Annotated in this window: 46 protein-coding genes, 2 tRNA genes and 1 pseudogene (2 of these 49 cut by a window edge); 33 read left to right on the forward strand and 16 right to left on the reverse strand. The window is 54.3% G+C overall.

Annotated elements, in window-relative coordinates:
• From ispG to der, 5 genes and pseudogenes are all read left to right on the forward strand, one after another.
• Nucleotides 1-43: the end of a flavodoxin-dependent (E)-4-hydroxy-3-methylbut-2-enyl-diphosphate synthase gene (gene ispG, locus QLQ17_RS08240; RefSeq protein WP_283209111.1), read on the forward strand. It extends 1,076 nt beyond the left edge of the window; only the last 43 of its 1,119 coding nucleotides appear in the window; its start codon lies off the left edge, out of view; its stop codon occupies nt 41-43.
• 38 nt (nt 44-81) lie between these two features.
• On the forward strand, nt 82-1,359 hold the full coding sequence (gene hisS, locus QLQ17_RS08245; protein ID WP_283209112.1) for a histidine--tRNA ligase: 1,278 nt from the start codon (nt 82-84) through the stop codon (nt 1,357-1,359).
• Between the two features lie 56 nt (nt 1,360-1,415).
• Nucleotides 1,416-2,072: a YfgM family protein gene (locus QLQ17_RS08250; RefSeq protein WP_283209113.1), complete on the forward strand. Its 657-nt coding sequence runs from the start codon at nt 1,416-1,418 to the stop codon at nt 2,070-2,072.
• Nucleotides 2,072-3,229: pseudogene (gene bamB, locus QLQ17_RS08255) on the forward strand (outer membrane protein assembly factor BamB); the annotation flags it as partial. The gene QLQ17_RS08250 and the pseudogene bamB, both read left to right, overlap by 1 nt.
• 77 nt (nt 3,230-3,306) lie before the next feature.
• The gene (gene der / locus QLQ17_RS08260; RefSeq protein ID WP_283209114.1) at nt 3,307-4,731 is read left to right on the forward strand and encodes a ribosome biogenesis GTPase Der; all 1,425 of its coding nucleotides are present in this window, start codon (nt 3,307-3,309) and stop codon (nt 4,729-4,731) included.
• Nucleotides 4,732-4,733: 2 nt separating this feature from the next.
• On the opposite strand, the gene QLQ17_RS08265 is transcribed toward der, so the two are convergent.
• From QLQ17_RS08265 to QLQ17_RS08285, 5 genes are all read right to left on the reverse strand, one after another.
• The gene (locus QLQ17_RS08265) at nt 4,734-7,151 is read right to left on the reverse strand and encodes a bifunctional diguanylate cyclase/phosphodiesterase (RefSeq protein ID WP_283209115.1); all 2,418 of its coding nucleotides are present in this window, start codon (nt 7,149-7,151) and stop codon (nt 4,734-4,736) included.
• A 223-nt stretch (nt 7,152-7,374) separates the two neighbouring features.
• Nucleotides 7,375-7,450, reverse strand: a tRNA-Glu gene (locus QLQ17_RS08270).
• 81 nt (nt 7,451-7,531) lie between these two features.
• Nucleotides 7,532-8,068: a hypothetical protein gene (locus QLQ17_RS08275; protein WP_283209116.1), complete on the reverse strand. Its 537-nt coding sequence runs from the start codon at nt 8,066-8,068 to the stop codon at nt 7,532-7,534.
• A 59-nt stretch (nt 8,069-8,127) separates the two neighbouring features.
• Nucleotides 8,128-9,033, reverse strand: coding sequence for a TIGR01777 family oxidoreductase (locus QLQ17_RS08280; RefSeq protein ID WP_283209117.1), 906 nt, complete (start codon nt 9,031-9,033; stop codon nt 8,128-8,130).
• Nucleotides 9,034-9,090: 57 nt separating this feature from the next.
• Nucleotides 9,091-9,477, reverse strand: a complete 387-nt coding sequence (locus QLQ17_RS08285; protein ID WP_283209118.1) for a sirohydrochlorin chelatase — start codon at nt 9,475-9,477, stop codon at nt 9,091-9,093.
• A gap of 44 nt (nt 9,478-9,521) precedes the next feature.
• Here QLQ17_RS08285 and QLQ17_RS08290 point away from each other — a divergent pair, with 44 nt between their 5' ends.
• The 5 genes from QLQ17_RS08290 to QLQ17_RS08310 all read left to right on the forward strand — a co-directional run bounded on the left by QLQ17_RS08290 (nt 9,522) and on the right by QLQ17_RS08310 (nt 13,835).
• Nucleotides 9,522-10,124 carry a DUF924 family protein gene (locus QLQ17_RS08290; RefSeq protein WP_283210135.1) on the forward strand — a complete coding sequence of 201 codons (603 nt, stop codon included), beginning with the start codon at nt 9,522-9,524 and terminating at the stop codon, nt 10,122-10,124.
• A gap of 79 nt (nt 10,125-10,203) precedes the next feature.
• A tRNA-Gly gene (locus QLQ17_RS08295) sits at nt 10,204-10,279 on the forward strand.
• A gap of 164 nt (nt 10,280-10,443) precedes the next feature.
• A complete protein-coding gene (locus QLQ17_RS08300; protein ID WP_349306790.1) occupies nt 10,444-11,238 on the forward strand; it encodes an MOSC domain-containing protein in 795 nt (264 codons plus the stop codon).
• Nucleotides 11,239-11,253: 15 nt separating this feature from the next.
• A complete protein-coding gene (locus QLQ17_RS08305; protein ID WP_283209119.1) occupies nt 11,254-13,164 on the forward strand; it encodes an ATP-binding cassette domain-containing protein in 1,911 nt (636 codons plus the stop codon).
• Nucleotides 13,161-13,835, forward strand: coding sequence for a DUF6901 family protein (locus tag QLQ17_RS08310; RefSeq protein ID WP_283209120.1), 675 nt, complete (start codon nt 13,161-13,163; stop codon nt 13,833-13,835). The genes QLQ17_RS08305 and QLQ17_RS08310 overlap by 4 nt, the downstream gene beginning before the upstream one ends.
• A 19-nt stretch (nt 13,836-13,854) precedes the next feature.
• Here the strand turns inward: QLQ17_RS08310 and QLQ17_RS08315 are convergent, their stop codons facing one another.
• The gene (locus QLQ17_RS08315) at nt 13,855-14,289 is read right to left on the reverse strand and encodes a universal stress protein (protein ID WP_283209121.1); all 435 of its coding nucleotides are present in this window, start codon (nt 14,287-14,289) and stop codon (nt 13,855-13,857) included.
• Nucleotides 14,290-14,371: 82 nt separating this feature from the next.
• Nucleotides 14,372-15,196: a hypothetical protein gene (locus QLQ17_RS08320; RefSeq protein WP_283209122.1), complete on the reverse strand. Its 825-nt coding sequence runs from the start codon at nt 15,194-15,196 to the stop codon at nt 14,372-14,374.
• Between the two features lie 435 nt (nt 15,197-15,631).
• Here QLQ17_RS08320 and fadB point away from each other — a divergent pair, with 435 nt between their 5' ends.
• The 3 genes from fadB to topA all read left to right on the forward strand — a co-directional run bounded on the left by fadB (nt 15,632) and on the right by topA (nt 21,873).
• Nucleotides 15,632-17,779, forward strand: coding sequence for a fatty acid oxidation complex subunit alpha FadB (gene fadB / locus QLQ17_RS08325; RefSeq protein ID WP_283209123.1), 2,148 nt, complete (start codon nt 15,632-15,634; stop codon nt 17,777-17,779).
• Between the two features lie 33 nt (nt 17,780-17,812).
• On the forward strand, nt 17,813-18,988 hold the full coding sequence (gene fadA / locus QLQ17_RS08330) for an acetyl-CoA C-acyltransferase FadA (RefSeq protein ID WP_283209124.1): 1,176 nt from the start codon (nt 17,813-17,815) through the stop codon (nt 18,986-18,988).
• Nucleotides 18,989-19,236: 248 nt separating this feature from the next.
• Nucleotides 19,237-21,873 (forward strand): type I DNA topoisomerase, encoded by a 2,637-nt coding sequence (gene topA / locus QLQ17_RS08335; RefSeq protein WP_283209125.1) that lies wholly within the window; start codon nt 19,237-19,239, stop codon nt 21,871-21,873.
• 61 nt (nt 21,874-21,934) lie between these two features.
• Here the strand turns inward: topA and QLQ17_RS08340 are convergent, their stop codons facing one another.
• Both QLQ17_RS08340 and gltA read right to left on the reverse strand, forming a co-directional pair.
• Entirely contained in the window at nt 21,935-22,813 is an 879-nt protein-coding gene (locus QLQ17_RS08340; protein ID WP_283209126.1) for an NAD(P)-dependent oxidoreductase, read from the reverse strand.
• Nucleotides 22,814-22,924: 111 nt separating this feature from the next.
• Entirely contained in the window at nt 22,925-24,199 is a 1,275-nt protein-coding gene (gene gltA, locus QLQ17_RS08345; protein ID WP_283209127.1) for a citrate synthase, read from the reverse strand.
• 413 nt (nt 24,200-24,612) lie between these two features.
• On the opposite strand from gltA, the gene sdhC reads away from it, so the two are divergent.
• The 13 genes from sdhC (at nt 24,613) to rluB (ending at nt 39,841) form a co-directional block, all read left to right on the forward strand.
• On the forward strand, nt 24,613-24,987 hold the full coding sequence (sdhC, locus tag QLQ17_RS08350) for a succinate dehydrogenase, cytochrome b556 subunit (RefSeq protein WP_283209128.1): 375 nt from the start codon (nt 24,613-24,615) through the stop codon (nt 24,985-24,987).
• On the forward strand, nt 24,981-25,325 hold the full coding sequence (gene sdhD / locus QLQ17_RS08355) for a succinate dehydrogenase, hydrophobic membrane anchor protein (RefSeq protein ID WP_283209129.1): 345 nt from the start codon (nt 24,981-24,983) through the stop codon (nt 25,323-25,325). Before sdhC ends, sdhD begins: the two co-directional genes overlap by 7 nt.
• Nucleotides 25,326-25,328: 3 nt before the next feature.
• Nucleotides 25,329-27,101 (forward strand): succinate dehydrogenase flavoprotein subunit, encoded by a 1,773-nt coding sequence (gene sdhA, locus QLQ17_RS08360; RefSeq protein WP_283209130.1) that lies wholly within the window; start codon nt 25,329-25,331, stop codon nt 27,099-27,101.
• 14 nt (nt 27,102-27,115) lie between these two features.
• Entirely contained in the window at nt 27,116-27,820 is a 705-nt protein-coding gene (locus tag QLQ17_RS08365) for a succinate dehydrogenase iron-sulfur subunit (protein WP_283209131.1), read from the forward strand.
• 305 nt (nt 27,821-28,125) lie between these two features.
• Nucleotides 28,126-30,963, forward strand: coding sequence for a 2-oxoglutarate dehydrogenase E1 component (locus QLQ17_RS08370; protein WP_283209132.1), 2,838 nt, complete (start codon nt 28,126-28,128; stop codon nt 30,961-30,963).
• A gap of 25 nt (nt 30,964-30,988) precedes the next feature.
• Entirely contained in the window at nt 30,989-32,236 is a 1,248-nt protein-coding gene (odhB, locus tag QLQ17_RS08375; protein ID WP_283209133.1) for a 2-oxoglutarate dehydrogenase complex dihydrolipoyllysine-residue succinyltransferase, read from the forward strand.
• 35 nt (nt 32,237-32,271) lie between these two features.
• The gene (gene lpdA / locus QLQ17_RS08380) at nt 32,272-33,714 is read left to right on the forward strand and encodes a dihydrolipoyl dehydrogenase (protein WP_283209134.1); all 1,443 of its coding nucleotides are present in this window, start codon (nt 32,272-32,274) and stop codon (nt 33,712-33,714) included.
• A 174-nt stretch (nt 33,715-33,888) separates the two neighbouring features.
• Complete coding sequence (sucC, locus tag QLQ17_RS08385) at nt 33,889-35,055, forward strand: ADP-forming succinate--CoA ligase subunit beta (protein WP_283209135.1); 1,167 nt, start codon at nt 33,889-33,891, stop codon at nt 35,053-35,055.
• The gene (gene sucD / locus QLQ17_RS08390; protein WP_283209136.1) at nt 35,055-35,927 is read left to right on the forward strand and encodes a succinate--CoA ligase subunit alpha; all 873 of its coding nucleotides are present in this window, start codon (nt 35,055-35,057) and stop codon (nt 35,925-35,927) included. Before sucC ends, sucD begins: the two co-directional genes overlap by 1 nt.
• Nucleotides 35,928-36,078: 151 nt before the next feature.
• Nucleotides 36,079-37,293: a tryptophan--tRNA ligase gene (locus tag QLQ17_RS08395; protein WP_283209137.1), complete on the forward strand. Its 1,215-nt coding sequence runs from the start codon at nt 36,079-36,081 to the stop codon at nt 37,291-37,293.
• A gap of 25 nt (nt 37,294-37,318) precedes the next feature.
• The gene (locus QLQ17_RS08400; RefSeq protein WP_283209138.1) at nt 37,319-38,158 is read left to right on the forward strand and encodes a segregation and condensation protein A; all 840 of its coding nucleotides are present in this window, start codon (nt 37,319-37,321) and stop codon (nt 38,156-38,158) included.
• 38 nt (nt 38,159-38,196) lie between these two features.
• A complete protein-coding gene (scpB, locus tag QLQ17_RS08405) occupies nt 38,197-38,832 on the forward strand; it encodes an SMC-Scp complex subunit ScpB (protein ID WP_283209139.1) in 636 nt (211 codons plus the stop codon).
• Nucleotides 38,833-38,863: 31 nt separating this feature from the next.
• Entirely contained in the window at nt 38,864-39,841 is a 978-nt protein-coding gene (gene rluB / locus QLQ17_RS08410; RefSeq protein WP_283209140.1) for a 23S rRNA pseudouridine(2605) synthase RluB, read from the forward strand.
• Nucleotides 39,842-39,851: 10 nt separating this feature from the next.
• Here rluB and QLQ17_RS08415 read toward each other — a convergent pair whose 3' ends face one another.
• On the reverse strand, nt 39,852-40,805 hold the full coding sequence (locus QLQ17_RS08415) for a GGDEF domain-containing protein (protein WP_349306791.1): 954 nt from the start codon (nt 40,803-40,805) through the stop codon (nt 39,852-39,854).
• 273 nt (nt 40,806-41,078) lie between these two features.
• Here QLQ17_RS08415 and QLQ17_RS08420 point away from each other — a divergent pair, with 273 nt between their 5' ends.
• The 5 genes from QLQ17_RS08420 (at nt 41,079) to QLQ17_RS08440 (ending at nt 51,564) form a co-directional block, all read left to right on the forward strand.
• A complete protein-coding gene (locus tag QLQ17_RS08420; protein ID WP_283209141.1) occupies nt 41,079-41,762 on the forward strand; it encodes a GntR family transcriptional regulator in 684 nt (227 codons plus the stop codon).
• Nucleotide 41,763: 1 nt separating this feature from the next.
• Nucleotides 41,764-45,273, forward strand: a complete 3,510-nt coding sequence (gene smc, locus QLQ17_RS08425; protein WP_283209142.1) for a chromosome segregation protein SMC — start codon at nt 41,764-41,766, stop codon at nt 45,271-45,273.
• A 119-nt stretch (nt 45,274-45,392) separates the two neighbouring features.
• The gene (zipA, locus tag QLQ17_RS08430) at nt 45,393-46,442 is read left to right on the forward strand and encodes a cell division protein ZipA (RefSeq protein WP_283209143.1); all 1,050 of its coding nucleotides are present in this window, start codon (nt 45,393-45,395) and stop codon (nt 46,440-46,442) included.
• The gene (ligA, locus tag QLQ17_RS08435; protein WP_283209144.1) at nt 46,439-48,475 is read left to right on the forward strand and encodes an NAD-dependent DNA ligase LigA; all 2,037 of its coding nucleotides are present in this window, start codon (nt 46,439-46,441) and stop codon (nt 48,473-48,475) included. Before zipA ends, ligA begins: the two co-directional genes overlap by 4 nt.
• A 134-nt stretch (nt 48,476-48,609) precedes the next feature.
• Nucleotides 48,610-51,564: a hypothetical protein gene (locus QLQ17_RS08440; protein ID WP_283209145.1), complete on the forward strand. Its 2,955-nt coding sequence runs from the start codon at nt 48,610-48,612 to the stop codon at nt 51,562-51,564.
• 20 nt (nt 51,565-51,584) lie between these two features.
• Here QLQ17_RS08440 and QLQ17_RS08445 read toward each other — a convergent pair whose 3' ends face one another.
• The 3 genes from QLQ17_RS08445 to QLQ17_RS08455 form a co-directional block, all read right to left on the reverse strand.
• Nucleotides 51,585-52,217 (reverse strand): CBS domain-containing protein, encoded by a 633-nt coding sequence (locus tag QLQ17_RS08445; RefSeq protein ID WP_283209146.1) that lies wholly within the window; start codon nt 52,215-52,217, stop codon nt 51,585-51,587.
• A gap of 78 nt (nt 52,218-52,295) precedes the next feature.
• Complete coding sequence (gene mnmC, locus QLQ17_RS08450; RefSeq protein ID WP_283209147.1) at nt 52,296-54,185, reverse strand: bifunctional tRNA (5-methylaminomethyl-2-thiouridine)(34)-methyltransferase MnmC2/FAD-dependent 5-carboxymethylaminomethyl-2-thiouridine(34) oxidoreductase MnmC1; 1,890 nt, start codon at nt 54,183-54,185, stop codon at nt 52,296-52,298.
• Complete coding sequence (locus tag QLQ17_RS08455; RefSeq protein ID WP_502867381.1) at nt 54,182-54,760, reverse strand: peptidylprolyl isomerase; 579 nt, start codon at nt 54,758-54,760, stop codon at nt 54,182-54,184. Before QLQ17_RS08455 ends, mnmC begins: the two co-directional genes overlap by 4 nt.
• A gap of 221 nt (nt 54,761-54,981) precedes the next feature.
• Between QLQ17_RS08455 and QLQ17_RS08460 the strand changes: the two genes are divergently transcribed.
• Complete coding sequence (locus tag QLQ17_RS08460; protein WP_283209149.1) at nt 54,982-55,719, forward strand: cyclic di-GMP-binding domain-containing protein, MshE-related; 738 nt, start codon at nt 54,982-54,984, stop codon at nt 55,717-55,719.
• A gap of 23 nt (nt 55,720-55,742) precedes the next feature.
• On the opposite strand, the gene QLQ17_RS08465 is transcribed toward QLQ17_RS08460, so the two are convergent.
• The 3 genes from QLQ17_RS08465 to flgA all read right to left on the reverse strand — a co-directional run bounded on the left by QLQ17_RS08465 (nt 55,743) and on the right by flgA (nt 57,429).
• On the reverse strand, nt 55,743-56,213 hold the full coding sequence (locus tag QLQ17_RS08465; RefSeq protein WP_283209150.1) for a flagella synthesis protein FlgN: 471 nt from the start codon (nt 56,211-56,213) through the stop codon (nt 55,743-55,745).
• 7 nt (nt 56,214-56,220) lie between these two features.
• Nucleotides 56,221-56,550 (reverse strand): flagellar biosynthesis anti-sigma factor FlgM, encoded by a 330-nt coding sequence (flgM, locus tag QLQ17_RS08470; protein ID WP_283209151.1) that lies wholly within the window; start codon nt 56,548-56,550, stop codon nt 56,221-56,223.
• Nucleotides 56,551-56,733: 183 nt separating this feature from the next.
• Nucleotides 56,734-57,429: a flagellar basal body P-ring formation chaperone FlgA gene (gene flgA, locus QLQ17_RS08475; RefSeq protein ID WP_283209152.1), complete on the reverse strand. Its 696-nt coding sequence runs from the start codon at nt 57,427-57,429 to the stop codon at nt 56,734-56,736.
• A 153-nt stretch (nt 57,430-57,582) separates the two neighbouring features.
• On the opposite strand from flgA, the gene QLQ17_RS08480 reads away from it, so the two are divergent.
• Nucleotides 57,583-57,671, forward strand: the beginning of a protein-coding gene (locus QLQ17_RS08480; protein ID WP_283209153.1) for a chemotaxis protein CheV. It continues 844 nt past the right edge of the window; 89 of the gene's 933 nt are visible here — the first part of the coding sequence; the start codon lies at nt 57,583-57,585; its stop codon lies off the right edge, out of view.

Consider the following 57,671-nt stretch of genomic DNA (forward strand, 5'->3'; position numbering starts at 1 on the left):
GAAAGAGCAGGAAGAGTCCATCATCACGCGCTCAGTTGATTGATAACACGTCACGAACAAACAGACAGATAAGGTTTTACTTTGGGAAAGATCCAGGCAATTCGCGGGATGAACGATATCCTGCCCGATCAATCGCCGGTTTGGCAGTATGTTGAAAGTACCGTTCGGAAAGTGCTAGCCCAGTACGGCTATCAGGAAATCCGGATGCCAGTGGTCGAGCAGACTGACCTGTTCAAGCGATCCATTGGCGAGGTGACTGATATTGTCGAAAAGGAAATGTACACATTCGACGATCGTAACGGCGATAGCCTGACCCTCAGGCCCGAGGGCACTGCTGGGTGCGTTCGGGCTGCTGAACAGCACGGTCTGCTTTTCAACCAGACACGTCGTCTTTGGTACGCGGGCCCAATGTTTCGCCACGAACGCCCACAGAAGGGCCGTTATCGGCAGTTCCATCAGATCGGGGTGGAATGTTTCGGTATGGTTGGTCCGGATATTGATGCCGAGCTACTGATTCTGACGGCGCGCCTTTGGCAAGAACTGGGTCTATCCGAACATACCCGCCTGGAAATCAACTCCATTGGCAGTTCAGACGCTCGTCGCGAGTTTCGTGCAGCACTGGTCAGTTACCTTTCGGACTATACAGACCAGCTTGATGACGATAGCAAACGCAGGCTCGAGACAAACCCGTTGAGAATTCTGGACAGCAAAGATCCCAGGACCCAGGAAATCCTGCAGGGCGCACCAGTACTTGACCAGTACCTGGACGACGAATCCCGGGAACATTTCCAGGCTCTGCGAGAAATGCTGGACGCCGCCGGGGTGACCTATACAGTGAATACCGGGCTGGTTCGTGGCCTCGATTATTACGGCAAAACAGTCTTCGAATGGGTGACCGACAGTCTCGGGGCCCAGGGTACTGTCTGCGCCGGTGGCCGCTATGACGGACTGGTAGAACAGTTGGGTGGTAAACCAACGGTTGCGGTTGGTTTTGCGATGGGCCTGGAACGGCTGATTCTGTTGCTGGAGACCCTTGATTTGATACCGGCTTCGGTAAATAACGATGCGGATGTGTACGTGACGGCCATGGGCGATAGCGCCGTCGCACCAGCGCTTAAACTGGCCGAGTTGCTGAGAAATGAACTTCCAGCGGCGACGATCATCAGCCACTGCGGCGGCGGTAGCTTTAAAAGTCAGATGAAAAAAGCCGACAAGAGTGGGGCGAAATACGCCTTGGTGCTGGGTGAGAATGAAATTGCTTCAGGAACGGTCGGAGTCAAACCCCTGCGAACCAGTGATGATCAACAGGATGTTGAGCTGACCACAGTGGCGTCGGTGTTAAAGAATCTTTTGAGCTGAGTTTGCTCGGCTCGTAAAATCTTTTTATTAAAACAAGTTAGAGAACGGGAGTCATCATGGCGGAAATGCGCACTGAGGAAGAACAGGTCCAGGCAATCAAGGACTGGTGGAAGAAGAACGGCAGTTCCCTGTTAATTGGTGTCGGTGCAGCACTGGCCATCGTGTTTGGCTGGCAGGCATGGCAGCAACAACAGATGAACTATCGTACCGAGGCTGCTTCCCAGTTTGCCAATCTGATCAATGCCTACACCGATGAATCTCAGGAAGACAGGGCAGAGACTGTTAAATTTGTCGCCGAGACACTGCGTGAAGACTATTCCGACAGCGCTTATGCCGTATACGGCAGCATGATTCTGGCGAAACAGCAGTTGATGGACCAGTCAGACGCGGAGGCTGCCGTTGAGACCCTGAAGTGGGCGAATAGCCAGGTGGACGAGCAGGGGCCGCTTTCACTGATCATTCGTAGCCGGCTTGCACGCGCCCAGTTTGATGCAGAGCAATACGATGCCGCACTGGCGACCATTGACGGTGCCTCGGATGCAGACAGTTTTTCCGCCATTTTTTCTGAGCTGAAAGGCGATGTGCTGCTGGCCCAAGGCAACCCAGAAGCTGCGAAAGAGGCCTACCTTCAGGCTCGCGAGCAGAATATCGAGGGACGTGCCGGTGTGCTTGAGCTCAAACTTGCAGATCTGGGCGTCGGGGAGGGAGCCTGATGCCGGCACTGCTCTTTCGAGTGTCCTGGTTCGGCCGTTGCAGCCTCATTTTACTGAGTTCGTTGCTGGCCGCTTGTAGTTCTACTGATACCTTCGAAAAGCCTGCTCCGGTTCCCGAGATAGCTTCCTCTGTCTATCTCAAAGAGCTTTGGGACATCAGCGTTGGCGATGGTCACGATGAGAGTTTTCTTTATCTGGAACCTCTTTATACCGGTGACGTCATTTACGCAGCGTCGGCTGATGGAGAGATCTACGCTCTGAAGCCAGAGACCGGAAAGATTATCTGGGAGCGTGACACCGATCTGTCGATCATGGCTGGCGTGGGTGGCGACCCTGATCAGCTCTATGTGGTGACTCGCAACGCACAACTTATTGCGCTCTCTCGTGAAGACGGAAAGGAAGCCTGGCGCGCACCGCTGCCTAATGAAGCGCTTGCGGCGCCTCGTTCTAACGGCTCTATGGTGGTTGCGCAAAGTATTGACGGCAAGGTCCATGCGTTTGATGTCGCCAGCGGTGAAAAGCTCTGGCAGTACGACAGTGCCGTTCCGGCGCTATCGTTGCGTGCGGCCGCTTCACCGCTCGTTGGCGCTGATATGGTGTTGGCCTCTCTGGCAAACGGAAGGCTAATGGCGCTGAGCAATGATACCGGCCAGCCGGTGTGGCAGTACCAGGTTGGCGAACCTGCTGGCCGCACGGAGCTGGAACGTCTGGTTGATGTGACAAGCGTGCCTCTGATCCTTGAAAGCGCTGCGATGGTGGTCGGCTATCAGGGCAAGCTGGCGTTAGTGGACATTCAATCTGGCCGTGAAATATGGAGTCGTGGAGCCTCGAGTCTCCACTCTCCCATGATTGGCCAGGGCAATATCTTCCTGTCCAGTGCCAACGGTGACATTATCGGGCTCCAAGGTAATGATCGTCGGGAAATTTGGCGTCAGGACAAGCTTGCCTGGCGGCAGCCGACTCAGCCGATCGTGATAGGTGATTATCTGGTCGTCGGAGATTTCGAGGGCTACATCCACCTTCTTTCCCTCTCGGACGGCACACTCCAGGGGCAGCACTTGTTTGATGACGAAGGTTTGAGAGTGCCGTTCAAGTTGATGGATGACGAAAAGTTGCTGGTTTACGGCAACAGTGGCGAAATGAGTGTTTTTGAACTGACCGATAAAAAGCAGTCATTCTCCAGAAATCGGTCTTGCCCATACCCCAAGGGCCATTTTTGGTGTAGTGAGCCCCTATGACCCCCGTAATAGCACTGGTCGGCCGCCCCAACGTTGGAAAATCAACGCTGTTCAATCAGATGACCCGAACGAGGGACGCGTTGGTGGCCGATTTTCCGGGCCTCACTCGCGATCGCAAGTACGGTGAGGGCAACTACGAAGGCCAACGGTTTATCGTGATCGACACCGGCGGTTTGACCGGCGATGAGGAAGGCCTGGATGCCGAAATGGCCCGGCAGTCCATGCAGGCTGTGGAAGAGGCAGATATCGTCCTGTTTCTTGTTGACGGTAAGGCCGGGTTGAACGGTGGTGATGAATTGATCGCCAGCCACCTCAGGAAAACTGGTAAGCGGGCTCATCTTGTCGTCAATAAAACCGATGGCCAGGACCCCGATATTGCGGCGTCCGATTTCTATGGTCTTGGGTTCGAATCTACCTATCTTATTGCGGCTTCGCACAATCGCGGCATTCGTTCGATGCTGGAGGAACTGCTTCCATCCGCCGAAGAGGTAGAGGAACAGGACAGGGCGGATCGATACCCCGGAATCAGGATCGGAATCGTTGGTCGACCAAACGTTGGCAAATCTACCCTGGTTAATCGGATGCTGGGTGAAGACAGGGTCGTGGTCTACGATATGCCCGGCACTACCCGTGATAGCGTCTACATACCTTACGAACGGCATGATAAGCAGTACACGCTGATTGATACCGCGGGTGTAAGGCGGCGCAAGAATGTCAGTGAGGTTGTCGAGAAGTTTTCGATCATCAAAACGCTTCAGGCAATTGATGACGCCCATGTTGTGATTCTGGTGATTGATGCCAGGGAAGGGCTGGTCGATCAGGACCTCCACCTGATTGGTTTCGTGCTGGACGCCGGGCGCTCTCTGGTGATCGCCGTGAACAAATGGGACGGTATGGATCCGGAAGACCGGGCCAGGGTCAAAGAGCAGGTAGCAAGGCGTCTGGATTTTCTGGATTACGCCGACAAGCACTTTATTTCGGCGCTTCACGGCTCCGGTGTGGGTGTCATGTACGAGTCGGTTCAAGCCTGTTATGAATCAGCCATGGCGAAATGGCCAACCAATCGATTGACCGCCATCCTCCAGGACGCGACGGCTCAGCACCAGCCGCCACTGGTTCAAGGCAGGCGAATCAAGCTACGTTATGCTCACCAGGGTGGCTCGAACCCGCCTGTGATCGTTGTTCATGGAAACCAGACGGATTCATTGCAAGGGTCCTATAAGCGGTACCTGGAGAACACCTTCCGTTCCGTGCTGAACGTGACAGGGTCACCGATCCGCTTCGAATTTCGGTCCAGCGACAATCCCTATGCCAACAAGGTGAGTCGTCTGACGCCCCGCCAGAAGGTCAAGCAAGACAATGATCGAAAGAAAGGTCGACCGATTCGCAAAAAGGCGAGGATGAAAAGCAAGAAGCGTTGATATCAGGCCTTCACGCGGTGGTTCGTTCTTAACCATTCGCAGAACTGGTCTTCCGGCATCGGTTTGCTATAGAAGTAACCCTGTGAAAAATCACACCCTTCCTGTTTGAGGAAGTGCGTTTGCGCTTCCTCCTCGACGCCCTCTGCAATAACCCGAAGATCCAGGCTGTGTGCCATGTTGATAATAGCTTTAACAAGCGATGCGTCGTCGTGTTCTTTCATGACATCCTGAACAAAGGATTTATCAATTTTCAGTGTGTCGAATGGATAGCTCTTCAGGTAGCTCAGCGCAGAGAAACCGGTACCAAAATCGTCGACCGACAGGCGAATTCCGGACTCGTCGAGTTGCCGCAAAATATCTGCAGTTTCAATAGTGTTGTCGAGGATCAGCCTTTCGGTGATCTCAAGTTCAAGCTGGTCCGGTTCCAACCCACTGTCTTCCAGCGCACTCATCACCGTTTCGACGAAAGATGGATCGCGGAATTGGCGGGGCGATACGTTCACTGAAATGCCAATTCTGGTACCGGTCTGTTCCCGCCAACGCATGGCGGCAAGACAGCTTTCTCGCAAAACCCATTCACCAATCGGCGTGATCAGGCCAGTTTCCTCGGCAAGAGGAATGAATCGGTCTGGCATGACCATGCCAAGGCTCGGGTTGCGCCAGCGCAGAAGGGCTTCCGCAAAGGACAGTCGGCCAGTATCGGTGTATACGATGGGCTGGTAATACAGTTCGAATTCCTGCTGCTCCAGCGCTCTCCGCATCAGCGATTCCATCTGCAGGCGCTCGTGGGAAACTTCCGTCATCTCCGGAGTGAATACCGCAAAGGAGCTCTTCCCTTTATTTTTTGCCTGGTACATCGCTGCGTCAGCGTGCTGCAACAGCATCCCACTACTGTCGGCATCCTGCGGGAATATGGAAATGCCAATGCTAGTGGTCACAAATACTTCTTGGCTATTTAGAAGATAGGGGGGCTCGAAGGTGGCCAGAATCCTGTCTGCCACCTGAGTGGTTGCCTCGAGATCCGCCAATCCTGGAAGTATCACCAGGAATTCGTCGCCACCCAAGCGCGCGACGGTACTTGTGCCGCGAAGGCAGCTGGAAATTCGTCGGGCTGCTTCGATCAACAGGTTGTCGCCCGAATCGTGCCCGAGGGTATCGTTAATGTGCTTGAAATTATCCAGGTCGAGGAACATGACCCCCACAAGCGTGTTTTCACGCCTTGCCTGAGCCAGAGCGAGCTTGAGACGATCCAGCGCCAGCATCCGATTGGGCAACCCGGTCAGGATGTCGTAGTTCGCCTGCCTGAGCAGTTGCTGCTCGTAGCGTTTACGGATGCTGATATCTTCACCCAGAATCAGATACCCCGTCGGGTCTCCCTGCGGGCTCTTGATAGGCGTGACAACCAGCTGCTCCCAAAAGCGTTCACCGTTTTTACGGACGCTGTTCACTTCGCCTTGCCAAACACCAACGCGCTGAACCTGCAGACGAATTGACTGCCACAGCTGCTTGCTTTCGCGCTGGGCGTTACTGTCGTCGCTCAAGGTTCCCGGGTGCTTTCCCAATATCGATTCCGGATCGTATCCGGTGAGCTGGGTAAATTTCTGATTGGCATATTCAATCCGCCATTTTCGATCGCAGATCAAGACAGAAGATGGGCTCTGCTCGATGGCCTTCGAGAATTTCCGGATTTCTTCGGCATCCCGTTCCTGGCGTTCAACGTCATCAGACAATCTTTGCCGCATATGGTTGATGGCGTCGGTAACCTGAGCCAGCTCGTCTTTTCGGTTGAGCGTCGTGTCTGGGCGTTCAAGGGTCAGCGGTTCGTCCAGCTTATCGAGTGAGAACCCCTTGGCGTAGTTGGCCATCGTGGTGAGGTGGCGGGTCACAAAGTATTGGAAAATCCAGACTATGAGGATCGAGATAAAAAAAGTCTTGAGAAACTGGGTGGCCAGTATGATCAGAACCTTTTGTTCCAGATCGTTATAGACACGACGTAGATCAGCAGTCACCGTAAGCTCGCCAAGGGTGAACATATCATCACCCTGGTGAATCAGGTCGAATGTGTGGCTTGTCGTGGAAGCTTCACGCGGAATGGCTCCAAGCACCAGCTCTGAATCTGGCTCAATTTTCAGGCGCAAATGAACGATGTCGGGCAGGCTGAGAATGCCCTCTAACTGAGTCTGTAGCAGTTTCTGGTCCAGCGCCCAGAGACTGCGAGCGAGACTGGAAGCATAGCCGGTTTCAACAACCTGCATTCGTCTGTCGATCTGGGAAATATCTTTTCGGAAATCGGAATAAATCTGGATGGCAGAGCTGACAAGTGTGAAGGCGGAGCTGAACAGCAGGATGTACGCTAGCAACCTGAAGGACAGGGGCGAGCCGGTTTTAAAATGCTGGAGGCGAGTCAGAATTTTCTGCATGTTCCAGAGACAACACCAGATCGGTTAGTTAAGCAACCTCTGGACTATAGCAGTAGTAGTTAAGAATTTCCTCGCAAATGCCGGAAATTAGAGCAAATTGTCTCGAAAGTCTTGTTGGATAATGGGCAATGCAAGCGGAAAGGAGGGCGGGTGTTCGGTGCAGAAAACGTCGCTGAATATGACTTTTTCTGGAGAGGTCTCTTTACTGAACCGTAAAAAGAATTGGCGTCCCCTAGGGGGTTCGAACCCCTGTTGCCGCCGTGAAAGGGCGGAGTCCTAGGCCACTAGACGAAGGGGACGCATCACTGCTTGCTTTGCCTCGTCGAGGTGGCGCGTATATTAAGAAAGGCGGTCAGGTCTGTCAAACGTTTTTTTGAATATCAGGGAATGGATGCGAGGCAGTCTTTCAGGTCGTTTGCGAGGGTGTCGAACAAGCTGAGTTTGCCATTGGCTTGGAACTCACGGAACAGTGTTTTGGCTTTGGGTTTCAAGGAAGAATCCAGTTGGTCGATGACGTCGGATTCTCCCGCACCCATAACAGCCGCAATAGCGATTTCATAACCCACTTTGCTTTCTCCAGCACACCGGTAAAAGTGTGCCTCTCTTGAACCAGGCACCGGGAGACCGGTTTTGTCATACACACGTTTCGAGCACCTGGCGTATTCGGAGTAGATCGTCGAGTAGCTCTCTATCAGGCCGTCGCTTTCAGCCATTCGAGCCAAGGAGTCCAGACGCTGAGCGGCCTGTTCACTGATATCGGGAAGCGTTTGCTTGAGGGTATCGCGCGAAAAGCCCCTGGAAAGCAATTGCAGCACCGTTACGTACTCGCCTGTGATCAGGCTGCAACTTTCAAAACTTTGCCTGCCCGCGTCAGCTTTCACGCCGGCTGAGGCCGCAAGCAGGCTAATTGCTGTCACAAAAGTCTTGGCCATCCTTTGCATATGCCTTCCATCAATATCCGGTAATCAGGGATCTCTCAGTATCGTGTAGCGTCCTTCAAGGCCGCTTCCAGCTCTCGATAACGAAACTCAAAGCCCTCCTGTTCGAGTTTCTTTGGAATGGCATTCTGGCCGGTCAGAAGCAATCGTGCCATTTCACCAAGGGCCAGTTTCAGCACCGCAGCCGGAACCGGGAATAGGGTTGGTCGATTCAACACCTTTCCCAGCGTCCGTGTAAACTCACGGTTGGACACCGGATTAGGGCTCACCACGTTGTAAGCGCCGTCTGCCTGAGGCGTTTCGAGCATCCAGATCAGAGCGCCTACCACGTCCTCCCGATGGATCCAGGGCATGAAATGGTTACCATCTGCGATTCGTCCGCCAAGCCCAAGTTTGAAGGGCAGTAGCATGCGTCCGAGAAAACCTCCGCCTGGCCCCACTACCAGTCCAGTTCGCGACAGGCAAACACGGGTCTCTTCGGACCTCAGGGCTTCCGCTTCAGCTTCCCAATCCGCACACATTTTATGTGTGAACTCATCATTCGGCGACGTTTCTTCCGTTACCTGCTTTTCGCCTTGATCACCGTAATAGCCGACGGCAGAGCCGGAAATGATGACAGACGGGGCCTGTTGCCAACTTGCTATGACCTTTCCAAGCTTGCGGGTCAGACCGACCCGGCTGTCCAGCAAAGCCTGTTTCCGGCTGTCTGACCAGCGCTTATCGGCAATGCCTTCGCCCGCCAGATTGATGACGGCATCGAAACCTGTGTGTGCTTGCAGATTGCTCAGATCGTTGAGTACTTCCACGCGACCACACAAAGCCTGAACAGCGCCGACGGACTGACGACTATGCACCGTCAGTGCGTACCCTTTTTGGATCAGCAAAGGACACAGCGCCTGCCCTATAAAGCCTGTACCACCGGTCACAAGTACTTTATTTGCCATATCATCTGACTCCATCCAGTGTGCTTTCGCCGGCCTTTGATGAAAGGCGGGGTTGAATCAATCCTGTGGCGCGGCCTCTTTGCTCAGTTCCTGCTGAACCACTTCGCAGATGGCCTTTCCCAGTTCCGGATTTTCTCCGATAGGGGCCGCAAGTTCTATGGTGACGTTGTGGGCTGTTTCGAGTTCTTCAATCATGCCAGGTACATCTTTGCGCAGGTGGCGCCCGGCCGCCAGAAAAAGCGGAACGATTTTAAAGCTGGTCGTGCCTGCTTTGACGCCCTCGGCGACCACGGTATCGATGGACGGTTCTGCCAATTCCATGTAGGCAACGCGAGAACCTTCTACTGACTGCAGCGTGGGGGCAGCAAGCTTTTCAAAAGTCTCGCACCATCGTGCGTCACTGCTACCATGGGCAAGAAGAATTATTGCCGGGTCGGCTTTCATGTCTGCTCCTGGAATTGATGGGTATGTTGATCAGGGTAACCTATATGTTCGACTGGAAGGAGATTCTGGATTTCTGGTTTGGCAGCCTGGATGACAATGGGTTGCCGGACAGTTTCCACAGGAACCGCTGGTTTAAAGCCAGTCGGTCTTTTGATCAGGAGATTCGCCGGCGCTTTATGTCCATGGTTCTTTTTGCCTCGGAAGATGGTTTAAAGCACTGGCGGTCGAAACCGGGGGGCGCTCTTGCCGAGATCATTCTGCTGGATCAGTTTACCCGGCAGATACATCGGGGCGGCGCATTGGCGTTCGAAAACGATGCTCAGGCCATCAGGTTGTGCAAAGCTGCGTTGAGGGCAGGGCATGACATGGCACTTCCCCCGGTTCAGAGGGCGTTTCTGTACATGCCGTTGCAACATTCGGAAAAGATGGAAGATCAGTCTCTGTCGGTGGAGTGCTATGAACAGCTGGCAGCATCAACCGATGGAATTGCGGGTGACTTCATGCAAAGCTTTCTGCAATCAGCCCGAGACCATAAGGACATTATCGAGCGTTTCGGTCGGTTTCCTCATCGGAATGCCGCCCTGAAGCGGAAAAACAGCCCTGACGAAGAAGCTTACCTGAAGAATGGTAAACGTTTCGGCCAGTGAACCTTTGTAGGCCAAGTTTTTCGTGAAAAAACAGTTGACGCCCGATCCCGAATCCGTAGAATACGCCTCCGTTGATCAGGCGGGAATAGCTCAGTTGGTAGAGCACAACCTTGCCAAGGTTGGGGTCGCGAGTTCGAATCTCGTTTCCCGCTCCAGATTTTCGAAAGCCCGGCTCATGCCGGGCTTTTTTATGCCTGTTCTTCGCTCGCCACTTCCCGCCTTTACCGGTTCTGTGCCGCCAAGTCGTTTATAATGTTTCTCTCACGAATTCATCGCGAACGTTGCGCTGCGTTCGAACCCGTTTCAATTAAAGGAGGCGATGACAGGGATGAACATTGAGGCTTTGTATCTATACCCAGTGAAATCCCTTGCAGGTATCTCCGTTGATGCCTTTGAGATTGACGATTTCGGTCCCAGGGGGGATAGGCGCTGGATGATCGTGGATTCCGATCGCCAGTTTGTCACCCAGAGATCCAACCCGGAACTTTCACGGGTAAAAACGCGTCTGGAAGAAGGACAAGCGCTGATTACCATCCCTGGAGAAGGAAGCTTCAGGTTGGTTCCCGGAAAAGAACAGGTTCAAGTCAGGGTCTGGCAGGACTGGGTGCCCGCAGCATATGGCTCAGACGGCGCGTCGGCGGCATTATCCAGATTCTGCGGTGCAGAGCTCAGGCTCGTTTACATGACCGATGACAGCTTTCGGCGTGTTGATGAGCAAAGAGTGACTGAGTATCGTCGTGTGAGTTTTGCGGACGGCTTTCCTTTTCTGGTTGTGAATAGGGCGTCCCTTGACGAATTGAATCAGCGGCTGGAGTCTGCCGTGGATATGCTGCGCTTCCGGCCCAATGTGGTTGTGTCGGGCGCGGAGGCCTGGGCCGAGGATCATTGGGAAAGCCTCCAGATCGGAAGCATCACTCTCGATCTGGTCAAACCCTGCTCCCGATGTGTGATGACCACAGTTGACCCTGACACCGGCCGGAAAGCTCCGGATTTGCAGCCTCTGAGAACGCTCGGCTCGTATCGCCGCTCCGCAGAGGGTGTCATCTTCGGTATGAACGGTATTCACGAAAACACTGGAACGATCGCGCTTGGCGATGCCATTTCCCTGAAATAACGGAGAACCAAATCGGTGCCACTGTTAACGCTCGACGCTCTCTCTCTTGCTTACGGTATGCACCCGTTGCTCGACAAGGCCAGTATGACCATGGATGCGGGCGAGCGCGTGTGCCTCCTCGGACGCAACGGTGAAGGCAAGTCCACCTTGCTCAGAATTGTCAGTGGAGAGGTGGTTCCAGACGGTGGCGTCGTCCGTCTGGACGATGGCGCGGTGTTGTCGGTGCTGCCGCAAACCTTGCCGGTTCAGGACAGCCGCACTGCTTATGACGTGGTCTCAGGCGCATTCCCGGAAACCGGGGAGCTGTTGGCCGAATTCAATCGGCTCTCACAGATGGCCGACGAAAAGAGCATGAATGAACTGATGAAGGTTCAAGAGCGTTTGGAAGCACTGGACGGCTGGAGCCTGGATCAGAAAGTTCGCACCATATTGCAGAATTACAGTATTGAACCGGAGCAAACGTTGGACACCCTGTCCGGTGGTTGGCAAAGGCGTGTGTTACTGGCACGTGCGCTGGTAACCGACCCGGATGTGTTGCTGTTGGATGAACCCACGAACCATCTGGATGTTCCAGCAATCGCATGGCTGGAGGAGGCTTTGGTGCAGTTTCGGGGCGCCATTCTATTTGTCAGTCATGATCGAGCCTTTATTCGCCGAATGGCCACCCGAGTCATCGAGCTCGATCGTGGCCAGCTGGTTAGTTTTGCCGCCACTTACGACAAGTATCTGGAGCTCAAAGAAAAGGCCCTGGAGGAAGAGGAAAGGCAGAATGCGCTGTTCGACAAGCGGCTAAAGCAGGAAGAGGCCTGGATCCGGCAGGGTATCAAGGCGCGGCGCACGCGTAATATGGGACGGGTCAGGGCTCTGAAAGCCATGCGTGAGGAACGTCGCAAACGTATTGATCGCGGCGGAACCGCTTCGTTTTCTGTGGAAGATGCTGAGCGTTCTGGCAAGTTGGTCGTCGAGGCTAAAGGCGCAGGGTTTGCCTACAATCCTTCACAACCTATCGTGACCGGTATGGATATGACCGTACTGCGTGGCGACAAGATCGGCCTTGTAGGCGAGAACGGCACGGGCAAGACGACACTGGTAAGACTTTTGTTAGGCGCTCTGGAACCTACTGAAGGTAAAATCCGGTTAGGCACCAACCTGCAAGTTGCCTATTTTGACCAGCTTCGCGATGCGTTGGACCTTGAGCGAAATGCCTTGGACAATCTCTCGGAAGGACGTGAGTTCATCGAGATCAACGGGCAGAGTAAACATGTACTAGGCTATCTTCAGGAATTCCTGTTCACGCCGGAACGGGCAAGATCTCCTGTCAGCGTTTTTTCGGGGGGCGAAAGGGCTCGTCTTATGTTGGCAAAGCTGTTTAGTAAGCCTGCCAATGTGTTGGTCTTAGATGAACCGACCAACGATCTGGACGTAGAAACTCTCGAATTGTTGGAGGCGCGTCTGGTTGAGTTCGCTGGCACCGTGATTGTGATCAGTCACGACCGCGAATTTCTGGATAATGTCGTCACCGACACTGTCTTTCTTGATGGCTCTGGCAAAGTGCGCGAATTCGTGGGCGGCTACTCGGACTGGCGTCGGCAGGGCGGAACATTTCCATCGGAAAAGCTTGACCGATCACGGCGGACAGAAAAGGGGCCGACGCGTACCCAGGAGCCGGAAAACGCAAAAGGCAAAAAGAACAAATCCGCAAAGCTCAGTTACAAACATAAGCTTGAGTTGGAGCAACTGCCGAAGCAGATTGAATCTCTGGAAGGGCAGATTTCAACCCTGGAGAGCGCAATCGGAGATCCTGGCTTTTACTCGGGAGATCCTGATGAAATATCTGAGACGTTAGAGAAGTTGTCGGATACACAAAACCAGCTGGATTCCTTGATGGAACGCTGGATGGATCTGGAAGAACAGGCAAGCCAATGAACGTCAATTATCGATTCGAATTTGAGGGCAGAGAACCGGTCGAGTTTCGGGTGACAGACCAGCCGGCGTCGACCGATCAGGCAAACCTGCCAAGCTGGACCAAATTAGAGCATTGCCAATGCTCCAATTGTCCGTTGAAATCAGCGGAGTCCCCACGGTGCCCGGCAGCTGTGGAAATCCTTCCTGTTGTTAAAGAGTTTCAGGCCGAAAATGCCTACCAGAAAGTATCGGTAAACGTTCAGGATGACCGGCGTAGTTACTCGAAATCAACGACTCTCGAAGAGGCGCTCCGTTCGCTGCTCGGTCTCAAAATGGCGATGAGTGGGTGCCCGGTGTTGTCGGAACTGAAGCCCATGGCGGTTCATCATCTTCCGTTCGCCAGTAACGATGAATTCATCATGCGTAGTGTGTCCCATTACCTTTTGCAGCAATATTTGGCAAAACGCAATGACGAGGAGCCGGACTGGGATCTGAAAGGTTTGGTGGCGAGAAACCAGCGCCTTCAGCTGGTCAACCAGGCGCTGTGGCAACGGATCCACTCGGTGTGTGAAGGTGACAGTAACCTGAAGGCGTTGCTCAACTTTTTCTCAATGGCATCCAGTGTCAGCTTTTCGCTGGAAAGCCAGCTGAGAAAACTTGAAGCAAAAATGAAGGGTGATGGCGTCCTTTAGGACGCCCCCAAGCCAGTAGTCAGGTGTCGATTCTAACGGCAAGCACATCGCATTTTGCGCCGTGAAGCACGCCATTTGCCGTGGACCCCAGAAGCAATTGAAATCCCTTCCTGCCATGACTTCCGACAACGATCAGGTCAGTGTTTAGCTCCTCTGAGAGTCGGTGGATCTCTGACTCCGGACGGCCCACGACCACAATCTGGTTGTCGGACGTGATGCCGTGTTTTTCACCGTAGGCCTGTAACTGTTCACGAGCTGCCTTGTCCAGTTGGTCCTGTAGTTCGGTGAGGTCCATCGGAATATCTCCGCCGTAGGCATATCCGACCGGCTCTACAACGTGCACCAGTGCGACTTCTGCGGCATGGACCTTTGCAATAGCCATGGCTTTGTCAAGAACGAGAGGGGCTTCTTCGGTAAGATCGATTGCGACAAGCAATTTCTGGTATACGGCCATTTGGTCGCTCCTTGTGACCCGGATTCTTTTTGAAGTGTAATCCATTCCTGGAAAGGAGCAAAAAGATCCGGGTCAGTATTCGTCACGCGTTTCCGCGAAGAAGACCGATAGTGGTTTCCAGGCTTTGCAAAATGCGTTTGGAATAGCGGTCAATTACGAATGCAACGTTGTTGTCGTTGTAATTGATGTAGGAGCTGCGAATGAACTGCCACTTGGAACTGAGGCTTTGCAGTGTTGACTTGAGTTCTGCGCTTGTTTCGCCGCCTTTCTGTATCTCGGCCAGCAAGGAATCAAACTGGCGGGCCTGCTCATCCAGAGACACATCGTTTGATGCGCCCTGAAAGGTCTGGGCGACCTGAGAATTGGTGCGTGCTGAATACTTGGCCATCATCTGTGCGATGGTAACGGCTGCCGAGCGCGCGGCCTCGACACGCGGATCAATCTCTGTTTCCGCACTATCTTTAGACAGTTCATACAGTTCCGTGGCTGACTGGTTCATCGCCACGGCCTGGTTTGCCATGTCCGAGACCAGGCGCAGGTCCGGGTACCCGGATTCCCGCACAATGTTGATGTTGCTGCGCATCAGATTCTTAAAGGTGTCGAATTCCTTGTTGAGACCTTCAATCTGGTCGGCGGACAATATGCCTGAGTTGCTGTCGGCCACAGAGTTCATGGCATCGTTGGCCTTGTTGATGCTGGCAACGATTTCATTCAGGGTTTCGGTATCACCAACTGCACTGAAGCGGTAGTAAGCATCCAGAGAAATGTAGTTGCTGACACGAAACTCGTGCAGATCGGACAGAAAGTCCCCGTTGTCGCTTTCCTGAGCTCTGGTTGCGAAGGAGGTTATTAATAGCAGGATGAGAGCAGTTGCGAGAGAACGTACTCGCACGTGGGCGTTGGTCATCGGAAGAGTCTCCGTTAAAGGCCATGTTATTATTGTGGACTAAAGTCTTAGACCGAAGGTAAAGTAACTGTGCCAGCCAATCAAGCGGTTTCGACCTGCCTGCCAAAGGCAAATGTCAACGATTTTGAAATGGTTGACCCAGAGGTTCCTTCTTTTTCTGAATAGTGCGCGATAGCTGTTTGAAATACAACAATTCCATTCAGAATTCATAAAGGTTTTCGGCAATAGAAACGTCTTCGGAGTGTCGATTTGTCGAGAAACAAATTGACAAACGGGATGTTTTTTTTCATCGTGTCATCCCACGATTCAAACGACTGTATGAATTTTGGATCGCTTGATCGGGTAGTGACCGAAATCTCGCTGCATCAGCGGTCGCCCAGCGAAACGCTTGTGCGGCTGTTTCAGCAGTTCCAAACACAAACTGGAGATCAGTTGATGATTTACGAAGGTAAAGCCATCACGGTTAAAGAGATCGAAGGCGGGATCGCTCAGTTGAACTTTGACTTGCAGGGCGAGTCAGTGAACAAGTTCAACCGTCTGACGATTGAAGAGCTCCGCGCCGCGACTGACAAGCTGGAAGCGAAGAAAGGCCTGAAAGGTCTTGTTGTGACCAGCTCCAAAGACAGCTTTATTGTTGGTGCCGACATTACAGAATTCACCGACCTGTTTGCCGGGCCGGAAGAAGATCTGGTAGCCAATAACCTCAAGGCGAATGAAGTATTCAGCGCCATTGAAGACCTGCCGTTTCCCACTGTTACTGCTATCAATGGCATGGCGCTTGGCGGCGGCTTCGAGATGTGCCTGGCCACTGATTACCGTGTAATCGACAAGAGTGCCAAGGTTGGTCTGCCGGAAGTGAAGCTGGGTATTTTCCCGGGCTTTGGCGGTACCGTTCGTCTTTCGCGCCTGATTGGCGTTGATTACGCCGTTGAATGGATTTGTGGCGGCACCGAAAACCGCGCTGACAAAGCAATGAAGGTTGGTGCGGTTGACGCCGTTCTTGAGAACGACCAACTGGTTGAAGGTGCTCTGAAGATTATCAGCCAGTGCAACGAAGGCAAACTGGACTACCAGGCCCGTCGTGACGAGAAGAAAGGCAAGATCAAGCTGAACGCTATGGAAAGCATGATGGCGTTCGAGATCTCCAAAGCGTTTGTTGCCGGCCAGGCTGGCAAGAACTACCCGGCGCCGGTTGAGGCCATCAAGGTGATGCAGAAGCACGCCGGTCTTACGCGTGACAAGGCGATTGAAGTGGAAGCGAAGGGTTTTGCCAAAATGGCGAAGACCAACGTCGCTGCTTGCCTGGTCGGCCTGTTCCTGAACGATCAGGAGCTGAAGAAGAAAGCCAAGGCGTGGGAAAAGGAAGCCAACGAGGTGAATCTGGCAGCCGTTCTGGGTGCCGGTATCATGGGCGGTGGTGTTGCCTATCAGTCTGCGCTGAAGGGCACGCCGATCATCATGAAGGACATCGCCCAGGAGGGTATTGATCTTGGCCTGAAAGAAGCCAAGAAACAGCTCACCAAGCGTGTCGACAAGGGCAAGATGGACGCCGGCAAAATGGCCGACGTATTGAACAGCATCACTCCGACCCTGAATTACGGTGACTTCAAGAACGTTGACCTGGTCGTTGAGGCGGTTGTTGAAAACCCGAAGGTAAAAGACGCGGTTTTGCGTGAAGTCGAAGATAACGTTCGCGAAGACGCAATCCTGACGTCCAACACGTCTACCATTTCTATTGACCTGTTGGCCAAGAACCTGAAGCGTCCGGAAAACTTCTGTGGCATGCACTTCTTCAACCCGGTACACATGATGCCGCTGGTTGAGGTCATTCGTGGCAAGAAGACCAGCGATCGCGCCATCGCGACGACCGTCGCTTACGCCAAGGCCATGGGTAAGACCCCGATCGTGGTCAACGATTGCCCGGGCTTCCTGGTTAACCGCGTATTGTTCCCGTACTTCGGTGGTTTCTCTGCCCTGGTTCGTGACGGCGCTGACTTCCAGCACGTTGATAAGGTGATGGAGAAGTTTGGCTGGCCGATGGGTCCTGCGTACCTGCTGGACGTGGTTGGCATGGATACCGCCAAACACGCCAATGAGGTAATGGCAGAAGGCTTCCCGGAGCGCATGAAGGCCGACTACAAGTCTGCAGTAGAAGTGATGTTCGAGAACGATCGATACGGTCAGAAGAACGACAAGGGCTTCTACAAGTATGAAACCGACCGGAAAGGCAAGCAGAAGAAGGTTGTAGACGAAGAGAGCTACAAGCTGATTGAGCCGGTTGTTCAGGGTAAGAACGACTTCAGCGACGAAGACATCATTGCTCGCATGATGATCCCACTGTGCCTGGAGACCGTTCGCTGCCTGGAAGACGGCATCGTCGAAGATCCGGCGGATGCTGATATGGGTCTGATCTTCGGTATCGGCTTCCCGCCGTTCCGTGGTGGTGCCCTGCGCTACATCGACGACATGGGTGTTGATAAGTTCGTCGAGCTGGCAGACAAGTTTGCAGACCTTGGTCCTCTGTATCACCCGACCAAGAAGCTGCGTGAAATGGCCAAGAATGGCAAAAAGTTCTTTGCCTAACCCTGAACGAGATTTCCGAACGGAGAAAGATCTATGAGCCTTAATCCGAGAGACGTTGTCGTCGTCGATTGCGTGCGGACTCCGATGGGGCGTGCCAAAAACGGCTGTTTCCGCAATGTGCGCGCGGAGACCCTGTCGGCAGCGCTGATCGAAGCACTGTTTGAGCGCAATCCAAAGCTCGACGCTAAAGAAGTTGAAGACGTGATCTGGGGCTGTGTAAACCAGACCAAAGAGCAGGGCTTCAACGTAGCGCGTCAGATTTCATTGCTGACCCGCATCCCACATGAATCTGCAGCGCAAACCGTTAACCGTCTGTGTGGTTCCGCCATGAGCGCAATCCACACGGCGGCCCAGGCTATTCAGACTGGTAACGGCGACGTGTTCTTTGTGGGTGGCGTTGAGCACATGGGCCACATTCCCATGACTGACGGCTTTGATCACAACCCGGCCGCGTCCAAGTATTCTGCGAAAGCGTCCAACATGATGGGCCTGACTGCAGAAATGCTGGCGAAGATGCACGGTATCACCCGTGAACAGCAGGATGAGTTTGGCGCCCGTTCTCATCGTCTGGCGCACGAAGCAACTCAGGAAGGCCGCTTCAAGAACGAAATCGTTCCGATTGAAGGTCATGATGAGAACGGCTTTAAAGTTCTGATCGAAGAGGACGAGACCATTCGTCCGGAGACCACGGCGGAATCCCTGAGCCAGCTGAAGCCTGCGTTTGATCCGAAGAACGGAACGGTCACTGCCGGTACTTCCTCGCAGCTGACAGACGGTGCGGCTGCGATGGTGCTGATGTCCGCAGAACGTGCCGAGGCCCTTGGCCTGAAGCCGGTCGCGAAGATTCGCAGCATGGCCGTTGCCGGTTGCGATCCTGCTATCATGGGTTATGGGCCGGTGCCGGCTACCAAGAAGGCGCTTAAGCGTGCGGGCCTGAAAGTCGAAGATATCGACTTCTGGGAACTGAACGAAGCCTTTGCCGGTCAGTCACTGCCGGTGCTGAAAGACCTGAAACTGCTGGGTGTGATGGAAGAGAAAGTGAACCTGAACGGTGGCGCGATTGCCCTTGGGCATCCGCTGGGCTGCTCCGGTGCACGTATCTCCACAACCCTGTTGAACGTGATGCAGGACAAGGGCGGTAAGCTTGGTGTCTCTACCATGTGTATCGGTCTTGGCCAGGGCATTGCGACGGTCTGGGAGCGTCTTTGATTCTCTGAATTGAATCAATAAGACGCCCTGTGAAGGCCCGGCAAATGCCGGGCCTTCTTGTCTGTGTATGCACAAAAACCGTGCCGCAATTTCGTCGAATGGGTTGTCTTGCTTTTCTTGACCCTGTAAAACAATGCACCTATACCAAGGTTGCGGCTATGGAGTGTTTTCTAGCCGACTGATTTTACAGCGAGTTTACGGTTTGTTGATTTTTTAACCGATTATCGCCAAGGATACAGATCTCCGATATGGGAAAAAGCCTCGTTATTGTCGAGTCGCCAGCGAAAGCTAAGACTATCAACAAATACCTCGGCTCAGACTTCATTGTTAAGTCCAGCGTGGGGCACATTCGTGATCTTCCGGTAAGTGGGTCTGGTTCCACCTCTGACCCCAAAGAAAGGGCCCGTCAGGCCGCGATTACCCGCAAGATGAGCCCAGAAGAAAAGGCGGCTCACAAGAAAAGAAAGGCTAGGGATCAACTGGTAGCCCGTATGGGTGTTGACCCGGACCGCGACTGGGAGGCCCGTTACGAAATTCTGCCCGGCAAGGAAAAGGTAGTCAGCGAACTTAAGCGGCTGGCGAAATCGGCAGACCACGTCTATCTGGCGACGGATTTGGACCGCGAAGGGGAGGCCATCGCCTGGCACCTTCAGCAGACCATTGGCGGCGACGATGACAAATATCGCAGGGTTGTGTTCAACGAGATCACCAAGCGTGCGATTCAGGAAGCCTTCAAGGATCCTGGCAATCTGGACAGGAACCGGGTAGATGCGCAGCAGGCTCGCCGATTTCTTGATCGGGTGGTGGGCTACATGGTGTCGCCGCTACTTTGGGCTAAGATTGCCCGTGGGCTATCGGCAGGCCGTGTACAGTCAGTTGCTGTACGGCTGATTGTCGAGCGGGAACGGGAGATTCGTAAATTTGTTCCAGAAGAATTCTGGCAACTCCACGCAGACCTCGTTCCGGAAAAAAGCGATAAGTCGATTCGCTTCGAAACCACGCGCTATAAAGATCAGGCGTACCGACCGACGAACGAGAAGCAGAGCAACGAACATGTTGATCGCCTGAAGGCGGGCAGCTTCGAGGTCGCCAAGCGGGAAGATAAGCCCACCAAATCCCGTCCGTCTGCGCCGTTTATTACTTCTACTTTGCAGCAGGCTGCCAGTAACCGGATGGGCTTTAGCGTCAAGAAAACCATGATGCTCGCCCAGCGTTTGTACGAAGCGGGTTTTATTACCTACATGCGTACTGACTCAACGAATCTGAGTCAGGACGCTGTGTCTAGTTGTCGCGATTACGTCAAAAAACAGTTCGGGGAAAAATTCCTGCCGGAAAAACCACGTGTCTACGGCAGTAAAGAAGGCGCTCAGGAAGCCCACGAGGCCATCAGGCCAAGTGATGTGACACGGCGCCCCTCCGATATTCAGGGCCTGGAAAAAGACGCTGAGAAGCTCTATGAGCTGATCTGGCGTCAGTTTATCGCCTGTCAGATGGCGGATGCCGAATTTTTGAGCACATCCATTGTGGTGGCCAATGGCGAATACGAACTACGGACGCGTGGTCGTATCATCAAGTTTGAGGGCTTCCTGAAAGCCGCGCCGCAGACCTCCAAAAAGGACGAGGATGTTGCGCTGCCGGACATAAAGGAAGGGCAGTCGCTGAGTCTCGAAAAGCTGGATCCCAGCCAGCACTTTACCAAACCGTCGCCGCGTTACACCGAGGCCAGCCTGGTTAAAGAGCTCGAAAAACAGGGGATCGGGCGTCCATCCACCTACGCGTCAATTATTTCGACCATTCAGGACCGGGGATACGTTCGCCTGCAAAATCGTCGCTTCTACGCCGAGAAGATGGGCGAAATTGTGACTGAGCGATTGTCGGAATCCTTTCCGAATCTGATGGACTTTGATTTTACGGCTCGAATGGAAGACGAGTTGGACGAAATTGCCGCCGGCGATGTGGAATGGAAGAAGGTCCTTAACGATTTTTACGAGCGCTTCAGAAATCAGTTGGAAACCGCCGAAAGTTCGGAGGTAGGCGGTATGCGTGCTAACACGCCGACCGAAACCGACATCCCATGTCCTACCTGTGAGCGCCCGATGCAGATTCGTGTCGCCAGCACCGGGGTCTTTTTAGGCTGTTCCGGGTACTCACTGCCACCGAAAGAACGCTGCAAGACCACTATTAACCTTGTGTCTGGCGATGAAGTGGTCAGTGCCGATGAAGACGTGGAAGGCGAGGGCGAGTCCCGCTTGCTGCGTAAAAAACGCCGTTGCCCCAAATGCGGCACTGCGATGGACAGCTATCTTGTTGACGAAGGCCGTAAACTGCATGTGTGCGGTAATAATCCGGACTGTTCCGGTTTTGAGGTAGAGAAAGGTACCTTCCGCATCAAGGGTTACGAGGGGCCTACGCTGGAGTGTGACAAGTGCGGGTCAGAGATGCAGCTGAAAACGGGTCGTTTCGGTAAATACTTCGGCTGTACCAATGAAACGTGCAAAAACACCCGCAAGTTGCTGAAAAATGGCGAGCCTGCGCCGCCCAAGATGGACCCTGTGCCAATGCCGGAGCTGCAGTGTCAGAAAGTGGACGACACCTATGTGCTTCGTGACGGAGCTTCTGGCTTATTCCTGGCGGCGAGCAAGTTTCCCAAAAATCGGGAAACCAGGCCTCCTCTGGTGAAGGAGATTACTCCACACCGGAAGGAAATCGATCCCAAGTACGACTACTTGATGGACGCGCCTGCGGCGGATCCAGAGGGCAACCCCACTGTCATCCGTTATAGCCGTAAATCAAAAGAACAGTATGTGATGTCGGAAAAAGACGGAAAAGCAACGGGTTGGTCGGCCTGGTACGTCAATGGCAAGTGGCAACCAAAAGAAAAGTAGGGGCATCGTGCGTTGGCTGGTCAGCGGGCTTTCGGTACCGCTGACCAGCCAACAATAAACGCTAGGATGACTTCTTCCGTAAGCGCTGAATCAGGGATGATGTGTCCCAGCGACTACCGCCGATATCCTGAACCTCGCCATAAAACTGATCGACCAGAGCTGCTACAGGCAGTCTTGATCCATTCTTGCGGGCCTCTTCCAGGCAAATAGCCAGGTCTTTTCGCATCCAGTCAACGGCAAATCCATGGTTGAACTCGCCGGCAATCATCGTTGCCGAGCGATTGTCCATTTGCCATGACTGGGCTGCGCCTTTTGAAATGACATCCACCACTTTCTGGACATCCAGTTCTGCTTGTTCTGCAAAATGGAGGGCTTCCGAGAGCCCCTGAACCAGGCCGGCAATCGCGATCTGATTGACCATTTTCGTACGTTGGCCGCTCCCAACTGGCCCCATCAGGTTCAGTGCTTTGGAATAGCAATCCATGAGCGGTCGAGCCTGATCAAAAGCCTGATGTTCGCCGCCGCACATGACCGTAAGCTGGCCATTGTCGGCGCCTTGTTGACCGCCCGATACGGGCGCATCCACAAAACCCAAACCGCGATCACCGGCAAGCTTTGCGATGTGTTCCGCCACACCGGCCGAGGCCGTGGTGTGGTCGACCAGTACCGCCCCGGCTTTTGCGTTTTCTATGATACCGTCTGGTCCCTCAAACACTTCCAGCAGGTCCTTATCGGCACCCACGCAGGTAAAGACAAAATCGGCGTCACGAACCGCCTCTGCAATTGAGGGGCAGGCCGTTCCGTTGTAGGTCGAAGCCCATTGCTTGGATTTCGCAGCGGTCCGGTTCCAAACGGTGACAGTGTTTCCAGCGTTGGCCAGGTGGCCCGCCATGGGGTACCCCATAACGCCAAGACCCAGGAATGCGGCATTCAGGCTCATTGCTTGTTCTCCAGTTCGGTGTTGTTTTTCATCTGGACAATCATTGCAGAAGGAGCACCCACAAAAAAGGCCGCTTTAGTCGCGGCCTTTTCTGATTTCCACTTGTCAGAGTTACTTCGTCGGATACTCCCGGGTTGTAGGCCCGGTGTATAGCTGACGTGGACGGCCAATGCGGTAGTTGCCGCTGACCATTTCGTTCCAGTGGGAGAACCACCCAATCGTGCGCGACAGCGCAAAGATGACGGTAAACATGGATGTCGGGATGCCAATTGCTTTCAGGATCAGGCCAGAGTAAAAATCCACGTTGGGGTAAAGCTTGCGCTGTACGAAGTACTCGTCTTCCAGGGCAATCTTCTCGAGGCGTTGGGCGATCTTCAGCAGAGGATCGTTTTCCAGACCGAGTTCGGACAGTACTTCGTGAGCGGTCTCTGCCATCACTTTGGCGCGAGGGTCGAAGTTCTTGTAGACCCGGTGACCAAAGCCCATCAGGCGGAATGGGTCATCTTTGTCTTTTGCCTTGGCGATGTACTTCTCGATGTTCGATTCATCGCCAATTTCAGCCAGCATGTCCAGCACAGCTTCGTTAGCGCCACCGTGAGCAGGGCCCCAGAGTGCGGCAATACCGGAAGCGATGCAGGCGTATGGGTTGGCGCCAGTGGAGCCTGCAAGACGAACCGTTGAGGTAGAGGCGTTCTGCTCGTGGTCCGCGTGCAGGATAAATATCTTGTCCATGGCTTTCGCGAGAACAGGGTTGGGCTTGTACTCCTCGCAGGGCACGCCGAACATCATCTGCAGGAAATTCTCGGCGTAGGACAGATCATTGCGCGGATACATGAAAGGCTGGCCAATGCTGTATTTATAACACCAGGCCGCTATGGTCGGCATCTTGGCAACCAGACGATGGGCCGTGATTTCGCGCTCATGCTCGTCAGCCACGTCCATGGAGTCGTGATAGAACGCGGAAAGCGCGCCTACAACGCCACACATGATGGCCATTGGGTGCGCGTCACGACGGAAGCCCTGGAAGAAGTTACGCATCTGATCATGAAGCATGGTGTGATTCTTGATCGTTTGATGGAACTTCTGGTTTTCCTCAGCGGTGGGCAATTCGCCGTTCAGCAGCAGGTAACAGACTTCCAGATAGTCTGAATTCTCTGCCAGATCTTCAATCTTGTAGCCGCGATGAAGGAGAACACCGTTAGCTCCGTCGATGTACGTGATTTTGGACTCGCAGGCCGCCGTTGACACGAATCCAGGGTCATATGTAAACACACCTTCCTGAACAAGGCTGCGTACGTCGATGACATCAGGGCCCGCAGATCCAGAATACATCGGTAGCTCTATGGACTTGTCACCCACCGAAAGCGTGGCTTTCTCATCGGTCATGGTGCTCTCCTATTTATCTACATTTGAAAGCGTTGGAAGGCGCGTATTATCGCAAAACTGGCGGCAAAATATAGGGCGTTGGCTTTTTTTGTCAATGTAATAGTCGACAAATGTCACTTTCAAGCCGCTATTGCCGCGGCTTTACAACCATTGGCGAGAAAGTGTGAAGCCCTGATTTTACGGGGTTTTGGAACCTTTCGGGTTTGTAATTACCCTGGCTACTCCTTATAATCTCTAGCCCGTAATCGGGGACTCGTCCGGAGCAGCGACAGATTTAAAAGAGCGCAATCCGGTATCCCACCTGAGCCAATCGTGTGTCGGCACCGTAGTCACACACTGATCCTTACTTACCAACCCTCTGCGATCGGATTCGATCCGTTCTGCGGAATCAAAAAAGAGAGTGTGAGAGCGCTGTGAATAGCAAACGACCAGTAAATCTCGATCTCGGCAAGTTTCATTTCCCGCTGCCAGCCATCACGTCCATTTTGCATCGGATCAGCGGCATCATCATTTTTGTTGGTGTTGCGTTCATGCTTTATGGGCTGGACCTTTCCCTCAGTGGAGAGGCAGGCTTCAGTCAGGTCAGTGACTTGCTGGACGGTTTCCTTGCGAAACTGATCACCTGGGGCATTTTGTCTGCCTTGTTGTACCACCTGGTTGCCGGCATCAAGCACCTGTTAATGGATATGGGCATCGGCGAAGAGCTCGAAAGCGGCCGTCTTGCCGCGAAAGCAACGGTCGTTATCTCCGTTATTCTGATTATTCTGGCAGGAGTCTGGGTATGGTAAACAGCGTAACTAACCTCGGCAGGAGCGGTGTTTTTGACTGGCTGGTCCAGCGCGTCACTGCTTACGTACTTGCTCTGTATACGATTTTTTTGATTGGTTTCGCGTTGACGACTGACATTGATTACCAGACCTGGTCTGGTCTGTTCGGTCAAACCTGGTTCCGGATCTTCTCGCTGCTGGCGCTGCTTTCAATTGGCGCCCATGCCTGGGTTGGTTTGTGGACAGTGTCAACGGATTACATCAAAGCCGCTGCGCCGCGGTTCCTGTTTCAGGCAGCGTGCGGGCTGGCAATGTTCGTATACCTGGTTTGGGGTATTCAGATTCTGTGGGGGCTTTAATTAATGGCTAACATCAAGACCATGTCTTACGACGCAATTGTAATTGGCGGCGGCGGTTCTGGCATGCGTGCCGCGCTGCAACTGACCGAATCCGGCGTCAACACTGCGTGTATCACCAAGGTGTTTCCTACCCGCTCGCACACTGTTTCAGCTCAGGGTGGTATCACCTGTGCGATCGCAAGCGCGGATCCTAATGACGATTGGCGCTGGCACATGTATGACACCGTCAAGGGGTCCGATTACATCGCTGACCAGGACGCCGTCGAATACATGTGTTCCGTCGGCCCGCAGGCAGTCTTCGAGCTGGAGCACATGGGGCTTCCGTTCTCCAGAACCGAGCAGGGCCGCATTTATCAGCGTCCGTTTGGTGGTCAGTCAAAGGACTACGGCAAAGGCGGGCAGGCAGCCCGTACGTGTGCGGCTGCAGACCGCACCGGTCATGCGCTTTTGCACACTCTGTATCAGGCGAATATCAAGGGTGGCACGTCCTTCCTGAATGAGTGGTATGCGGTTGATCTGGTGAAGAACAGCAAGGACGAAGTCGTTGGTGTTGTAGCCATCGAGATTGAGACTGGCGAGGTTGCCTACATCAAGTCCAAGGCGACCGTTCTGGCGACTGGCGGCGCTGGCCGCATTTACTCTTCCACGACCAATGCTCTGATCAACACGGGTGATGGCATCGGCATGGCGCTGCGTGCCGGCTTCCCAATGCAGGACATGGAAATGTGGCAGTTCCACCCAACCGGCATCTACGGAGCGGGCACGCTCGTGACAGAGGGTTGCCGGGGTGAGGGCGGTTATCTGATTAATTCCGAGGGCGAGCGCTTCATGGAGCGTTACGCGCCTAACGCCAAAGACCTTGCGGGCCGCGATGTGGTGGCTCGAGCCATGGTTATCGAGATTCTCGAAGGCCGCGGTTGTGGTCCCGACAAGGATCACGTTCTGTTGAAGCTTGACCACCTTGGTGAGGAGACGCTGAATCTTCGTCTGCCAGGTATTTGTGAGCTGTCCCGTACCTTTGCCCATGTGGATCCGGTAAAAGAGCCGGTGCCTGTAGTGCCGACCTGTCACTATATGATGGGGGGTATTCCGACCACCGTCGGCGGTCAGGCTCTGACTCAGGACTCTGACGGCAAAGACAAGCCCATCCCGGGACTGTTTGCCTGTGGTGAGGCCGCATGCGTGTCGGTACACGGTGCGAACCGTCTGGGCGGTAACTCACTGCTGGACCTGGTTGTTTTCGGCCGGTCTGCAGGTCTGTACATTGAGGAACAGCTGCGCGGCGGCTTTGAGGCCGACGGTGCCAGTGAAGAAGACATCAAAAAGGCAATGGCGCGCCTCGACAGGCTGAATTCAGCGTCCGAGGGTGAGAGCGTTGCTGAGGTTCGCAAGGACCTCCAAAGCTGCATGCAGCTTTATTTCGGTGTGTTCCGTGACGGCGAAGCCATGGAAGAGGGCCTCAAGAAGCTTGAAGCCATTGGTGAGCGCGTCAGAAACACCAAGCTGACTGACACCAGCAATGCCTTTAACACGGCGCGAATTGAAGCGTTGGAGTTGGACAACCTGTACGAAGTTGCCTTGTCGACCGCCATTTCCGCCTATGAGCGCAAGGAAAGCCGCGGTGCCCACGCCCGTAACGACTATACAGAGCGTGATGACGACAACTGGCTGAAGCACTCCCTTTATTTCCCGCTTGAAAAGCGGTTGGGTAAGCGGGACGTGAACTTTACGCCTAAGACTGTACCGACCTTCGAACCGAAAGTTCGGACTTATTAAAGGGGGATGTAACAATGTTGGTAAGTGTCTATCGTTACAACCCGGAGGCAGACAACGCGCCCTACATGCAGGACGTGGAAGTTGAGATTCCGGAAGGTAAAGACCTGATGGTTCTGGATGTGCTGAACCTCATCAAGGAACGCGATGAGTCCATGTCCTATCGTCGTTCGTGTCGTGAAGGTGTTTGCGGATCCGACGGTATGAACATGAACGGCAAAAACGGTCTGGCCTGTATTACGCCGCTGTCTGACGTTGTTAAGAAGAACAAGCTGGTTCTACGCCCGCTGCCGGGCCTGCCGGTTATCCGCGATCTGGTCGTGGATATGAGCTTGTTCTATAAGCAGTATGAGAAGATTACGCCGTACCTGATCAACGACAACCCGGCGCCGGCGATCGAGCGTTATCAGTCTCCGGAAGATCGTGAGAAGCTGGATGGGCTCTACGAGTGTATCTTGTGTGCTTGCTGCTCCACGTCCTGCCCATCATTCTGGTGGAACCCGGATAAGTTCATTGGGCCGGCAGGGCTCTTGCAAGCTTATCGCTTCCTAGCGGACAGCCGGGATACAGCGCAAGCTGAACGCCTGGCGAATCTCGATGACCCGTTCAGTGTGTTCCGGTGCCGGGGCATCATGAACTGCGTAAGTGTTTGCCCGAAAGGCCTTAATCCGACACGGGCTATTGGCCACATCCGGGATTTGCTGCTGCAACGGGCAACTTAAGCAGATTTGCACAAAGGGACTATACTGTCCCGTTAAGACGTGTACCCCGAAGGTATGCAATGAAGCATACCTTCAACCAATGGCTTATAGTCTTAAGTCTCGGTGGGGTGCAGACTACGCAAGCCGTGGTCGGGGCCTTCCAGCCTTGCCACGGCTTTTGCTGAGTTAAACTACCGGGGAACGGAGAACATCCACGCTGGATGTGGTGGCCACAGTCGATCCCGTAAAAACCCGTATTGACTGAGATTTACCCCTGGCCGACCATTGTCAGCTCCCCCGCACCAGCCCAAGGTGAGCTATTCAAGATGCATGAAAGCATAATGGAGCAGTTGTGGCAGACTTCCCACTTACAAGGAGGGAATCTCGCCTACGTTGAGCAGCTTTTTGAAACCTACCTGACTGACCCCAACGCCGTTCCAGAAGAATGGCGAAGTTACTTTGACAGACTCCCTAGTGTTGACGGCTATAAAGGCCGGGACGTCAGTCACGAGTCCATCCGTCAGCAGTTCGAGCACATTTCCCGCAATCAGCGCTTTCTGGCCACTGGCGGTGTACCTGCCAGCGCTACTGTCGACGCAGACAAAAAGCAGATCCGGGTACTGCAGCTGATCAACGCCTTTCGTTTTCGTGGGCATCAGCAAGCCAAGCTTGATCCGCTGGGCGTTTGGGAGCGGACGGTAGTTGAAGATCTCAATCCTGAGTTTCATGAGCTCACCGAGGCCGATCAAGATCTTGAGTTTCAGACCGGTTCTCTGAACTTCGGCACTGAAACCATGAAGCTTCGCGACATTGTTGACGGGCTTCGTCAGACCTATTGCGAAAGCATTGGTGCTGAGTACATGCACATCGTTGATACTCGCATCAAGCGTTGGTTCCAGCAGAGAATGGAGCCGGTCAAATCCCGTCCCAAGTTCGAAGCCAAAACGCGAAAGCACCTTCTGGAGCGCCTGACGGCGGCAGAAGGTCTTGAGAAATACCTGGGTTCACGTTACCCCGGCGTCAAACGGTTCGGTCTCGAAGGGGGTGAAAGCCTCATCCCCTGTCTTGATGAACTGATTCAGCGGGCCGGCAGTTACGGCGCCAAAGAAGTTGTTCTGGGCATGGCGCACCGTGGCCGATTGAACGTTTTGGTTAACACCCTGGGCAAAAACCCCAAAGAGCTTTTTGACGAGTTTGAAGGCAAAAAGCTCGCGGATTCCGGTTCTGGCGATGTGAAATACCATCAGGGCTTTTCGTCCAACGTGATGACTGATGGCGGCGAAATTCATCTGGCACTGGCGTTTAATCCCTCTCACCTGGAAATTGTTTCACCCGTGGTCGAAGGATCCGTCAGGGCACGGCAAACACGCCGCGATGACAAAGACGGTGCTCAGTGTGTACCGATCATTATGCACGGTGATGCGGCTTTCGCTGGCCAGGGCGTTGTCATGGAAACCCTGCAGATGTCACAGACACGTGGCTATGGTGTTGGCGGCACGATTCACATCGTGATCAATAACCAGGTGGGCTTTACCACCAGCAAGCAGGAAGATGCGCGGTCAACCGAGTACTGCACAGACGTCGCCAAGATGATTCAGGCGCCGATAATCCACGTTAATGCCGACGATCCCGAGGCTGTATTCTTCGCCACTCAAATGGCAATGGATTATCGCCACGAATTTAAAGAAGACGTGGTGATCGACCTGGTCTGCTACCGTCGCCGCGGCCATAACGAGGCGGACGAGCCGGCGGCTACTCAGCCGCTGATGTATGAAAAAATCCGCAAGCTCAAAACGACTCGGGCGATCTACGTAGACAAGTTGGTCGAAGAGGGCGTGATCACTGAGGAAGAGGCCAAGCAGACCGAGCTTGATTACCGGGATGCCCTGGATAAGGGTGATCACGTGGTTAAATCACTGGTGAAAGAACCCAACAAAGATCTTTATGTAGATTGGACGCCTTATCTGGGTCACGAGTGGACGGCCAAGTGTAAATCCAGTGTCGCCTTGAAGACCATTCAGAAGCTTGGAAAGAAACTGACTTCGTTGCCGGAAGGCTTCAGTATTCAGCGCCAGGTTTCCAAGATCGTCAGCGACCGCGAAAAGATGACGGCCGGGGCGCTGCCGATCAACTGGGGTTACGGCGAAGTGATGGCCTACGCCACCTTGCTGGATGAAGGGCACCCCATCCGTATCACGGGACAGGACGTTGGTCGCGGTACCTTCTCTCACCGTCACGCGGTGCTGCACAACCAGAAGGACGGTTCCACGCACATTGCCCTGGAGCACATTGCTGAAGACCAGCCCAAGTTTGAAATCTACGACTCGCTTCTTTCAGAAGAAGCCGTCATGGCCTTTGAATATGGCTATTCGACAACCTCTCCGAGTGGTCTGGTTGTATGGGAAGCCCAGTTCGGTGACTTTGCCAATGGCGCACAGGTGGTGATTGATCAGTTTCTCACCAGCGGCGAGCACAAGTGGGGCCGTCTGTGCGGTCTGACGCTGCTACTGCCACATGGCTACGAAGGGCAGGGTCCAGAGCACAGTTCTGCCCGGCTCGAGCGCTTCCTGCAACTGTCGGCAGAGCACAACATTCAGGTATGTGTGCCGACCACGCCGTCGCAGGTATTCCATATGCTGCGTCGCCAGGTCAAGCGACCACTGCGTAAGCCTCTTGTTGCTATTACGCCTAAGAGTCTGTTGCGTCACAAAGAGGCGACTTCTGAACTGGACGATTTGACCACCGGCACATTCAAGACAATTCTGCCGGAGAAAGAGCCTTCAGATCCCAAGAACGTGACACGGTTAATTCTGTGTAGCGGGAAGGTGTATTTCGACTTGTTGGAACGCAAGAAGAATGACAACCGCGATGACGTTGTGATCGTGCGCATTGAGCAGCTTTATCCTTTCCCGGGCGACGATCTTGACGAGTTGCTGAGCAAGTACAAGAAGCTCAAGCATGCCGTGTGGTGTCAGGAAGAACCCATGAACCAGGGCGCCTGGTACAGCAGCCAACACCATATGCGCAATGCGTTGCACAGACTCGATCCCAAGCTGTATCTGCAGTATGCCGGTCGCGAAGCCTCTGCTGCGCCTGCTTGTGGTCATATGTCTGTTCACGTGGAAGAGCAGAAAAAACTCGTAAACGACGCTTTTGAAATCTGACGAGCTACCGAACTAAGGATCCGAGATGTCAACTGAAATTAAAGCCCCCGTTTTCCCAGAGTCGGTCGCCGAAGGCACAATCGCGACCTGGCACAAACAGCCAGGCGAGGCCTGTTCGAGAGACGAGCTGATCGTCGATATTGAAACAGACAAGGTTGTGCTGGAAGTTGTTGCCCCGGCTGATGGCGTCATCGAAGAAGTCGTTAAAGGCGAAGGGGATACCGTTGAAAGCGGTGAGGTAATCGGTAAATTCAAGGAAGGCGCTGCTGGCGAGTCGAAGCCTGCGGCCAAAGATGATGGTGGCGCTGAGAAAAAAGAGGCGGCCAGCCAACCAACTGAAAGCTCAAGCGATTCAGGGGCCAAGTCTGGCGAAGCCATTCTTAGCCCGGCTGCTCGAAAGCTCGCAGAAGAGAACGGTGTCGACCCTGAGAGCATCAAGGGCACGGGCAAAGACGGTCGCGTAACCAAAGAAGATGTTCAGAATCATGTAGATGCTGGCAAGTCTTCAAGTGCAGGCTCAGCAGCGCCGGCCTCTGCTGGCGCTATGCCGGAAGTGAACGTGCAGCAGGGCGAGCGCCCTGAGAAGCGTGTTCCCATGACGCGTCTACGCGCCAGCATCGCCAAGCGATTGGTGAACGCCCAGCAGACAGCTGCGATGTTGACCACCTTTAACGAGGTCAACATGGGGCCGGTCATGGAGCTGCGCAAGCAGTATAAAGACAGCTTCGAAAAGCGTCATGGCATCAAGCTCGGCTTCATGTCCTTCTTCGCTAAAGCTGCCACCGAGGCACTCAAGCGCTTCCCCGCTGTTAACGCCTCTATCGATGGCAACGATATGGTCTACCACGGATACCAGGACATCGGCGTGGCTGTTTCCACCGATCGCGGTCTGGTTGTGCCGGTGGTCAGAGATGTCGACGGGCTTGGTCTGGCCGATATCGAGAAGAAAATCGTCGAATACGGTGGGAAGGCGAAAGAAGGTAAACTGGGTATTGAAGAGATGACCGGTGGCACCTTTACCATCACCAATGGTGGCATCTTCGGTTCGCTGATCTCTACGCCAATTCTCAATCCGCCGCAGACGGCTATTCTGGGCATGCACAAGATCCAGGAGCGCCCGATGGCTGTGAACGGCCAGGTTGTGGTGCAGCCGATGATGTATCTCGCGCTGTCTTACGATCACCGCATGATTGACGGTAAAGAGGCAGTGCAGTTCCTGGTAGCGATCAAGGAGATGCTTGAGGATCCAGCGCGCATTCTGCTCGATGTTTAAGCGGTCACTTAACGATTCAGAAAACAGGGTTAACTATGTCTGATAAGTACGATGTCATTGTCATTGGTGCTGGCCCCGGTGGCTATGTGGCTGCAATCAAAGCGGCACAGTTGGGGCTGAAAACTGCTTGTGTGGAATCCTGGACCTCAGAAGACGGGAAAAGCCAGGTACTGGGCGGCACCTGCCTGAACGTGGGCTGTATTCCCTCCAAGGCCTTGCTGGAAATTTCCCATAAATTTGAGGAAGCCAGCCACGATTACGACATGCAGGGCATCATCGCAAAGGATGTGAAGATTGATATCGCCAAGATGATGGAGCGCAAGAGCGGCATCGTTAAGCAGTTGACAGGCGGTATTGGCGGGCTGTTCAAATCCAATGGCGTCACCTCGATTCACGGTCATGGTAAATTGCTCGCCAACCGAAAAGTTGAAGTGACTGACAAGGATGGCAAGGCAACGACTTACGAGGCCGACAACGTCATTCTGGCCAGCGGCTCGAAGCCCATTCAGATTCCGCCTGCGCCGTTTGACGGCGAGTACATTGTGGATTCCGAGGGTGCACTGGAATTCGATGAAGTGCCCAAGCGTCTCGGCATCATCGGTGCCGGTGTGATCGGGCTTGAGCTTGGCAGTGTCTGGGCGCGTCTTGGCAGCGAAGTGACCATGCTGGAGGCTCAGGAGAGCTTTTTGCCGGCGGTGGATCAGCAAGTGGCCAAAGACACTTTGAAGCAGTTCCAGAAGAAAGGGCTGAACATTGTGCTGGGCGCCAGAATGACCGGTGCCGAGGTCAAGCGCAAACTGGTCAATGTCACTTACGAAGACTCCAAGGGCAAGCAGGAGCAGAAGTTCGACAAGCTCATCGTATGTGTTGGCCGCCGCCCGTACACAGACAATTTGCTGGCTGAAGATTCCGGTGTGCAGATGGACGAGCGTGGTTTCATCTACGTAGACGACACCTGCAAGACCGAAGCTCCCGGTGTCTGGGCGATTGGTGATGTGGTTCGCGGGCCGATGCTGGCACACAAAGCCTCTGAAGAGGGCGTGATGGTCGCTGAGCGAATCGCGGGCCACAAGCCTCAGGTCAACTATGATTGCATTCCCAATGTGATCTATACCTTCCCGGAAGTTGCCTGGGTAGGTAAGACCGAAGAAGAGCTGAAATCCGAAGGCGAAGCTTACAAAACGGGTGTATTTCCGTTTGCGGCGAATGGCCGGGCCATGGCAGCCAATGCGGCATCCGGCATGGTCAAGATCATAGCTGACGAAAAGACAGATCGGATTCTGGGTTTCCATGTGGTAGGGCCCCAGGCTTCTGAGATCGTTGCTCAGGGCGTGATTGCCATGGAATTCGGTTCCAGTGCCGAAGATCTTGCATTGACCTGTTTTGCGCACCCGACTCTGTCAGAGTCCGTGCACGAAGCAGCATTGGCGGTCGACAACGGTGCGATTCACGTTGCCAACCGTCGCAAAAAGAAGTAACGCGAGCCAGGAAACAGGGGCGCCAAAGAAGGCGCCCCGATGCGTTGATAACGCCGGGTTTCCGGTTGCGTCCAGAGCGGGCTGAGGTGATCCCCGGTCCGACAACGAGAATTCGCATGACGCGGGTTCATTTCCGTATGTGGTTATCCTCCATCAGAAAGCGGGACGAAAACTATGAATTTGCATGAATATCAGGGCAAGCAGCTGTTCGCTGAATACGGCCTGCCAGTATCGCAGGGCATTGCCTGTGATACGCCAAAGGAAGCAGTAGCAGCTGCTGATGAAATTGGCGGTGACGCCTGGGTTGTGAAGGCACAGGTCCACGCCGGTGGCCGTGGTAAGGCCGGCGGTGTAAAGCTGGTCAAGGATAAAGAAGAAATCCGCGCCTTTGCTGAGCATTGGCTGGGTAAGAACCTCGTTACCTACCAGACGGACGAGCACGGACAGCCAGTCAGCAAGATTCTTGTTGAGTCCCTAACCGACATTGACCAGGAACTGTACCTGGGTGCCGTTGTAGACCGTGGAACCCGTCGCATCGTGTTCATGGCATCTACCGAAGGCGGTGTCGAAATTGAGCAGGTGGCAGAAGAGACACCTGAGAAAATCCTGAAAGCGGAAATTGATCCGCTTGTGGGCGCCCAGCCATACCAGGGCCGTGAACTGGCGTTCAAGCTCGGTCTGGAAGGTAAGCAGATCGGTCAGTTCACCAAGATTTTCCTTGGCCTGGCGAAGCTTTTTGAAGAGCGTGATCTGGCTCTGCTGGAAATCAACCCGCTGGTTATTACGCCTGCCGGTGATTTGCATTGCCTCGACGCCAAGATCGGTGTGGACGGCAACGCGTTGTATCGCCAGAAGAAAATTCAGGAGATGCACGATCCTTCACAGGAAGATTCCCGCGAAGCCGAAGCTGCCAAGTGGGAGCTGAACTATGTAGCGCTGGAAGGCAACATCGGTTGCATGGTTAATGGCGCTGGCCTGGCCATGGGTACCATGGACATCATCAAGCTGTCCGGCGGGCAGCCTGCCAACTTCCTGGATGTTGGTGGCGGTGCGACCAAAGAGCGAGTGTCTGAAGCGTTCAAGATCATCCTGTCCGATGACAACGTTAAGGCGGTTCTGGTTAATATCTTCGGCGGCATCGTTCGCTGCGACATGATTGCTGAAGGCATCATCGGCGCAGTGAAGGAAGTCGGTGTGAAGGTGCCTGTGGTTGTTCGCCTGGAAGGCAACAACGCAGAGAAGGGCACCCAGGTGCTGGCAGACAGCGGCCTGAACATCATTGCAGCGACCAGTCTGGCCAACGCCGCTGAGCAAGTCGTTAAAGCCGCGGAGGGTAAATAATGAGCATCCTGCTGACAAAAGACACCAAGGTTATCTGCCAGGGGTTCACTGGCGCTCAAGGTACCTTCCACTCTGAACAGGCCATTGAGTACGGTACCAAGATGGTTGGCGGCGTCAGCCCCGGCAAGGGCGGCACCGAGCACCTGGGCCTGCCGGTGTTTAATACGGTACGTGAAGCCGTTGAGAAAACTGGCGCCGAAGCCACTGTAATCTACGTTCCGGCACCGTTCTGTAAAGACGCCATCATCGAGGCGGCAGACGCGGGTATTGAGCTGATCGTGTGCATTACCGAAGGCATCCCGACCATCGATATGCTTTATGCCAAAGAGTACGTCGATGCCAAGGGCGTGCGAATGATTGGCCCGAACTGTCCAGGTGTGATCACGCCGGGCGAAAGCAAAATCGGCATTATGCCGGGCCACATTCACAAGCCTGGCAAAGTCGGGATCGTATCCCGTTCAGGTACACTGACCTACGAAGCGGTCAAGCAAACCACTGACTTCGGTTATGGGCAGTCAACCTGTGTGGGCATTGGTGGTGACCCGATTCCGGGCTCCAACTTCATCGACATTCTGCAACTGCTGCAGGAAGACCCTCAGACCGAGGCGATTGTCATGATCGGTGAAATCGGCGGTACGGCAGAAGAGGAGGCCGCAGCCTTCATCAAAGCCAACGTCACCAAGCCCGTGGTGGCTTACATTGCCGGCGTTACGGCGCCTCCGGGCAAGCGTATGGGCCATGCGGGTGCCATCATCTCCGGCGGCAAGGGCACTGCGGATGAAAAGTTCGCGGCCCTGAATGATGCGGGCGTCAAAACCGTTCGCAGCCTTGCCGAGATCGGCGAAGCGCTGAAGAACGCAACTGGCTGGTAACGCAGCTCGTTGACAGTAAGCCCCCGGGTCCGTTTGCCGGACTTCCGGGGGCTTTTTGTTTGCGCGCTTAACGCCGGACCCACATAAGACTATAATGCCCGGTCAGCTTTCATAACGGCTGCTGATCAAATTCTAGAAAGGAGTTCGTGCTTTGAGTTCTGTAGATTCCCAGCAACGGATACTGTCCGGTATGCGCCCCACCGGTAAGCTGCATCTTGGCCATTATCACGGTGTCCTCAAAAACTGGGTGAAGCTTCAGCATGAGTTCGAATGTTTCTTCTTCGTGGCCGACTGGCACGCCCTGACGACTAACTATGACGACCCCAGCGGGATCGAGCAGAGCGTTTGGGATATGGTCATCGACTGGTTGGCCGCCGGTGTCAATCCCGGCTCGTCCACCATGTTTATTCAGTCGAAGGTGCCAGAGCACGCTGAATTACATCTTCTGTTGTCCATGATCACGCCACTGGGTTGGCTGGAGCGGATTCCCACCTACAAGGACCAACAGGAAAAGCTGCGCGAGAAAGACCTGGCCACCTATGGCTTTCTGGGGTACCCGTTGCTGCAAAGCGCGGACATTCTGATGTATCGCGCCGGCCGGGTTCCCGTTGGCGCGGATCAGGTTTCCCACGTTGAGATTACCCGAGAGATCGCCCGCCGGTTTAACCACATCTATGGCCGTGAACCAGGGTTTGAAGAGCAGGCCGAAGGCGCCATCGTCAAGATGGGCAAGAAAAACGCCAAGCTGTATCGCAACTTGAAAAAGCGTTATCAGGAAGAGGGCGATATGGATGCCCTTGAGACCGCTCGGGCACTGCTTAAAGAGCAACAGAACATTTCCCTGGGAGACCGGGAACGTTTGTACGGTTACATTGAGGGTGGCGGCAAGGTCATCCTTCCGGAACCGCAGCCTTTGCTCGCGCCTGATTCAAAAATGCCCGGATTGGATGGGCAAAAAATGTCCAAATCCTACAACAACACCATAGGTTTGCGCGAAGATCCGGATTCGGTATCCCAGAAAGTACGAACCATGCAAACAGACCCTCAACGGGTCCGCCGCACCGATCCGGGCGAGCCTGAAAAATGCCCGGTGTGGGGGCTGCATCAGGTTTACTCTGATAGTGATACTCAGAAATGGGTTCAAACCGGCTGTCGCAGTGCCGGAATTGGCTGCATCGAATGCAAAACTCCGCTGATTGAAGCGATTGTGGAAGAGCAGAAGCCCCTGCATGAGCGGGCTGAAGAGTACGAAAACAATCCGGATCTGGTCAGAGCCATCATTGAAGAGGGCAACGAGCACGCACGGGATGCGGCGCGGGATACCCTTGAGGAAGTCAGGGCCGCGATGGGGTTGAGCTACCGCTAGGCGGTCTAAGGGCTCTGGAGGCGTTATGACCGAAGACACCACAGGACAACCGGCTGCTGAGGACGTCGCGACGGACACTGCTGATGGGCAGTCGCCTTTGGCACTGGTGTCCGGTAAGCCGGTGGTGGACTTGCCTCATGACCTCTACATTCCACCGGACGCATTGGCGGTGTTTCTCGAGGCCTTTGAGGGGCCGCTTGACCTACTGCTGTACCTTATTCGTCGCCATAACATGGACATCCTTGACATTGATGTGAGCGAAATTACGCGTCAATACATGGATTACATCGGCGCTGTTGAGGCGATGAGGTTTGAATTGGCGGCAGAGTACCTCGTCATGGCTGCAACACTTGCTGAGATCAAGTCCCGCATGTTGCTGCCACGGCAGGAAAGTGAGGACGAAGAGGAGATTGACCCCAGGGCCGAACTGATTCGGCGCCTCCAGCAATACGAGAGATTCAAAAAGGCGGCAGAAGACATTGATCAGTTGCCAAGGCAGGAGCGTGACTCGTTTGCCGTTTCCGCGGCTCTGCCCAGTCTCCCTTCCAGTCAATCGCACCCGGATGTCGATCTAAAGGAAATGCTGCTTGCGTTGCGGGGAGTGTTGGCCAGGGCAGACCTTTTTACCAGTCACCATGTGGAAAGGGAGCGGCTCTCAACGCGTGAGCGGATGTCGGCGATTCTGGCCAAATTGAATGATGACCAGTTTGTGAATTTTGAGAGTCTGTTTACGCCCGAAGAGGGAAAGCTGGGAGTTGTGGTCAGTTTTCTCGCGACTCTTGAACTGGTGAAAGAACAACTGATCGAAGTGGTACAGGCCGAGGTATTGGGGCCAATACACGTACGCGCCCGGGCCGTCAGTTAAGCGTGATCAAGGCAATGACATCAGGCTGATTCTTAGTTATGAACGAAGAAAACCTTCTGAAAATTCAGGCGATCACCGAAGCCGCGTTACTCGCAGCTGGCAAACCCATGTCACTGGAACAGCTTCGAGATCTGTTTGATGAAGAGGAGCGCCCAGCCAGGCAGGTGATGGAGCACGTGATGGTCATGCTGGAGTCGGCCTGTGAGGGTCGGGGCTTCGAATTGAAAAAGGTGGCCAGCGGATATCGGCTTCAGGTGCGAGAGGCTTATGCGCATTGGGTAAGCCGTTTGTTCGAGGAAAAACCCCAGCGCTATTCTCGAGCATTGCTGGAAACACTGGCTCTGATTGCCTACCGCCAGCCTATTACACGAAGCGAGATAGAAGACATTCGTGGCGTTACTGTCAGCAGCAATATCATTCGAACGCTCCAGGAGAGAGAATGGGTGAGGATTGTGGGGCACAAAGATGTGCCGGGTCGACCTGCCATGTATGCAACCACCAAACAATTCCTGGATTACTTCAATCTGCAAGGGCTGGATCAGCTGCCACCGCTGTCCGAAATTCGCGATCTGGAAGAAATTGGTCGCGAAATTGAAAAAAACATGCAGGCGGAGATTGAGTTTGAGGCTGAATCTTCACCCGCAGACCCGGATCCAGAGCAGACACTTCACTGACGTTTACGTCAGCCTACTTAAGGATTAAATCATGGCGGCTGATCGCCCCCAGAAACCACGTTCCGCTAAGAAACCGGACGACCAGATGTCGGAATCCAGTGGACCTGAGCGAATTCAAAAATTGCTCGCGCGTGCCGGAGCCGGCTCGCGGCGCGAAGTAGAAGGCTGGATTGAGGCAGGTCGCCTACAGATTAACGGTGAGGTCGTTCAACCTGGCCAGAAGGCTACCGTGAATGATCGAATAGAGCTGGATGGAAAGCGGCTCGAGATTGCCTCGGCTGCTCAGGTTCTGCGCCGTGTGCTGATTTACAACAAGCCAGAAGGTGAAGTGACAACCCGGCGGGACCCCGAGGGGCGCCCCACGGTATTCGATCGTTTGCCGCGACTCCCGGATCATCGTTGGATCGCCATTGGCCGACTGGACATAAACACAACGGGACTGGTGCTGTTCACCACAGATGGCGAGCTAGCCAACCGACTGATGCATCCGTCCCGCCAGATCGATCGTGAATACGCGGTTCGGGTGTTTGGCGAGGTTGATGACGCCATGATTCAGCGCCTGTCTGATGGGGTTTTGCTGGATGACGGCACGGCAAAGTTTACCGACATATCCCAGGCCGGCGGCAAGGGCATCAACCAGTGGTTTCATGTCACCCTGATGGAAGGGCGTAACCGGGAAGTCAGGCGCCTTTGGGAATCCCAGGGCGTAAAGGTCAGTCGGTTGAAGCGGGTTCGATACGGATCTGTGTTTTTACCCAGTCGGCTGACCATGGGCAAGTGGGAAGAGCTGGATCAAAAGGCCGTGGATGCTTTGAGTCGATCTGTGGGACTGGAGCCGGTCGCTATCCCTGCCAAAACGCCGTCCGAACTGAAGGCTCACGACCGCCAACGCAACAAGCAGGCTGCACCTTCCAGACGCAAGCCGGGGACGCCAAAATGGCAGGTGGACAGCCGGGGTAGCGAAGGCAAAAAGCCCGCGGCTAAATCACGCAAGAGAACCGGGCGTTAGGCCCGGAAAATCAGGCGTTTTCCGGCTTCTGAGAGCTTTGTGAAATAGTGGCAAAGATTCGGGTGCAGTTACGTCCCTCTGCTTTTGCCTGATACAGCGCATCGTCTGCTCTGGTTAACCACTGGTCAGCGCTTTCGTCCTTCGCTCTCATGGCGATGCCACAGCTGATGGTCACCCCAATGGTGGTTTCGCCACAGTTCACCTGAATTGTGGACACGAAATCTCGAATCCGGTCAGCGACGCCTCTGGCTTCGGTCTCATTGGTGTGAGGCAGAAGAATCGCAAACTCTTCGCCGCCGAAGCGGTAGACCTCGTCTGAATTCCGAATGGCTTTCTGTATTTCCTGTGCCGCTAATTGGAGTACATGATCGCCGATCACATGACCATGCTGATCGTTGATCGTTTTGAAATAATCCAGATCACATAGTATCAACGAGTGATTCTGACCATGCCGATCGCCAAGCGAGGTTGTGCGGTTCATGCTGTCATCCATGGCACGCTTGTTCGGAATACCGGTCAGTGGATCGGTTAGTGCGGCTTGCTCAACCGCAATGAACCGACAGGCATTCCGGATAGGACAGATGGCTGCGCCAAGCATCAGCTCAATGCCCTCCAGTTCCTTTTCAGAGAATTTTTTCCGGCGGCTAAAGGTAAGCATTCCGTAAAACTGACCTTCCAGGTTCAGTCGATACTCGCAACGGTGGGGCCCGCCCATGCCTGTTGCGTAAACAAAATCTCTGGCGGCGATTTTGTGTCGGTACGTCATGCAATCGATGGGTACAACGGAACCCAGCTCTTCAGCCAGAATGCCCATCTGAGTTTCCAGGCTTAACGTGGTTGAAAGCCTGCGCGTGATCAGAGTCAGAACGTCCGGCGACTCTTTCCAGGCCTCGTGGGATTGCATCAGCATCGCCAGCTTGTGAGAGGTCGTTGTCGGTGTCGGAATAGTAGGAATCTGTTTCACGGGATTCAGCCTTTTCGGTATTTGGAGGCTGTTTAAGCATGTATCTTGCCAATATTCATAAAATCAATTAAAACATATATATAAATACGTAACCTCAAGCTAACTATTATAAATAAATGGGGTGTGCCGCCCCCAGCGCCAAAAATCTGGCAAGACATTTCCGCCCGGTGAAATGGACCGAAAATCAGCTTAAAAGGATTGGGCTGACCTTCGCCTGTGATAAACTTCGGAGCTTTACTCTCAGACGTCGATTGAAAGGGATCATTCAGAAATATGAGGTTTCAGGCCCCGGAAAGTTTGTCCGAGCAAATTGCCCAGCATCTGGGGCAGCGCATTGTTACAGGGGATCTGGCTCCCGGCGCGCGCATCCAGGAGCTGAAGGTATCTGGGGAGCTGAACGTCAGTCGTGGTTCCGTTCGCGAGGCATTACTGATACTTCAAAGGCGTCACCTCGTTGAGATTTTCCCGCGCCGAGGGGCCGTGGTCTCTCGCCTTAGCCCAGAATTGGTCAACAGTCTGTATGACATCTACATCGATCTGCTCTGCATGCTGGGCCGAAAGGTGCTGGAACGCTGGTCCGGGCCTGAGCTGACCGGCGTGATGGGTCAGGTTCGCGAATTACAGACGGTGATTGATGCCCTCAATTCCACCGGCGGGGATGCGGCAGAGCAGGTCATCGACGCTGGCTTCGGTGTTATGAGATACGCCTATGATCTGGTGGAGAACCCGTTCCTCGAAGAAACGCTGGAGAATTTCAAGCCAGCGATCAGCCGCACCTATTTCGTGGCACTCGAAAACTTCAGGGGCGAAATGGAGGCTACCGCGAATTTTTTCCGTCAACTGGCAGAAGCGGCTACATCGGACGACGCTGCAAGACTCGAGCAGGTTATCCGGGAATTTGGCGAACATCAGCGGCACCAGGTGCTGAGCATTCTTGAGACAGGAGTAGAAGCCTGATATGCGCCTCAAGTCCATCAAGCTGGCAGGGTTCAAGTCCTTCGTAGACCCGACCACCGTTCCTTTCCCCAGCAACATGACGTCGGTTGTTGGGCCCAACGGCTGCGGGAAATCGAACATCATTGACGCGGTTCGCTGGGTGATGGGCGAAAGCTCTGCGAAGTATCTGCGCGGCGAATCCATGACGGACGTCATCTTCAATGGATCCAGCGCCCGCAAGCCGGTAGGTCAGGCCTCTATAGAACTCGTCTTTGACAACAGCGATGGCTCCGCTCCGGGCGAGTTCGCCCGTTTTACCGAAATTTCGGTGCGTCGGAGGGTCTCGAGAGAGGGTCAGTCGGAATATTTCCTGAATGGGTCAAAATGTCGTCGCCGTGACATCACCGATCTCTTTCTGGGTACCGGCCTTGGCCCGCGCAGCTACGCCATCATCGAGCAGGGGATGATTTCGCGCCTGATTGAAGCGAAACCCGAAGAATTGCGCGTATACATCGAAGAAGCTGCCGGCATCTCCAAGTACAAAGAGCGTCGCAAGGAAACGGAGAACCGTATCCGCCGTACCCAGGAAAACCTCGAACGCCTGACCGATCTGCGCGACGAGCTTGGGCGCCAGCTCCAACACCTGGAACGCCAGGCCGAAGCGGCCGAGAAATACAAAGCCTACAAACAGGAAGAGCGTCAAAAGAAGGCAGAACTGACGGTTTTGCGCTGGCAGTCTTTGGATAAAGAGCTTCAGGCATCCAAAAATCTCATCCGAGATACGGAACTCGAGCTGGAAAAGCATCTGACGGAGCGCGTAAACCTGGAAACGTCGCTCGAAGCTCTGCGAGAGCAGCATCAGGACCGAAACGAGCATTTCAATCGTGCCCAGGCAAATTATTACGAAGCCGGTGCAGACATCGCTCGAGTTGAACAAAGTGTTGAGCACCAGAAAGAGCGGAGTCGGCAAACCGCCGCGGAGCTCGATCAGGCGCTGGCCAACCAGCGTGAATTGGCGCAGGAACTTGAGCAGGATCAGCGGAAACTTTCCTCAATTCAGGAGGAACTGGATCAGCTGGAGCCGGAACAGGAAACATTGACGTTAAGGTCTGAAGAATCGGGCGAACAGCTTCAGCAGGCTGAGGACGCCATGAGCGAATGGCAGCACCAGTGGGAAGAGTTCAGTGCCAGGGCTTCCGATGCGCGGCGTCAGGCGGAGCTTTCGCAATCCCGAATCCAGTCACTGGACACCGCCATTGAACAACTGCGAAACCGTCAACAGCGCATGTCTGATGAAAAGTCGTTGCTGGAAGAGCAGCTGGATCGCGCCGAGCTGGATGCGATGCTGGAACAGCAGGCTGAACTGGAGTTGAAGCGAGAAGAGGCCGCCGAGCGAATCAGCACACTGCAGGAAGAGTTTCAGGAAGCCAGACAACAGCAACGTGAGGCTGAGAGCGTTGCTGGGGAGGCACGTCAGGACGTCCAGAGCCTTAAGGCGTCGCTAGAATCCCAGCAGGCGTTGCTGGATGAACAAATGGGCAGTGACAATGAATCCCTGAGTGAGTGGTTATCAGACCATAGCCTGGGCGAGAAGGACCGTCTTGCAAAAACGCTGGACATCGAGGATGGCTGGGAGTTCGCCGCGGAACAGGTGATTGGACGATTCACTCAGGGCCTGTCTGTTCCCGGTTTCGACAGCCTGAAAGACTCATTGGTGGCCGCTCCTCGAGGTCTTGCGATCGTGGGGAGTGGAAACGATGCTGAAGCTCAGGCTGGCACCCAGGCATCCGGTACTCTGGCGTCAAAAGTAAGCGGCGCAGGTGGTTTAGCGCTATCACTGGCACAGGTAACCACCGCAAACAGTTTGCAAGAGGCCCTTGAAAAGCAGGCAGGCCTCGGCGCCGGGCAGAGTGTGATCACCCGGGAAGGTGCCTGGCTTGCCAGGGACTGGATTTTGATGCCGGAGTCTGAATCGTCACACGTTGGCGTGATTGAGCGTCAGAAAAAGGTCAATGAATTGGCCAGTGACCTGGACGCCGCTGAATCCAGGCTGCAATCGGCGGAGGCTCGGCTCGAGCAGGCGCTCGAAACAGCCGAGAAAGCAGACCATGCCAGAGAAAACGCACAGGCACAGCTTTCTGAAGTGGATCGCGAGGCCTCCGATCTCTCTTCCCGTGTGAGTGGATTAAAAGCGCGCGCTGAGCAAATAGAAGACCGCTTGCATCGCATCAGTGAAGACATGAGCGACGTTAGCCTGCAACTGGAGGAGCAGCAGGAGCAGCTGCTGGAAGCGCGAGAGGAATGGCAGGAAGCGCTGGCCTCGACAGAGACCAGCGATGAGGAAAAAGAAACGTTGCTGGAGCGTAGGGATACCCTGCGGGAAAACCTTGATAACCTTCGTCAGGCGGCCAGACACGACCGCGACAGGGCGCACCAGTTACAGCTTCAGTTGCAATCGCTGCACAGCCAGAGAGATGGGCTGAAACAAACCCTTGACCGGATGGAGCTGCAGCGGGAGCGGCTTGAGGAACGTCTGGAGTTTCTCCGGGAGAGCCGTGAAACCGCTGAAGAGCCCATCGAGGACCTCAAGATGCAGTTGGAGGGTCTTTTGGAACGCCGCTTGGCTGAGGAACAAAAGCTGTCCGAAGCGCGCGATTCACTTGAGGACATCGATCGCCAGGTTCGTGAAAAGGAGCAGGGGCGCAGTCGCATCGAGCAGCAGATCCAGGAAGTCAGGGCCAGGCTTGAGAAATCAAAAATGGAGTCCCAGGCTACAGAAATCCGCGCAGCCCAGCATCTGGAACAGCTTGAAGAGCTGGATGTGCAGTTGAGCGAGGTTGTCGAATCCTTGCCTGATGGCGCGACAGAGAAAGCCTGGTCGGACGATATGGAAAAGATTGCTGGTCGAATTCAACGGCTAGGGGCGATCAACCTGGCAGCGATCGAGGAGTTTCAGGTTCAGAGTGAGCGTAAGCAGTATCTGGATAGCCAGAACGAAGATCTGCTTGAGGCACTGGAAACTCTGGATAATGCCATCCGCAAGATTGACCGCGAGACACGACAACGGTTCAAAGAAACCTTTGACAAGGTGAATGGAGGACTCCAGGCGCTGTTCCCGAAAGTGTTTGGCGGTGGCAACGCCTATCTGGAACTGACGGGTGAAGACCTGCTGGAGACCGGTGTGGCCATCATGGCCAGGCCTCCGGGCAAGAAGAACAGCACCATTCACCTGTTATCGGGCGGTGAAAAGGCTCTGACGGCTATCGCGCTGGTGTTCTCGATTTTCCAGCTGAACCCGGCGCCTTTCTGTATGCTCGACGAAGTGGATGCCCCGCTGGACGATGCCAACGTTGGTCGTTACGCCAACATGGTGAAGGAAATGTCCAAGCAGGTTCAGTTCATTTACATCACGCACAACAAAATTGCGATGGAAATGGCCGACCAGTTGATGGGTGTCACCATGCATGAACCGGGGTGCTCCCGATTGGTGTCGGTGGATGTAGATGAAGCCGCTGCATTGGCGGACGCCTGATCAGGCGCGTCTCAGAGGTAGATGACAAAACGGCCATCCTGGCCCCAAAGCGTTGTATTCAAACCAGCGTTTTCATAGAGTAACAGCGTTGTAGATATCGCAAACAGGACAGCAGAACTATGTCTCTTCGGGAATGGTTAATTGCCATTGGCACCATCGTGATTATCGGCGTGGTGATTGATGGCATCCGGCGTATGCGCCGGGCTCGGAAGGAATCGGTGGCCATTTCGTCCGGAATGGGGGCCGATGATCTGGATGGGTCCCCGCTGGACGACGAATATAACCCCGAACTGCCGAATGGCGGTGCCAGAACGATCTCCCGTGACACCCTTGAAGACCGGGGTTACGTGAAACCGGAAAGATCCAGATTCGGCAAACCTTCTCAAAAGCCGACTCGTCCCGTGGTTGACTCCTCGTCGACGCAGGAATCCGTGGATGAGCCGGAAGAATCGCCGTCTGAACATTTTTCTGCCTCTCGTGACGACGGCGATGTGTCGATAGAAACGGGATGGGGTGCCGGTGATGACTCGTCGTTGGATGGCGATGACGGCGTTCTTGGCAAAGCTCGCGTTGTAGGTGCAGCCGGTGAGCGCAGTCATCCGGATTCAGAGCCTGCCGAGATGCCGCAGACTGGCGTGCCGCCGGTTGTCACCACTGAAGTGGAAGAGGACACAGCATCTCGCAAACCAGTAGAAAGCAAATCTGACCAGCCTCTTGCCGGCGCGAATCGGCCAGACGCCAGAGAAGTGGTGGTCATCAACGTACTGTCGAAGAACGGTGAGCCATTTAACGGCGAAAAACTGAAGGCGCTGTTTGAAGCCTGTGGCCTGGAACACGGTGACCTGGACATCTACCACAGGCACGAAGACGCCGACACATACAGCCCGGTTCAGTTCAGTGTGGCTAGCGCGGTCGAGCCGGGAACGTTCAAACCACATGATATGGCGACCCTGTCTACCCCGGGCATCAGCTTTTTTATGAGTATGCCGGGGCCGTCGAACTCACTGCAGGCCTTCGAGTTCATGCTCGAAACTGCCCAGTGCGTTGTGCGCAATCTTGGTGGCGAATTGAAAGATGAACGGCGCAGCGTCATGACGGCGCAGACAATCGAGCATTGTCGTCAGCGTATCCGCGAGTTTGAACGAAAGCAGCGCTCCCCTGGAAAATGACAGACCAACCTACCACCTCTACGGTACATCGGGCTGAAGAGCTTCGTCGTTTGCTGGCGGATTACAACTACCAGTACTACGTCCTTGATGAGCCGACCGTTCCTGATTCCGAGTACGACCGGCTGTTCAGAGAGCTGCAGCAGCTGGAAAACGATTATCCTGATTTGCGGACTGCAGACTCGCCGACACGAAGGGTAGGCGGGGCGGCGGAGACCTCATTCGCGCCGGTAACCCACCGGATTCCGATGCTGTCTCTGGATAATGCCTTCTCTGACGATGAGCTCAGAGATTTTGATCGTCGGGTTCGTGACAGGCTGGTTTATGAGCAGGATGTCGAGTACGTTTGCGAGCCCAAGCTCGATGGTCTGGCTGTTAGTCTGCATTACGAGAATGGAATCCTGGAACGTGCCGCCACTCGCGGCGATGGACAGACTGGGGAGGATATAACAGAAAATATCCGGACCATTCCGTCGGTTCCCCTGAGGCTCAGAGGTAAGTCGGTGCCAGAACGGGTCGAAGTCAGGGGAGAGGTATACATGCCCAAAGCTGGATTCGAACGTCTTAACAAGACTCTGTCAGCCAAGGGCGAAAAGACCTTTGTTAATCCCCGCAATGCGGCTGCAGGTAGCCTGCGCCAGAAGAAACCGTCGGTTACTGCAAAACGCCCTCTCGAAATGTGCGCCTACAGCATGGCTCTTGAGGATGAAGCAGACCTTCCGTCGACACACTGGGAAGGACTTCAGCGCGTTAAAAACTGGGGCTTCAGAACGAATCCTGAAATGCGGCGGGTTACCGGCGTCGAAGCCTGTCTTGATGCGTACCATGATTTGCTGGAGAAACGGAACGATCTGCCTTACGAGATAGACGGCATCGTTTTCAAGGTAAACAGCATGGAGCTCCAGGAAACGCTCGGTTTTGTTTCCCGGGCGCCGAGATGGGCGATTGCCCAGAAATTTCCGGCTCAGGAAGAGCTGACCGTGGTGGAAGGGGTCGAGTTTCAGGTAGGCCGAACAGGCGCCATTACCCCCGTCGCGCGCCTCAAGCCCGTTTTTGTAGGCGGCGTTACGGTCAGCAACGCTACGTTGCACAACATGGATGAGATCGCCCGCCTGGACGTCAGGATTGGCGACACCGTATTTGTGCGCCGCGCAGGCGATGTCATTCCCCAGGTTGTAAAGGTGTTGATTGAACGCCGCCCTGACACGGCTGAAGTGGTAACTCTTCCCCCTGACTGCCCGGTATGCCATTCAGACATCGTTCAAATCGACGGGGAGGCAGTTGCACGCTGCTCTGGCGGGCTGTTCTGTCCTGCCCAGCGAAAAGAAGCGATCCGCCACTACGCCTCTCGTAAAGCGCTGGATATAGAGGGGCTGGGAGACAAGTGGATTGATATCCTGGTAGACCGGGAACTGGTATCAACCGTTGCCGATCTTTACCTGCTCAAGAAATCGGATCTGACAGGTCTGGAGCGGATGGGCGACAAATCCGCCGACAATCTGATCAAGGCGATCGACAGCGCACGAAAGCCTGTGCTGTGGAAATTTCTCTACGCACTCGGCATTCGTGAAGTGGGCGAGGCGACGGCCAAAGCGATCGCCAGTCATTTTGGAACGCTGGAAGCCATCAGTGAAGCCTCTGAAGAGTCTTTGCAGTCTGTACCTGATGTCGGTCCCATCGTTGCCGGACACATTCGTAGCTTCTTCGAACAGCCGCACAATAACGAGACCCTAGAGGCTCTGAAAAACGCGGGGGTAGAGTGGCAGAGTGAAGACGTTCTGCCTGCGCAGGAACAACCGCTGAAGGGCGAAACCTGGGTGCTTACTGGATCGTTGTCGACCATGACTCGCGATCAGGCCAAAGCCCATCTTGAAAGTCTGGGGGCAAAAGTGGCTGGTAGTGTGTCAGCAAAGACGTCTTGTGTCGTGGCTGGTGAATCGGCCGGCTCCAAATTGGCAAAGGCAGAGAAGCTCAATGTGCCAGTGCTGGATGAGCAGGAATTTACCGATCTGTTGTCTGAACATGGGATAGCCTAGTCATCCCGCCTCCGGTCGTGATCAGAATCTGAGAACTCGCGCAGATCCCCCTTTCTGTAAATTGATTACCATAAGTCTGTTCTGTAACGGTGTGTAAAGCACCCATAAAAACAAAGCTCTGAAACGGACTTTATATGCGCGCCGATTCGTTTTTCTCCCATTTTGGTATTTCCGGACGCCTGGCACTGTTCTCTCTGATCCTTCTGATTTTTCAGGGATGCAAGACGGAAAGGGCGTCTGAGGACCCGGCCATTATTGGTATCCCTCCGGAAGACGCCTATCTGGGTGTGGAATATTTCTACAATTTTGGTGCGGTGGATAACGACGATATTCTCAAGTATTCGTTAACAAACGCTCCCTCCTGGTTGGCTATGGAAGACACAACCAATAAAGCCCGCCAGGGGATCATTATACGAGGAGTGCCGGGAATTACTGGTGGCGAACGTGGCCTGGCCGACCTTGGCAAGACCACCCGCATCAACCTGGTAGGTAATGATGGTGCAACACTGGGTGCGCAACCGTTCAGTATCGAGGTTCAGGAAAATCAGTTGACGGTTGTCAGCCAGGACTATTCAGAGGCCAGGCCTGAAGAAGAGGAAAACGGCGAGGAAGGGCAAGAGATACCAAATTTCCAGTGTGAAAAGCCCTTCGTCAGCGACAGAGGTGAAAATACGTATCCGACAAACGTGTACGACGACGCAGGCAATGTGATCGATACAGTGGATACCACCTCCGAGACACAGCCGATTCTGGTCCGTGTGAATCTTGATCAGCCTTCCGTAACCACGGTGCGCGTTGCTTTTGAGCTTTCCTCTGGCTTTGATCCAGCGCGCTGTGATCCGGGTTTTAGTCCGGAGCATCAACGATGCGATGCCGGAACAGCGAATGCCGATGATGCCGCCATTGGTCGGGATATTGTCGCGCTTGGCACGGGTAGTGGTCCCAAACTACCTGTCCCGGAATACCTGGAGTATCAACAAGATGAGAATGGCCGTTATACGAAGGGTGTCTTAACGCTTCAGCCGGGTATCACCGAATGCTTTGTACGGCTTGAGGTGGTTGATGATCAGGAACCAGAGCCAGAAGAGTTCTTTAACTTTGGGTTGACTGAAGTGCGTTCCGGCCTTGCTGGGCTCGGGTCCCGAGTCGGCGGAGTCAGGGAGGTCATGTCAATCGAAGACAACGAACCCACGGTTAGCTTTCAAACCCTTGCGCGGGGGAAGCGGGACGTAATGAACCTGAGTCCCGATTTTAACTTTAGCGCTCCATCGAACGACCCGGCCACATGGGCGGATGCATGGATTTCCCAATGGTCTGATGAGGCATTAATCAATGTCAGGACTTACCAGGCTGTTATGGAAGGTGACCGGGATCAGACGTACTCTGTAAAAATTGGCTCCCAGAAGGGTGCGGACGCAATTTTTGATCCTTACGACCTCGCCAACTCCGATTACTTTGTTCAGGTAAAGAATCCTGACTATCCCGCACCAGAAAATGAGCCTGAAGTTCCGGAATGGATATTGGGCGATGAACTGGCGTTCCCCGTTGGAACCGATACAGTGCAATTCCGTATCGTCACCAAGCCTGCCGACGAATATGAAAACAATTCCGGGGACGATCGCGTTATTCTGCTGGGGCCGGACAGTAATTATCAGGCAGGTCGAACGGGATATGCCCGGTCTGACTCGGCCCCCCCACTTAGAATCGGTATTAACGAACTGAATATGCCCATCCAGATTGGGGCTGTCGGTGGATTCGTGCCCTCTGACATGGCGTTCATGGACGACGGGCGACTCATTATTGCGGGTTACGATAGCGCTGCGAATAATATCCCGCAGATCCGCGTATTTGATAAAGCGGGGGAGCAACAACTGTCGCAGGATCTTTCCGCCACAGGCGTAAGCCCAGAAGCACCGCCGGTCATTGATTTTGCCTCTCGGGAAGTTGAGGTCGGTGGCGTAGATGTAGCAAAGCTTGAGCTTGCTGTTGTCTTCGGTATTGAAGAGGATGCCGCAGGCAACCCGACACCAGGCGACATTAACCTGGCGACTCAGCGACGATTTTACGACACTGCAGCAGTGCCACCGGGTTTTACTCGGGAATGGGAGTTGATAAACGGAACAGATCAAGACGACTTCCCGCGCTGGATTGGTCTCAGTACGACCGACGGCTCGATCGCTGTTGCCGGTGAAACAAGTGGCACGATCGAAACAGACGACACCTTTAATGGACGCCTCGGAAGCTTTGTTCAGCGAGTAGACACAGAGCAGGACGGTTCAGACCTGAAGCCTGGTCTCGCGTGGCAGAGAAAAGCGGAGTCTGTCAGCCACGATGAGCGTGTAGTAGGTGGCGGAGCGCCTGGTGCATCACCAATCGTGATCGGTGATTCGACCGGGGCGGTAGAGAGCCAATCTCAGTTTGGAGGAAAGGACGCGTTTTTCTACGAGGGCCAGCCCAAGGATGAGGACATCGAAGTGAATCAGATTGGCACGGGCGGCGATGAAAACCTGGCAGACGGTTTTTTCGGTAATAATGTCGTCTGGATGATTGGCAGCAGCGTCGGTGAATACCGGGTTGAGACGAACGGCGGCGTAAAAGTACTGCGGCGTTCTCAGACCAATAGCGGCGCAGGGTTTCTTCTGGGGTACTCCAATACAGGCGCTCCGTTGGAAGTCTTCTCCGTCAACGACGATGAAGACCTGTCTGACGAGACACTCCAGGTCGCCATGCTGTTTGACAACGATTTGATAGCGGCTGGCAGCACGACAGGCGTTTTGACAGACGATCCAGAGGTCGAAACCAATACTCTTCAAGATCCTGCCCTGTTCCGTCGCAATCGTCAGTTGCGGTTCGAAGAAGATGAGGACGATAATCCGGACAATGACGACGACGAGAATAAAACGGTCATCGTTGAGCCGTCCCAGGAGTGGAATCAACAATTACCGGTAGCGGATCCGAATACGGGCAGCATCGATTACCTGGCCAATTATCGCGATGACGAGATTAACGCGCTTGTTCGGGCCAATGATGTTTGGGTTCTGCGCTTGTTCACCGCAGAGGGACGTCTGCTGAATCCGGATTCGAATTGAGAAACGTCAGAGGAAAGACCCTAAACATTGCCCTCGTGCCGACCGGCATCTGCGTATAACCGAAGGTAATCGGTGCTGGTTACAATGCCCACCGGTTGCCCGTCCGGATTTATGATCAGGGCGGCGTTGAGCTGGTGAGCGAGCATCAGGCGAGCAAGCTGGTGGGCGTCTGATTCAGGTGAAGCGGTCAGGAAAGCGGGCAACTCAATGGTTGCAAGGTGAATGGCGGACCCTGAATCGCGGTTAGCATGAAGCCACTCCAACAACCAGCGCAGCTCCACAAGGCCGGCGACATTGCCTTCGGCAGAAATAACCAGGTGGCTGACGCCACGCTCGTCCATCGTGTCGAGCGCTTCCTCAATCGTGCTTTCCGCTGTGAGTGAGACAACGACGGGCGTGCAAATCCTGGAAACGGGGAGGTACGGTCTATCCTCCTTTCGTTCGCCTGAAGCGGCTGCTCCGTATTCTTCCAGTGCGCGATGGCGTCCCGAGTTGGCCGCTTGCTGAAATTCACCATCCGTTGTATCGCTGTGGCTGACATTGATCGCCTCAGAAGGCTCGAGTTCGCTTACGTCGCCAACTCGTCTGCCGCGAAACACTTCAGGCAACCGGGTGCCAATGGGTCGTCCCGGCTCACTGACATGAATAGACATGGAAATTTACTCCGCGGTCGACGTTATACAATGTGTTTCGGCAATTGTGGCTGATTCTGGAGCGGTACCTGCTTACAGTCACGTAACTTTAGGCCGATGACAGCGCTGGCTGTCCACACGCCTGATCAAGTTCCGCGGTAAGCAGAGTGGCTGAGACGTGATTATATCCGCCAGGTATTCGGCCATCAGGGCAGAGTAGGTAAGGCCCTTGCTGCCCAGGCCAGTGCACAGGTACAACCCTTCCAGCGGCGCCCCGTCAGCTGTTTTCAATCGGCCTGCGATGGGCTGGTAATCATGGGTGGTACAGCGAAAGGCAACCCGGCCTTTTATCGCCTCTCCAGGAGTCACATCGGCGGAATTATTGAATGCAGCGGGCAAAAAATCCCGGAGCATTTGCAGATTCTCCTGATCGCTTGAGTCCGAGACTTCCGACGATTGACTGTGCAAGTCAAAGGTTGCACCGATGAGAGCACTGCCGCCATCGGCAGGATTCACATACCCCGGACCGCAAAGCACCAGCGATGGGTTCTGGATCGATTCTTCGGCTACTTCGGTGATCTGTCCCCGAATAGCTTTGATTCTGAATTGGCCGTCAAGGGGAATCAGTGCCGGTGTGTCCGCGCCGCCGCAGAGTATGACCTGCTCGGACGACAAAAACTCATTGTTCATTGAATTCAGTTGCCAGCCACCTTCAATGGGTTTGATGGAATCCACCTCAAAGCCGAACTTCGTTTTGATTCCGGGATGCTTCAGTAGTTGATCGCATACGCTGGCGGGCTTGAGCCAACCACTTGCAGGAAACCATAAGCCGGAATAGGGCACGTCGAGGCCTGACAGTGCTGTTGCCGCAGTCGGGTCGACTGGCTGAAGTACCGACTCAGGGTACTGGTTTTTCTCGAGAAAGCGCCGCTGTCGGTCCGCTTCAGCGTCGCTGTGTGCTAATTGGATGAGACCGGTAGGGTGCCATCCACAATGTTCATATTGGCTGTAAAAACGTTGGGCGAAAAGAAGCGAGCTTAGTGCCAGTTGCGTCTGATCGCTAAAGTCGACGCCCAGTTTGACGTAAAGAGCGCCCTGGCTATTGCCCGAGGCCCCACGGGCCGCCGAGTCGGCCTTATCCACAACCGTGACCCGGATTCCCCTGCCGGCGAGGTTCGCAGCGAGCATCGAACCGGCAATGCCGGCACCGACAATAGTAACTGACTCTGGTACTGGCGATCGCTGAGTCGAATCTACGGATTCTCCGCAGAAAGTCCCTGTGAGCATGTCTCGCTTGCGCCCAAAACCCGGTACCTTGACCATCTCAAAGCCAGATTGGGCAGATTGCCGACGAAAGAAACCAGCCGCAGTGAAAGTTGCCAGTGTTGTACCCGCCTGACTGTGGCGAGCGACTTCTTTACTCAGTTTTTCCTGCCACATGTCCGGGTTGCATGACGGCGCAAAACCGTCGAGAAACCAGGCATCGGCAGTGAATTCGAGCGCGTCGAGTGCGGCGAGAACATCGCCGAAAAATAGCGTCAGGCGAACAGATCCGCCGGCCAGAACTAACCGATGCGCCCCGTGGGTCGGAGGTGGGTACTGTTGCATCAGTTCCGCAGCAAATTCGTCGAGTTCTGGCCACAACGCCAGGGCCTTCGACAAATCGCTTCTGGTCAGCGGAAAGCGCTCGACAGAAATATAATGCAGACAGCGACCGGAAACAGGGTTTGTCTCGTTCCAGAGCTTCCAGGTGGCAAGGAAATTCAGGCCGGTGCCAAATCCTGTTTCTGCGATGACAAAGTGCTCCCCTGCGCCAACGCTGGCAAAACGGTTGTACAGATCGTTCTGCTTGATAAAGACATGGCGAGTTTCCTCCATGCCATTATCACGGTTGAAATAGACATCTCCGAAGCGTTTGCAGACAGGCAGACCGTCCTGCCAATCAATCGCGGCGGTTTCAACGCTTGGAGGAAGAGCTGCGCCTGTCACTGCTTCAGAATAATGTCTTGAATCACAACAGGTTCGACAGGGACATCCGCCATACCATTCTGACGCGCCGTCGGTTTCGACGCGATGGCATCAACAACCCCCATGCCGCCCGACACCTTGCCGAATACGGAATATCCCGCACCTCGAACCCCGGCGTCCAGGAACCCATTATCGGTAAGATTGATAAAAAACTGGGAAGTGGCGGAATCCGGTGCCCGGGTTCTGGCCATGGCAATGGTGCCGCGTAGGTTTTTAGCGGTCTCGCTGGCTTCATTCACGATGGGGCCACGGGTTGGCTGTTTATTGAGCTGAGCGTCAAAGCCGCCGCCCTGGACCATAAAGCCCGGAATGACCCGATGAAAAATGGTGCCATCGTAGAAATCATCCGCAACATACTGTTTGAAATTGTTAACGGTTTCAGGAGCAAGATCGGGCCTGAGTGTGACTTCAATATTGCCCAAATTGGTCTGTATCAGTGCTTTCGGCAGCGATTCGTCTGAGTAGACTGGGCTCGTCGCCAGCAGTGAAGTTACAGTTAGCAAGACAGGGATCACACAACGAAACGGTTTTACGATATTTGGCATTCTATACTCGCTATCAATATGGGTACGGTCTTCATACCTGCGATACTGCAGGAGGTCCGGCATCAACGGAGGATGCTAACAGAAAGTTGCCGAGTTGGCCTTTTCTGAAACGCACCCAGGAGAATTCCTGAACTAGTCTTGCAACAAGGTTCATTGAGTTTGCCGGGCCCGGATGTACGGCGAGAAACACAAACAGTTTGAGGGGATCTGCCGTGAAAAATCGTCAGGGGTATGAAGAAAAGTCACGCTTAGGTCGTTTGCTTGTCAATCGGGGCTACCTGTCCGAGAGCCAACTTGACGATGGTCTGCGGCTACAGCGGGAAACCGGCCAGCGACTCGGTGAAGTATTTGTCCAGTCCGGGTGGATCACCGAAAGGGAACTGCACCGGGTGCTAAAGCACCAGAGCCGTTACCGTCACGCTGCGGCGCTTGTCACCATGGTGGTTCTGCCTCTGCAACCGATGGTCAGTTTTGCCTCCACCAGCCAGTCCAGCGAGCCGGCTGCCGATGAGGCGGGCCAAATGATCAACGAGGGAAAATTCACGCCCATGACGGATGCGGAAATGGCAGGGGTGTCCGGTCAGCAAGACTCAAAGCTGTTCAGCCAGTTTGCAGATGTTAGGGCGATGCCCGGAGCCGCCATAGGTGAGGGTGGTTCGGATGCCACTGATCCGGATGCCATTGAAGCCCTGAAGTTTGCGACCAACATCTTTGTTCCGGTGCTGAATTATCTGGACTCGGAACTGACCATTTCAGGCGTTCACTATCGACAGGACGTGCCAAGGTTCTCGATTCAGAACGATGGCGGTCTTCAACTGGCGATGCCGGAAAGAATTGAACAGATTAGAATGGAAAATATCCGAGTGGGCACCAGCCCCTCCATGGGCAGCATTACCATCAGTGATGTTCGGTTCAGCGCTGACACCAGCATGACCATTTACGCCCGCTAGCCCAAACCGATCGTTGTCCGGGGTCAGGCGCTTGCGAGGATGTTGCTTTGCGAAACCGCCTGCTCCTGACCTTTCGCGCCATAGAGTTTTTCCTGTCCGGTCGCGCCCCGAAATATCTCTGTCAGCCTGGACAGACGCTTCTGCAAATGCGCAATGACGCGGCCGTTGTTCTGATTGAGCGACTGACACGCTGTCAGACGGCGTGAGGCGTCTTCCCAGAGTTCCACAGCGTCCTTCAGGCCTGCACTGCGAAGAAAATGGGAGGGGTCTCCCTGGTCAGGCCTGAATCCCATGGCGACAAGCAGTCGGATCTTGGACTTCGCGCGCTCGCGGATATCGCCGAGGTGGCGATTCTTTTCCTGGGTCACCGCTTCGAGGGATTTTACATCAGAGGAAGATAGAAGAGCTTTTTCCTGGATAAGGACATCGTTCAACTGGTCAAGTTGGCGGATGTCCTGATTCAGAAGGTCTTTCAAGTCATCGATGTTCGACATGGTTCACTCACCCAAAAATGCTTTCATCCATCTCAAGCATTTTCTGGGCCAGCTTCTCTGCGTCTACCTTATAGGAGCCATTTTCTAGCGCGGAACGAATCTGTTCGATTCGGTCATCGTCCATTTCTGGATAATCGCCGAGTTGTTGTTCGAGCTGCTTCAGGTTTTTCGCCTGGCTGCTCAAATTAACATTCTCGCCGCGGGCATTGGTCGCTTGCGACTTGGCCTGCTGCTCTGCGCCGGTCTGATTAGGGGCCTGAGAGCCGGACGCCTTGTCCGCTGATGGCCTCTGATTGTTGACCTGGCCGGGGCCAATTCCATTAAAGTCAACTGACATAGTGATACCTGCTTAGCTGTATGGCCGCCGAAGGCAGCCTCTTAAATTTATATCTGTTTAACGGCAATTTCCCACAGACCTTTAGTAAGTGTTTCAAAAATGTAACCTGTTCGTCTACCGACTGGGTTCGAACGGCAACATCTTGCCGACAGTGGTGGAATCTTGCCGGAGATTTCCGGAATTTTACATCGGAATTTCTACTTGGCCCGGGGCTGTAATGCGCGCGCGCACTGTTCGCGCGCTGGACAGATTTTCCACCAAAACCTGTTCGCCGATACCCCCACTGCCAAGCGCCTTACCTCTGGATCTGACGGAGAACCCACCGGTTTCTGCCGTGATCACAACGTGATCTCCCCGAGTGATGGCGTCAGGCGCGGTCAACAGATCCGCGGTGAAAACGGTTCCGGCGTTAACGCCCCGACGCATTTCCATGCCAATTAATTGATTCTTTTGGCGGATCGGGCTTCGCCTTGTGGCGTTCATTTCTACCGGTTCCGTTTTCAGCATTGCTTCCGTAATGCGCTGACCTCTGGCCAGAGGACGCGCAGCCACCAGAGCCTGGCCACGAATCTCAAGAGTTACCGGCAAGAACATGCGCCAGGGCCGCTCTCCCTCGCAGGACACCAGTAGAGAAGGTTGGGTAGATTCCCACGGCTCACCGCTGAAAGTCACCTCAGGGGTTGAATCGCAGATTGCCAGAGACAAGCGGGAATCCAGCTGCCCAATGCTATGAAAGACCTTGAATCCCTTTTCGGACTGGTTGGCCGCAAACGTATTGAGGAACGCGTCAGCAGCTTGGCGAATTTGCTCTGATGATGTTGGGGCAGCGACGCAATTCAGGGCTGCTAACAGAGCGGTTACTAAAATCAGGATGCGCATACGCTTCAGTTTGTCCTATGCTGTTTATACAAAGGCAAGGTATTGGATTCCGGCCAATTCTCAACTTTTTTGAGGGACAGCCGTTATCACACCCTGAATCTGTTAAAAGCAAAACGTATGCCGTTGCCGGCTGGCAAGCGAAGGAGAACAATAATGGCAGGGGTTTTAGACAGTGTTAATCAACGCACCCAACTGGTGGGGCAGAACCGACTGGAGCTCTTATTGTTTCGACTGAAGGGGCG

It is taken from the genome of Marinobacter sp. CHS3-4 (genome assembly GCF_030053415.1).
In the GTDB taxonomy this organism is placed as follows: domain Bacteria; phylum Pseudomonadota; class Gammaproteobacteria; order Pseudomonadales; family Oleiphilaceae; genus Marinobacter.

Coding starts and splice junctions, on each gene's coding strand:
- QLQ17_RS08320 (WP_283209122.1), bottom strand. CDS start 15,196: ATGACCAACGCCCACGTGCGAGTACGTTCTCTCGCAACTGCTCTCATC.
- QLQ17_RS08310 (WP_283209120.1), top strand. CDS start 13,161: ATGAACGTCAATTATCGATTCGAATTTGAGGGCAGAGAACCGGTCGAG.
- scpB (WP_283209139.1), top strand. CDS start 38,197: ATGAACGAAGAAAACCTTCTGAAAATTCAGGCGATCACCGAAGCCGCG.
- smc (WP_283209142.1), top strand. CDS start 41,764: ATGCGCCTCAAGTCCATCAAGCTGGCAGGGTTCAAGTCCTTCGTAGAC.
- gltA (WP_283209127.1), bottom strand. CDS start 24,199: ATGACCGATGAGAAAGCCACGCTTTCGGTGGGTGACAAGTCCATAGAG.
- QLQ17_RS08445 (WP_283209146.1), bottom strand. CDS start 52,217: ATGTCTATTCATGTCAGTGAGCCGGGACGACCCATTGGCACCCGGTTG.
- QLQ17_RS08400 (WP_283209138.1), top strand. CDS start 37,319: ATGACCGAAGACACCACAGGACAACCGGCTGCTGAGGACGTCGCGACG.
- fadB (WP_283209123.1), top strand. CDS start 15,632: ATGATTTACGAAGGTAAAGCCATCACGGTTAAAGAGATCGAAGGCGGG.
- odhB (WP_283209133.1), top strand. CDS start 30,989: ATGTCAACTGAAATTAAAGCCCCCGTTTTCCCAGAGTCGGTCGCCGAA.
- rluB (WP_283209140.1), top strand. CDS start 38,864: ATGGCGGCTGATCGCCCCCAGAAACCACGTTCCGCTAAGAAACCGGAC.
- sdhA (WP_283209130.1), top strand. CDS start 25,329: ATGGCTAACATCAAGACCATGTCTTACGACGCAATTGTAATTGGCGGC.
- QLQ17_RS08285 (WP_283209118.1), bottom strand. CDS start 9,477: ATGAAAGCCGACCCGGCAATAATTCTTCTTGCCCATGGTAGCAGTGAC.
- QLQ17_RS08420 (WP_283209141.1), top strand. CDS start 41,079: ATGAGGTTTCAGGCCCCGGAAAGTTTGTCCGAGCAAATTGCCCAGCAT.
- QLQ17_RS08290 (WP_283210135.1), top strand. CDS start 9,522: ATGTTCGACTGGAAGGAGATTCTGGATTTCTGGTTTGGCAGCCTGGAT.
- flgM (WP_283209151.1), bottom strand. CDS start 56,550: ATGTCAGTTGACTTTAATGGAATTGGCCCCGGCCAGGTCAACAATCAG.
- sdhD (WP_283209129.1), top strand. CDS start 24,981: ATGGTAAACAGCGTAACTAACCTCGGCAGGAGCGGTGTTTTTGACTGG.
- QLQ17_RS08280 (WP_283209117.1), bottom strand. CDS start 9,033: ATGGCAAATAAAGTACTTGTGACCGGTGGTACAGGCTTTATAGGGCAG.
- der (WP_283209114.1), top strand. CDS start 3,307: ATGACCCCCGTAATAGCACTGGTCGGCCGCCCCAACGTTGGAAAATCA.
- flgA (WP_283209152.1), bottom strand. CDS start 57,429: ATGCGCATCCTGATTTTAGTAACCGCTCTGTTAGCAGCCCTGAATTGC.
- fadA (WP_283209124.1), top strand. CDS start 17,813: ATGAGCCTTAATCCGAGAGACGTTGTCGTCGTCGATTGCGTGCGGACT.
- QLQ17_RS08250 (WP_283209113.1), top strand. CDS start 1,416: ATGGCGGAAATGCGCACTGAGGAAGAACAGGTCCAGGCAATCAAGGAC.
- sucC (WP_283209135.1), top strand. CDS start 33,889: ATGAATTTGCATGAATATCAGGGCAAGCAGCTGTTCGCTGAATACGGC.
- lpdA (WP_283209134.1), top strand. CDS start 32,272: ATGTCTGATAAGTACGATGTCATTGTCATTGGTGCTGGCCCCGGTGGC.
- QLQ17_RS08265 (WP_283209115.1), bottom strand. CDS start 7,151: ATGCAGAAAATTCTGACTCGCCTCCAGCATTTTAAAACCGGCTCGCCC.
- sucD (WP_283209136.1), top strand. CDS start 35,055: ATGAGCATCCTGCTGACAAAAGACACCAAGGTTATCTGCCAGGGGTTC.
- ligA (WP_283209144.1), top strand. CDS start 46,439: ATGACAGACCAACCTACCACCTCTACGGTACATCGGGCTGAAGAGCTT.
- QLQ17_RS08440 (WP_283209145.1), top strand. CDS start 48,610: ATGCGCGCCGATTCGTTTTTCTCCCATTTTGGTATTTCCGGACGCCTG.
- QLQ17_RS08365 (WP_283209131.1), top strand. CDS start 27,116: ATGTTGGTAAGTGTCTATCGTTACAACCCGGAGGCAGACAACGCGCCC.
- QLQ17_RS08465 (WP_283209150.1), bottom strand. CDS start 56,213: ATGTCGAACATCGATGACTTGAAAGACCTTCTGAATCAGGACATCCGC.
- QLQ17_RS08340 (WP_283209126.1), bottom strand. CDS start 22,813: ATGAGCCTGAATGCCGCATTCCTGGGTCTTGGCGTTATGGGGTACCCC.
- QLQ17_RS08370 (WP_283209132.1), top strand. CDS start 28,126: ATGCATGAAAGCATAATGGAGCAGTTGTGGCAGACTTCCCACTTACAA.
- topA (WP_283209125.1), top strand. CDS start 19,237: ATGGGAAAAAGCCTCGTTATTGTCGAGTCGCCAGCGAAAGCTAAGACT.
- QLQ17_RS08315 (WP_283209121.1), bottom strand. CDS start 14,289: ATGGCCGTATACCAGAAATTGCTTGTCGCAATCGATCTTACCGAAGAA.
- zipA (WP_283209143.1), top strand. CDS start 45,393: ATGTCTCTTCGGGAATGGTTAATTGCCATTGGCACCATCGTGATTATC.
- QLQ17_RS08300 (WP_349306790.1), top strand. CDS start 10,444: ATGACAGGGATGAACATTGAGGCTTTGTATCTATACCCAGTGAAATCC.